General features: G+C 61.9%; 63 protein-coding genes (2 of these 63 only partly in view). 35 read left to right on the forward strand and 28 right to left on the reverse strand.

Annotated elements, in window-relative coordinates:
- The 5 genes from ACSQ16_RS06580 to flgF form a co-directional block, all read right to left on the reverse strand.
- On the reverse strand, positions 1 to 391 hold the 5' portion of the coding sequence (locus ACSQ16_RS06580; protein ID WP_243261247.1) for a hypothetical protein. The gene continues 188 nt to the left of window position 1, outside the view; 391 of the gene's 579 nt are visible here — the first part of the coding sequence; it begins with the start codon at positions 389 to 391; the stop codon falls past the left edge of the window.
- Positions 392 to 471: 80 nt separating this feature from the next.
- Positions 472 to 1,242: a flagellar basal body L-ring protein FlgH gene (locus ACSQ16_RS06585; protein WP_243261246.1), complete on the reverse strand. Its 771-nt coding sequence runs from the start codon at positions 1,240 to 1,242 to the stop codon at positions 472 to 474.
- The gene (flgA, locus tag ACSQ16_RS06590; RefSeq protein WP_243261245.1) at positions 1,239 to 1,898 is read right to left on the reverse strand and encodes a flagellar basal body P-ring formation chaperone FlgA; all 660 of its coding nucleotides are present in this window, start codon (positions 1,896 to 1,898) and stop codon (positions 1,239 to 1,241) included. The genes ACSQ16_RS06585 and flgA overlap by 4 nt, the downstream gene beginning before the upstream one ends.
- Entirely contained in the window at positions 1,898 to 2,683 is a 786-nt protein-coding gene (flgG, locus tag ACSQ16_RS06595; RefSeq protein ID WP_067938908.1) for a flagellar basal-body rod protein FlgG, read from the reverse strand. The genes flgA and flgG overlap by 1 nt, the downstream gene beginning before the upstream one ends.
- A gap of 33 nt (positions 2,684 to 2,716) precedes the next feature.
- Entirely contained in the window at positions 2,717 to 3,460 is a 744-nt protein-coding gene (flgF, locus tag ACSQ16_RS06600) for a flagellar basal-body rod protein FlgF (RefSeq protein WP_093928350.1), read from the reverse strand.
- Between the two features lie 99 nt (positions 3,461 to 3,559).
- On the opposite strand from flgF, the gene ACSQ16_RS06605 reads away from it, so the two are divergent.
- From ACSQ16_RS06605 to ACSQ16_RS06655, 11 genes are all read left to right on the forward strand, one after another.
- Entirely contained in the window at positions 3,560 to 5,326 is a 1,767-nt protein-coding gene (locus tag ACSQ16_RS06605) for a hypothetical protein (protein WP_243261244.1), read from the forward strand.
- A gap of 98 nt (positions 5,327 to 5,424) precedes the next feature.
- Positions 5,425 to 6,693: a flagellar hook protein FlgE gene (locus ACSQ16_RS06610; RefSeq protein ID WP_243261243.1), complete on the forward strand. Its 1,269-nt coding sequence runs from the start codon at positions 5,425 to 5,427 to the stop codon at positions 6,691 to 6,693.
- A gap of 12 nt (positions 6,694 to 6,705) precedes the next feature.
- Complete coding sequence (gene flgK, locus ACSQ16_RS06615) at positions 6,706 to 8,112, forward strand: flagellar hook-associated protein FlgK (protein WP_243261242.1); 1,407 nt, start codon at positions 6,706 to 6,708, stop codon at positions 8,110 to 8,112.
- Positions 8,113 to 8,119: 7 nt separating this feature from the next.
- Positions 8,120 to 9,181: a flagellin gene (locus ACSQ16_RS06620; RefSeq protein ID WP_243261241.1), complete on the forward strand. Its 1,062-nt coding sequence runs from the start codon at positions 8,120 to 8,122 to the stop codon at positions 9,179 to 9,181.
- 15 nt (positions 9,182 to 9,196) lie between these two features.
- Entirely contained in the window at positions 9,197 to 10,297 is a 1,101-nt protein-coding gene (locus ACSQ16_RS06625) for a flagellar basal body P-ring protein FlgI (protein ID WP_093928355.1), read from the forward strand.
- 9 nt (positions 10,298 to 10,306) lie between these two features.
- A complete protein-coding gene (locus ACSQ16_RS06630) occupies positions 10,307 to 10,609 on the forward strand; it encodes a rod-binding protein (RefSeq protein ID WP_093928356.1) in 303 nt (100 codons plus the stop codon).
- A complete protein-coding gene (locus ACSQ16_RS06635) occupies positions 10,606 to 10,983 on the forward strand; it encodes a hypothetical protein (protein WP_243261239.1) in 378 nt (125 codons plus the stop codon). Before ACSQ16_RS06630 ends, ACSQ16_RS06635 begins: the two co-directional genes overlap by 4 nt.
- A 107-nt stretch (positions 10,984 to 11,090) precedes the next feature.
- Positions 11,091 to 11,966, forward strand: a complete 876-nt coding sequence (locus ACSQ16_RS06640; RefSeq protein WP_243261238.1) for a flagellin — start codon at positions 11,091 to 11,093, stop codon at positions 11,964 to 11,966.
- Between the two features lie 105 nt (positions 11,967 to 12,071).
- Entirely contained in the window at positions 12,072 to 12,476 is a 405-nt protein-coding gene (gene flaF / locus ACSQ16_RS06645) for a flagellar biosynthesis regulator FlaF (RefSeq protein WP_067262368.1), read from the forward strand.
- A gap of 1 nt (position 12,477) precedes the next feature.
- Positions 12,478 to 12,903: a flagellar biosynthesis repressor FlbT gene (locus ACSQ16_RS06650; protein WP_243261237.1), complete on the forward strand. Its 426-nt coding sequence runs from the start codon at positions 12,478 to 12,480 to the stop codon at positions 12,901 to 12,903.
- The gene (locus ACSQ16_RS06655; protein ID WP_243261236.1) at positions 12,900 to 13,733 is read left to right on the forward strand and encodes a DUF1217 domain-containing protein; all 834 of its coding nucleotides are present in this window, start codon (positions 12,900 to 12,902) and stop codon (positions 13,731 to 13,733) included. Before ACSQ16_RS06650 ends, ACSQ16_RS06655 begins: the two co-directional genes overlap by 4 nt.
- A 6-nt stretch (positions 13,734 to 13,739) precedes the next feature.
- Here the strand turns inward: ACSQ16_RS06655 and ACSQ16_RS06660 are convergent, their stop codons facing one another.
- The 5 genes from ACSQ16_RS06660 to fliF are packed head-to-tail and all read right to left on the reverse strand — an operon-like array spanning position 13,740 to position 18,448.
- Positions 13,740 to 14,789 carry a flagellar motor switch protein FliG gene (locus ACSQ16_RS06660; protein WP_243261235.1) on the reverse strand — a complete coding sequence of 350 codons (1,050 nt, stop codon included), beginning with the start codon at positions 14,787 to 14,789 and terminating at the stop codon, positions 13,740 to 13,742.
- Between the two features lie 22 nt (positions 14,790 to 14,811).
- Complete coding sequence (fliP, locus tag ACSQ16_RS06665) at positions 14,812 to 15,648, reverse strand: flagellar type III secretion system pore protein FliP (RefSeq protein ID WP_435988717.1); 837 nt, start codon at positions 15,646 to 15,648, stop codon at positions 14,812 to 14,814.
- On the reverse strand, positions 15,635 to 16,099 hold the full coding sequence (locus ACSQ16_RS06670; RefSeq protein WP_243261233.1) for a FliM/FliN family flagellar motor switch protein: 465 nt from the start codon (positions 16,097 to 16,099) through the stop codon (positions 15,635 to 15,637). Before ACSQ16_RS06670 ends, fliP begins: the two co-directional genes overlap by 14 nt.
- Complete coding sequence (locus ACSQ16_RS06675) at positions 16,092 to 16,748, reverse strand: FliH/SctL family protein (RefSeq protein ID WP_243261232.1); 657 nt, start codon at positions 16,746 to 16,748, stop codon at positions 16,092 to 16,094. Before ACSQ16_RS06675 ends, ACSQ16_RS06670 begins: the two co-directional genes overlap by 8 nt.
- Positions 16,745 to 18,448, reverse strand: a complete 1,704-nt coding sequence (gene fliF / locus ACSQ16_RS06680; RefSeq protein WP_243261231.1) for a flagellar basal-body MS-ring/collar protein FliF — start codon at positions 18,446 to 18,448, stop codon at positions 16,745 to 16,747. Before fliF ends, ACSQ16_RS06675 begins: the two co-directional genes overlap by 4 nt.
- Positions 18,449 to 18,630: 182 nt before the next feature.
- Here fliF and ACSQ16_RS06685 point away from each other — a divergent pair, with 182 nt between their 5' ends.
- From ACSQ16_RS06685 to ACSQ16_RS06700, 4 genes are read left to right on the forward strand one after another with little or no spacing between them, the layout of a single operon-like run.
- Positions 18,631 to 19,155 carry a flagellar basal body-associated FliL family protein gene (locus tag ACSQ16_RS06685; RefSeq protein WP_243261230.1) on the forward strand — a complete coding sequence of 175 codons (525 nt, stop codon included), beginning with the start codon at positions 18,631 to 18,633 and terminating at the stop codon, positions 19,153 to 19,155.
- Positions 19,152 to 20,099: a flagellar motor switch protein FliM gene (locus tag ACSQ16_RS06690; protein WP_093928367.1), complete on the forward strand. Its 948-nt coding sequence runs from the start codon at positions 19,152 to 19,154 to the stop codon at positions 20,097 to 20,099. Before ACSQ16_RS06685 ends, ACSQ16_RS06690 begins: the two co-directional genes overlap by 4 nt.
- Positions 20,080 to 20,481 (forward strand): flagellar motor switch protein, encoded by a 402-nt coding sequence (locus ACSQ16_RS06695; protein ID WP_243261229.1) that lies wholly within the window; start codon positions 20,080 to 20,082, stop codon positions 20,479 to 20,481. Before ACSQ16_RS06690 ends, ACSQ16_RS06695 begins: the two co-directional genes overlap by 20 nt.
- Complete coding sequence (locus ACSQ16_RS06700) at positions 20,478 to 21,107, forward strand: MotE family protein (RefSeq protein ID WP_243261228.1); 630 nt, start codon at positions 20,478 to 20,480, stop codon at positions 21,105 to 21,107. Before ACSQ16_RS06695 ends, ACSQ16_RS06700 begins: the two co-directional genes overlap by 4 nt.
- An 11-nt stretch (positions 21,108 to 21,118) precedes the next feature.
- On the opposite strand, the gene flhB is transcribed toward ACSQ16_RS06700, so the two are convergent.
- Genes flhB through flgB form a run of 8 tightly spaced genes read right to left on the reverse strand, consistent with a single transcriptional unit; the run spans position 21,119 to position 27,351 of the window.
- Positions 21,119 to 22,237, reverse strand: coding sequence for a flagellar biosynthesis protein FlhB (flhB, locus tag ACSQ16_RS06705; protein WP_243261227.1), 1,119 nt, complete (start codon positions 22,235 to 22,237; stop codon positions 21,119 to 21,121).
- Between the two features lie 3 nt (positions 22,238 to 22,240).
- The gene (locus ACSQ16_RS06710) at positions 22,241 to 22,996 is read right to left on the reverse strand and encodes a flagellar biosynthetic protein FliR (protein ID WP_243261226.1); all 756 of its coding nucleotides are present in this window, start codon (positions 22,994 to 22,996) and stop codon (positions 22,241 to 22,243) included.
- Between the two features lie 2 nt (positions 22,997 to 22,998).
- Positions 22,999 to 25,083: a flagellar biosynthesis protein FlhA gene (gene flhA / locus ACSQ16_RS06715; protein ID WP_243261225.1), complete on the reverse strand. Its 2,085-nt coding sequence runs from the start codon at positions 25,081 to 25,083 to the stop codon at positions 22,999 to 23,001.
- Positions 25,080 to 25,913 carry a lytic transglycosylase domain-containing protein gene (locus ACSQ16_RS06720; RefSeq protein ID WP_243261224.1) on the reverse strand — a complete coding sequence of 278 codons (834 nt, stop codon included), beginning with the start codon at positions 25,911 to 25,913 and terminating at the stop codon, positions 25,080 to 25,082. Before ACSQ16_RS06720 ends, flhA begins: the two co-directional genes overlap by 4 nt.
- Positions 25,910 to 26,179 (reverse strand): flagellar biosynthesis protein FliQ, encoded by a 270-nt coding sequence (gene fliQ / locus ACSQ16_RS06725; RefSeq protein WP_067261035.1) that lies wholly within the window; start codon positions 26,177 to 26,179, stop codon positions 25,910 to 25,912. The genes ACSQ16_RS06720 and fliQ overlap by 4 nt, the downstream gene beginning before the upstream one ends.
- Before the next feature lie 3 nt (positions 26,180 to 26,182).
- Complete coding sequence (locus ACSQ16_RS06730) at positions 26,183 to 26,515, reverse strand: flagellar hook-basal body complex protein FliE (RefSeq protein ID WP_243261223.1); 333 nt, start codon at positions 26,513 to 26,515, stop codon at positions 26,183 to 26,185.
- Between the two features lie 11 nt (positions 26,516 to 26,526).
- Positions 26,527 to 26,937 (reverse strand): flagellar basal body rod protein FlgC, encoded by a 411-nt coding sequence (gene flgC / locus ACSQ16_RS06735; protein ID WP_067630405.1) that lies wholly within the window; start codon positions 26,935 to 26,937, stop codon positions 26,527 to 26,529.
- A gap of 9 nt (positions 26,938 to 26,946) precedes the next feature.
- On the reverse strand, positions 26,947 to 27,351 hold the full coding sequence (flgB, locus tag ACSQ16_RS06740) for a flagellar basal body rod protein FlgB (RefSeq protein ID WP_243261222.1): 405 nt from the start codon (positions 27,349 to 27,351) through the stop codon (positions 26,947 to 26,949).
- 70 nt (positions 27,352 to 27,421) lie between these two features.
- On the opposite strand from flgB, the gene ACSQ16_RS06745 reads away from it, so the two are divergent.
- Positions 27,422 to 28,762: a FliI/YscN family ATPase gene (locus tag ACSQ16_RS06745; protein ID WP_243261221.1), complete on the forward strand. Its 1,341-nt coding sequence runs from the start codon at positions 27,422 to 27,424 to the stop codon at positions 28,760 to 28,762.
- Between the two features lie 6 nt (positions 28,763 to 28,768).
- Here ACSQ16_RS06745 and ACSQ16_RS06750 read toward each other — a convergent pair whose 3' ends face one another.
- The 6 genes from ACSQ16_RS06750 to ACSQ16_RS06775 form a co-directional block, all read right to left on the reverse strand.
- Positions 28,769 to 29,917, reverse strand: coding sequence for a lytic murein transglycosylase (locus ACSQ16_RS06750; protein ID WP_243261220.1), 1,149 nt, complete (start codon positions 29,915 to 29,917; stop codon positions 28,769 to 28,771).
- Between the two features lie 117 nt (positions 29,918 to 30,034).
- Positions 30,035 to 30,499: a CreA family protein gene (locus ACSQ16_RS06755; protein WP_243261219.1), complete on the reverse strand. Its 465-nt coding sequence runs from the start codon at positions 30,497 to 30,499 to the stop codon at positions 30,035 to 30,037.
- A gap of 61 nt (positions 30,500 to 30,560) precedes the next feature.
- Complete coding sequence (locus ACSQ16_RS06760; RefSeq protein ID WP_243261218.1) at positions 30,561 to 32,282, reverse strand: SulP family inorganic anion transporter; 1,722 nt, start codon at positions 32,280 to 32,282, stop codon at positions 30,561 to 30,563.
- Positions 32,283 to 32,336: 54 nt separating this feature from the next.
- A complete protein-coding gene (locus ACSQ16_RS06765) occupies positions 32,337 to 33,254 on the reverse strand; it encodes an MBL fold metallo-hydrolase (RefSeq protein WP_243261217.1) in 918 nt (305 codons plus the stop codon).
- Complete coding sequence (locus ACSQ16_RS06770; protein ID WP_243261216.1) at positions 33,254 to 33,694, reverse strand: YeeE/YedE family protein; 441 nt, start codon at positions 33,692 to 33,694, stop codon at positions 33,254 to 33,256. Before ACSQ16_RS06770 ends, ACSQ16_RS06765 begins: the two co-directional genes overlap by 1 nt.
- A 1-nt stretch (position 33,695) precedes the next feature.
- On the reverse strand, positions 33,696 to 34,130 hold the full coding sequence (locus tag ACSQ16_RS06775) for a YeeE/YedE family protein (RefSeq protein ID WP_243261215.1): 435 nt from the start codon (positions 34,128 to 34,130) through the stop codon (positions 33,696 to 33,698).
- 95 nt (positions 34,131 to 34,225) lie between these two features.
- On the opposite strand from ACSQ16_RS06775, the gene ACSQ16_RS06780 reads away from it, so the two are divergent.
- Positions 34,226 to 34,531 (forward strand): ArsR/SmtB family transcription factor, encoded by a 306-nt coding sequence (locus tag ACSQ16_RS06780; RefSeq protein WP_243261214.1) that lies wholly within the window; start codon positions 34,226 to 34,228, stop codon positions 34,529 to 34,531.
- Positions 34,532 to 34,559: 28 nt separating this feature from the next.
- Here the strand turns inward: ACSQ16_RS06780 and ACSQ16_RS06785 are convergent, their stop codons facing one another.
- Positions 34,560 to 35,018: a beta-lactamase hydrolase domain-containing protein gene (locus tag ACSQ16_RS06785; RefSeq protein ID WP_093928385.1), complete on the reverse strand. Its 459-nt coding sequence runs from the start codon at positions 35,016 to 35,018 to the stop codon at positions 34,560 to 34,562.
- 276 nt (positions 35,019 to 35,294) lie between these two features.
- Between ACSQ16_RS06785 and ACSQ16_RS06790 the strand changes: the two genes are divergently transcribed.
- Genes ACSQ16_RS06790 through ACSQ16_RS06810 form a run of 5 tightly spaced genes read left to right on the forward strand, consistent with a single transcriptional unit; the run spans position 35,295 to position 38,160 of the window.
- The gene (locus tag ACSQ16_RS06790; RefSeq protein WP_243261212.1) at positions 35,295 to 35,741 is read left to right on the forward strand and encodes a hypothetical protein; all 447 of its coding nucleotides are present in this window, start codon (positions 35,295 to 35,297) and stop codon (positions 35,739 to 35,741) included.
- On the forward strand, positions 35,741 to 36,427 hold the full coding sequence (locus ACSQ16_RS06795) for a MotA/TolQ/ExbB proton channel family protein (RefSeq protein WP_243261211.1): 687 nt from the start codon (positions 35,741 to 35,743) through the stop codon (positions 36,425 to 36,427). Before ACSQ16_RS06790 ends, ACSQ16_RS06795 begins: the two co-directional genes overlap by 1 nt.
- 28 nt (positions 36,428 to 36,455) lie before the next feature.
- Complete coding sequence (locus ACSQ16_RS06800; RefSeq protein WP_243263213.1) at positions 36,456 to 36,797, forward strand: biopolymer transporter ExbD; 342 nt, start codon at positions 36,456 to 36,458, stop codon at positions 36,795 to 36,797.
- A gap of 2 nt (positions 36,798 to 36,799) precedes the next feature.
- Complete coding sequence (locus ACSQ16_RS06805; RefSeq protein ID WP_243261210.1) at positions 36,800 to 37,189, forward strand: ExbD/TolR family protein; 390 nt, start codon at positions 36,800 to 36,802, stop codon at positions 37,187 to 37,189.
- Positions 37,186 to 38,160: a cell envelope integrity protein TolA gene (locus ACSQ16_RS06810; RefSeq protein ID WP_243261209.1), complete on the forward strand. Its 975-nt coding sequence runs from the start codon at positions 37,186 to 37,188 to the stop codon at positions 38,158 to 38,160. Before ACSQ16_RS06805 ends, ACSQ16_RS06810 begins: the two co-directional genes overlap by 4 nt.
- A gap of 13 nt (positions 38,161 to 38,173) precedes the next feature.
- Here the strand turns inward: ACSQ16_RS06810 and ACSQ16_RS06815 are convergent, their stop codons facing one another.
- Positions 38,174 to 39,508 (reverse strand): aspartate aminotransferase family protein, encoded by a 1,335-nt coding sequence (locus ACSQ16_RS06815; protein ID WP_243261208.1) that lies wholly within the window; start codon positions 39,506 to 39,508, stop codon positions 38,174 to 38,176.
- A 174-nt stretch (positions 39,509 to 39,682) separates the two neighbouring features.
- Between ACSQ16_RS06815 and ACSQ16_RS06820 the strand changes: the two genes are divergently transcribed.
- The 6 genes from ACSQ16_RS06820 (at position 39,683) to gap (ending at position 46,704) form a co-directional block, all read left to right on the forward strand.
- A complete protein-coding gene (locus tag ACSQ16_RS06820; protein WP_243261207.1) occupies positions 39,683 to 40,690 on the forward strand; it encodes a BMP family protein in 1,008 nt (335 codons plus the stop codon).
- A complete protein-coding gene (locus ACSQ16_RS06825; protein WP_243261206.1) occupies positions 40,690 to 42,237 on the forward strand; it encodes an ABC transporter ATP-binding protein in 1,548 nt (515 codons plus the stop codon). Before ACSQ16_RS06820 ends, ACSQ16_RS06825 begins: the two co-directional genes overlap by 1 nt.
- On the forward strand, positions 42,227 to 43,276 hold the full coding sequence (locus tag ACSQ16_RS06830) for an ABC transporter permease (protein WP_243261205.1): 1,050 nt from the start codon (positions 42,227 to 42,229) through the stop codon (positions 43,274 to 43,276). The genes ACSQ16_RS06825 and ACSQ16_RS06830 overlap by 11 nt, the downstream gene beginning before the upstream one ends.
- Positions 43,276 to 44,220, forward strand: a complete 945-nt coding sequence (locus tag ACSQ16_RS06835; protein ID WP_243261204.1) for an ABC transporter permease — start codon at positions 43,276 to 43,278, stop codon at positions 44,218 to 44,220. Before ACSQ16_RS06830 ends, ACSQ16_RS06835 begins: the two co-directional genes overlap by 1 nt.
- 56 nt (positions 44,221 to 44,276) lie before the next feature.
- Positions 44,277 to 45,557, forward strand: a complete 1,281-nt coding sequence (locus ACSQ16_RS06840) for an amidohydrolase family protein (RefSeq protein WP_243261203.1) — start codon at positions 44,277 to 44,279, stop codon at positions 45,555 to 45,557.
- 145 nt (positions 45,558 to 45,702) lie between these two features.
- Positions 45,703 to 46,704, forward strand: a complete 1,002-nt coding sequence (gap, locus tag ACSQ16_RS06845; RefSeq protein WP_243261202.1) for a type I glyceraldehyde-3-phosphate dehydrogenase — start codon at positions 45,703 to 45,705, stop codon at positions 46,702 to 46,704.
- 39 nt (positions 46,705 to 46,743) lie between these two features.
- On the opposite strand, the gene ACSQ16_RS06850 is transcribed toward gap, so the two are convergent.
- On the reverse strand, positions 46,744 to 47,271 hold the full coding sequence (locus ACSQ16_RS06850) for a winged helix DNA-binding protein (protein WP_067262160.1): 528 nt from the start codon (positions 47,269 to 47,271) through the stop codon (positions 46,744 to 46,746).
- A gap of 197 nt (positions 47,272 to 47,468) precedes the next feature.
- Here ACSQ16_RS06850 and ACSQ16_RS06855 point away from each other — a divergent pair, with 197 nt between their 5' ends.
- Complete coding sequence (locus tag ACSQ16_RS06855) at positions 47,469 to 48,542, forward strand: Hint domain-containing protein (protein WP_243261201.1); 1,074 nt, start codon at positions 47,469 to 47,471, stop codon at positions 48,540 to 48,542.
- Between the two features lie 36 nt (positions 48,543 to 48,578).
- Here the strand turns inward: ACSQ16_RS06855 and ACSQ16_RS06860 are convergent, their stop codons facing one another.
- A complete protein-coding gene (locus ACSQ16_RS06860) occupies positions 48,579 to 49,148 on the reverse strand; it encodes a TlpA family protein disulfide reductase (RefSeq protein ID WP_093928398.1) in 570 nt (189 codons plus the stop codon).
- A 23-nt stretch (positions 49,149 to 49,171) separates the two neighbouring features.
- On the opposite strand from ACSQ16_RS06860, the gene argH reads away from it, so the two are divergent.
- The 6 genes in view from argH to ACSQ16_RS06890 are tightly spaced (at most 35 nt apart) and all read left to right on the forward strand, a layout consistent with a single transcriptional unit that may run on beyond the window.
- Entirely contained in the window at positions 49,172 to 50,563 is a 1,392-nt protein-coding gene (gene argH / locus ACSQ16_RS06865) for an argininosuccinate lyase (RefSeq protein ID WP_243261200.1), read from the forward strand.
- A complete protein-coding gene (locus ACSQ16_RS06870; protein ID WP_243261199.1) occupies positions 50,560 to 50,739 on the forward strand; it encodes a hypothetical protein in 180 nt (59 codons plus the stop codon). The genes argH and ACSQ16_RS06870 overlap by 4 nt, the downstream gene beginning before the upstream one ends.
- A complete protein-coding gene (locus ACSQ16_RS06875) occupies positions 50,736 to 50,903 on the forward strand; it encodes a hypothetical protein (RefSeq protein ID WP_243261198.1) in 168 nt (55 codons plus the stop codon). Before ACSQ16_RS06870 ends, ACSQ16_RS06875 begins: the two co-directional genes overlap by 4 nt.
- Position 50,904: 1 nt before the next feature.
- On the forward strand, positions 50,905 to 51,222 hold the full coding sequence (locus ACSQ16_RS06880; RefSeq protein WP_243261197.1) for a DUF2834 domain-containing protein: 318 nt from the start codon (positions 50,905 to 50,907) through the stop codon (positions 51,220 to 51,222).
- Positions 51,223 to 51,249: 27 nt separating this feature from the next.
- Positions 51,250 to 52,515, forward strand: a complete 1,266-nt coding sequence (gene lysA / locus ACSQ16_RS06885; RefSeq protein WP_243261196.1) for a diaminopimelate decarboxylase — start codon at positions 51,250 to 51,252, stop codon at positions 52,513 to 52,515.
- Between the two features lie 35 nt (positions 52,516 to 52,550).
- Positions 52,551 to 53,387, forward strand: the 5' end (the start) of a protein-coding gene (locus ACSQ16_RS06890) for a DUF4175 domain-containing protein (protein WP_317405849.1). It continues 1,713 nt past the right edge of the window; 837 of the gene's 2,550 nt are visible here — the first part of the coding sequence; the start codon lies at positions 52,551 to 52,553; its stop codon lies off the right edge, out of view.

Here is a 53,387-nt window from a genome sequence, read left to right on the forward strand (position 1 = left end):
CATCTTCGACGCGGCGGTAACGTTCGGCCAGTTCCAGCGACCCCATCTTGAGCGCGAAATCCGCGACGACGTAAGATACGCTGTTGGTCTTCTCGACCGGGATCGTCATCTGCCCAAGGCGCACCACTGTGCGGTCCTTGGCCAGTTCATAGCTGTCCATCGGTTCTTGGTTTTCGCCCTTGGCGGATTTCTTACCCTCTTCGCCATGGGCGTCAGTTTCAGAGGCCTGGGCCGCGTCCTTTACCGCCTCCTCCGCCCCGTGGGCGGCTTTCTCATCAACTTCCGTTCCCGCCGCTTCGGCTGGGGCAGGGGCAAGGGCCAGACCGGCGCCATAGCCTGCACCCATGCAAAGCAAGGGGAGTGCTACGAATGCGATTGCTGCCTTTTTCATGTTCGACCTTTCCTGAGCTTTCGTCAGGTTTAACGGTCGATTGCGACGGCAATGGTCTCACTTTGTGACCAAGTCGCGAATTAATAGGGCAGGATCACATCCATCGCATCTTCGCCGTAACTGCGCTCTTGGGCGCGCGAAAGCGTCCCGCGACCGCCATAGGCGATGCGGGCCTCGGCGATCTTGTCATAAGAAATGGTGTTGTCGTCACGGATGTCGGCGGGTCGCACGATCCCGGCCATGCGCAGCTCACGCAGCTCTTGATTCACCATGATTTCTTGGCGTCCCGCGACCACAAGCGTGCCGTTGGGCAGCTTGTCGATGACCAAGGCGGCCACTTTAAGCTCAATCTGTTCGTTGCGCGAAATGGCACCAGAGCCGCTCGCTTCGGAGGCTGAGCCGATCTCGACGACATCGCCACTCGGGAGGTCGGCTGCACTGATTCCGGGCAGAATTGCGGCAATTTTCGCGCCATAGCCAAAGAATGTCGGGAAACCGATGGAGCTTGCGCCCTCACGTTCGCGGTCTGTCGAATTGCGCAGTTGCGCCCGGTCGTCGATTGAGATCACGACCGTGACGATATCACCGATATCATCGGCGCGCTGGTCCGCAAACAGCGGTTGGCTGCGGGCCGAAAAGAGTGAGGCCTTGGCGCTGCCGCGGCGTGGCGGCTCCATTGCCACGGCGGGCATCGGCACTTGAACGCGCGCCACCTCGGGGATCGTTTGCCCATCCACCACGATCGGCGAAGGCTGCGGATCGCGGTCGAAGTGATCTGCGGTATCGCAGGCGGTGAGGGCAAGGGCCGCGCCCAACATCAAGACAGAGGGGCGCGCAAAAGCGGTGGTCATCGAATGATCTCCACGGTCCCTTCGCCGGTGGCGATGCCGGTGACCGTTTTGTTGCTGACAAGGTTCACGATACGGATTTCCTGCCCCTCATGCGCGTCATCAAGTGCGCGCCCCGGAGAGGAGAGGGCCAGAAGCCCGTCGCTGAAATAAATATCCACCCGCTCACCCCGGTTGATGACCAGCGGCTGGATGATGGACTGCGTCTGAATAGGTCGCCCCGGCGTCAGCACGCGGCGCACCTGCTTGCCGATAACCTCTTCCATATCTGTCATCACATAGGTGCCGATGCGGCCCACGGGCAGGCGCATGACGGTCAGGTCGTCTTCCATGATTATGTCATCGGGCAGCAGGCGGGTGAGGGGGACAGGGACCGGCATGGTGACAAGGGCGTAGCCGCCGATACGCTGCACCTCGCCCGTCTCAAGCACCGCATTGGCCAGAAACTTGCCGCTGCGCGGGTCCATCCAGAACTCTGCCAGCGTCAACACGGCCTTAGCCGGGGCGTCCTTGACCGTGATCTCGAACTCGCCATCCTGCGGCAGGCTGTCGGCGTAATCCGTGCGCGCGCGTTCCTCGACCAGCACGCCGATGGGGGCCGACAGGGCAGGGCCTGTCAGCACCATCAGGCCGAAGAAGAGGGCGGCGAGCCGTTTCATTAGCGGATTTGGTTCGCAGCCGAGAGCATCTGGTCTGCGGTCTCAATGGATTTAGAGTTCATCTCGTAGGCGCGCTGCGCCGAGATTAGATCGGTGATCTGCTGAATGACGTTCACGTTGGAGGCCTCCAGATAGCCCTGACGGATCATCCCTGCGCCCGGATCACCGGGGTTCACCACCTGTGCTTCGCCCGAGGCTTCGGTCGCCAGCAGGAAGTTGTTGCCGACCGGGCGCATCCCCGGCTCGTTGACAAAGGTGGTCAGGCTGAACTGGCCCAGTTCCACCGGCACGGGGTCGTTTTCGACATAGGCCATGACGACGCCCTGTTCGTTGATCTCGACCGCCGTGGTGTTTTCGGGGACGACCATGCCCGGCTCGACACGGTAGCCCTGCATGGTGACGATCTCCCCCTCGGGGGAAAGCTGGAACGACCCGTCGCGGGTATAGGCAGTGCCGCCATCGGGTAGCGTGACCGAGAAATACCCGCGCCCGTCGATGGCGACGTTGAGCTGGTTCTCGGTGGCCACCATGCCGCCTTGAGTATTCAACCGCACGGTGCCTGCGGTCTGCACGCCCATGCCGATGTCGATGCCCACGGGGCGGGTCGATCCGGCCTCAGAGGTGACAGCGCCCTCGCGCTGCATGGATTGATAGATCAGATCCTGAAAGGCCGCACGGCTGGCTTTAAACCCGGTGGTATTCGCGTTGGCGATGTTGTTCGAGATCACATCGACATTGGTCTGCTGCGCCATCATGCCGGTTGCGGCGATGCTAAGTGCCTTCATTGTCTCGTTCCTTCCGTTTCACGGATGTCGGGGTCAGACCGCCTGCGCGATCCGTTTGAGCGAGTCGCGGCGCAGGTCGTCCGCATTGCCCATCATGGTATTTGTGCGCTCATAAGCGCGCTGCACGTCGATCAGGCGGGTCATCTCGCGCACCGGGTTGACGTTGCTCAGCTCCAGCGTGCCTTGGCGCACCTGCACAGTCTCAGCTACGGCGGGATTGGCAGCGCCCTCGGGGGCGACCAACATGCCGCCGCCTAGGCGCTTGTAGCTTTGGATTTCGGGGATGTTGAAAACGCCGATACGGCCCAGCGGGCCGGTCTCACTGCCCGAAATCGTGCCATCTTCGGAAATGTTGATATCGCCCAGTCCTGCGGGTGGCAGTTGGATCGGTGCACCGCCCGCGTCGAGCACTTTGGCCCCCGACAACAGGGTCAGATTGCCTTCCGGGTCGAGGACAAAGCTGCCATCGCGGCCAAAGGCCTGCTGCCCATCTGCGGTTTGATAGCTGAACCACCCCTCACCATGCAGGGCCACGTCCAGCGGGTTGCCGGTCTGTGACAGCGCGCCGGGACGGGTGTCGATGTAAGAGCCGGTGTCGCTGACGAAAGCTGCCTGATCATCGCCAAGTGCTGTGTTGTCCTGCAACAGCGCCTCAAACACAACGTGCTCGCCCTTGTAGCCTGCGGTGCTGGCGTTGGCGATATTGTTGGCGGTGATGTCGAGCTGTCGCTGCAAAGAAGTCGCCAGCGACATGCTGATATGGCTGGTTTCCGTCATGGCGGGCCTCAGTTTTGGCAAGGATGGCGTGACTTTATTGAAGATCAGTGTGAAATAAAGAATGGATCTTTACAAGAATAAAGTGCAACTATCCATAGAATGAAGTATCTGCACAACATTGTTCTTGGTCTTTCTTTGATCTGGGCCGCGCCGGTGGCGGGGGAGGAAGGTTCTGTCTTTGCGCCTCTGTCCTTGGTGGAACATGGACAAGAGGATTTCCTTGCCGCCCGTGAAACGCTGATGATGCAGCTTCTGGCGGCGGCCGATCCGGAGGACTCCACCCGGGCAGCGGCGCTGCTGGACCTTTCGGAACTGCACCTTGCATGGATGATGCGCCCCGAGGCGGCAGGCTTTCTGGCGGCGCTCGATAACGAAACCCTCACCGATGACGCCGCGCGGCGTCACCGAACACTGACCCTTGCGCTGGCCTTGCTGGAGGATGACGCGGGCGAGAGTGGTGATCTGGGGCAGGCGGTGTCGTGGTCCGTGGGATGGGCGGAGGGGCAGGCTCTCCGGGCGGCGGCTTTTGCCCGACTGGGGGCTGCAGATGAGGCGGCGCGGTTGATGCCACGCACGGTCGAGAGCCTTGGCGCGCTGTCGCCCGCCATCCAAGCTGCCGTTTTGCCGGACCTGCTAGAGGCAGCCTTAGCAGCGGAGGAGTGGGACGTGGCGCAGGCCTTGGCCGCGCAGTTTCCCAAACATGCCGAGTTGCGCGATGGTCCTGCCTATCGGTTCCTGCTCGCCCGTGCGTCAGAGGTTTCTGGTGATTTCCTGATGGCCTTTGAAGGCTATGTCCAAGCTGCACAGGGCCGAGACGCCTATGCGCAGCGTGCGCGGCTGGCCTTGGTTCGTATGGGGCGCGAAACTGATGCCCTGTCGCTGGAGGATGCGCTGTCACTGCTCAAGACTGCGCGGTGGATGTGGAGCGGTGATTCCCTAGCGCGTGAAGGTGTGACGCTTTTGGCGGACATCGCCGCAGAGCAAGGTGATACGGATACCGCCTTGTGGGCCTTGCATAATTTGCAGCGCGAGGCCTCTGAGGCGGAGGTCGAGCCGCTGCTGCTACGCGCCCGCGAAATCTATGGCGCGTTCTATGCAGCGGGGGCAGCGGGTGAGATCGACTTGGGCACGTTCCTAGAGGGGCACGCTCGCATCAGTGCGCGCTGGCGTTTCGATTCTGGCTTTGTGGGTCATGCCGCAGCCGTGCCACAGCGCTTGTTGGACACGGGCATGACGGCCCTCGCCGCACGTGAATTCCGGAGCCTGCGTGAGTTGGCTGAGACTTTGGAAGGGGTTGGAACGAACGCTCCGAACGCGGCCCTTCTGGCTGACCTGCGACGCGGCGAGGCGCGCGCTCTCTTGGCGGGCGGTCAGGCAGATGCAGCGGTGGATTTGCTGAGCGGCTATGCCGACGATCAGGGGGCCGAGGCCGAAGCGCTTCTGGTCGAAGCCTTGGCGCAGGCGGGGCGCTCGGATGAACTGGCCGCTCTGCGCCTGCGCGCCCAGGACATGGACTTGCGCCGCAGCCGGGCCGTGGCCCTTTATGAGACCGGGAAATGGGGCTCGGCCCGGTTGGCGTTCCTTGAGATGTGGGAGGCGCACCCGCAGCAGTTCGCCTTCGCCGACGCCACGCGCCTGACCCTCGCCGCCTATCAGGCGGGGGATAGTGAGACCGTCGCACGGGCTGCCACCGCATTCCCATCGCTCGCCGAGTTGCCAGGTTGGGCTGAGATCGCCACCGGGCTTGGCGCGCGCCCCACGGAAAAGGGGCCGCTGGGATCAGACGTGATGCGGCTGAGCATGGAAAGCGCGGACCGTATCCTTGATGCCGTGACAAAAGTGACGGATGTCAAGGAAAGTCAGTGACATAAATATCAAATGCAAATTTTATTCTTACGTTGGTCATGAAGAATCGGCTTTCTCATGTATAAGCCAAGAATAACAAGAACGAGCAGGATCAAGTCATGAGCATTACAAGCGCCCTTCAAATCGGGGTCAGCGGGTTGCAGGCCAACTCCTCCCGCGTCCAGAACATCTCGAGCAACATCGCCAACGCCAATACGGTCGGCTACCGGCGGACCTTCTCGGAGTTTGTGACCCAGAACACCGGGTCGACCCAAGCGGGTGTGTTGACGGATGTACGGGCCAACATCTCCACCAATGGCAATATCATGGGCACCAGCAGCACCACTGATTTGGCGGTGCAGGGTGAAGGCTTCTTTGTCGTGTCGCGTAATGCCAATGATCCTGTTGAATCCAATTATTATCTGACCCGCGCTGGCTCTTTCACCCCGGATCAGAACGGCAACCTACGCAACTCTGCCGGCTATTTCCTTTCGGGTTTTCCTACCGATGCGGCAGGGGCCACTGGTAGTGTTAGCAGCACCAGCTACAACGATCTGAGCACCGTTAATATCGCGAGCTATCAGGTGCAGGGTACGCCCAGTTCGCGCGTGGGCGTGTCAGCGAATTTGCCCGCCCAGGAAACCGGTCCCGGCACCACTGGCACGGCCTTTGAATCCACGCTGCGCTACGTCAACCAATTGGGCGGTAGCGATGCGTTGACCCTGTCGTGGACACCGGGTGCGGTTGATAACGAATGGACGGTCAGCATCACCGACGAAGCGGGCACAAACTATGGCGATGCGACGGTAAACTTCACCGATAGCGGCGCGGGTGCGGGCAGCCCCGCAAGCTATACCCCCGGCAGCCTGCCAATCGACCCTGCGACGGGCGTGGTTACACTGTCGATCACAAATGGCGGCACGCCGCAGGATTTGGAGATCGACTTTGGCGCGCCCGGAACATTCGGCGGGATGACCCAGTTTTCGGGCGACTACACGCCCCCGGCCTTTACCGATGACGGGACTGAAACCGGCAGCCTAGAGCGGGCAGAGATGAGCGATTCCGGCATTCTTTTTGGGGTTTTTGACAATGGTCAGCGTCGGGCGCTGTTCCAAGTGCCGCTCGCCAATGTCGCCAACCCTGATCAAATGCGGTCGGTTGATGGTAACGCCTATGTCGCCACCCGCGATTCCGGTGCGGTGAGCCTCGGTAATCCGATGCTGAACGGGTTGGGCAGCATCAACAGCAATGCACTGGAAGGCTCCAACGTGGATATCGCGCAGGAACTGACCGATTTAATCCAGACCCAGCGGGCCTATTCCTCAAGCGCCAAGATCATCACCACCAGCGACGAAATGCTGAGTGAAACGCTAAATATTAAGCGCTAATCCGGTACATGAATGAGCATCTCATCTGCCTTTAACATCGCCCGCAGCGGTCTAAGCACGACAGAAGGTCGAGCCAACCTTGTTGCGGGCAATATCGCGAACGCTCAGACCGAAGGGTATGCGCGGCGCGAAGCCGTGCAGGTGACCGAGAATAATTCGGTTGATCTGCGCGTGGCACGGCAGGTGGATGAGAATTTGGCGGGGATGTCACGCGGCGCTTCGGCGCAGTTAGGTGCGGCCTCCGTTACCTCAGAGGTGCTTGGCAGTTACCTGCTGACCTTGGGTGAGCCTGGCGATGAGGTCTCTCCCGCCGCGCGGCTAGCTGAGTTTCAGGCGGGGCTAGACCTGTTGGCGAACAACCCATCGGATCCCGCCGCGCAAAATGACCTTCTGTCGCGCAGTGAAACATTGGTGAGCAGCATTAATCAGGCCGCCGTTGCGCTTGAAGCCAGCCGCGTACAGGCCGGGGACAGTTTCGTGCTGGGTGTCTCCGAAGTGAATGGGGCGCTGGCCGATATCGCCCAGTTGAACGAACGCTTGCGTCTGGCCGGGACCGATGGAACTGGCACAGCCGGGTTGATGGACGAGATGAACCGCCGCCTAGATGCCTTGGGCAGCCAGATGGATTTTCAAAGCCGCTGGGAACCAGACGGATCGCTGACGTTACACACCACGGGTGGCACAGAACTGGTGCATGGCGACACTGCCGTTAAGCTATCTGCCAATCGCGAAACCGGCGCGCTGATGGCCGGGACAATCGACATCACTCCGCGAAGCGCCACGGCGCGGGGGTCCGATAGCGGGCGTCTTGCGGGTCTAAGCGGTTTGATCGCGGATGATCTGCCCAAGATGAAGCTGCAACTGGATGAATTCGCCCGCGGACTGGTGCAGAGCTTTGAGGCCGCCGATGCCTCTCTCGGGGCAGGGCAGCCGGGGCTTTTCACGGATGCGGGCGGCGCATTTGATGCGGCACAGTTGGACGGGCTGGCCGGGCGGCTTTCTATCAACAACAGTGTGCAGCCCGACAAGGGCGGCGCGCTTTGGCGTCTGCGCGACGGCGCCGGGGCCGCCACCCAAGGAGAGCCGGGCGACACGACCCAACTGAACGCTTTTGTCGATGTTCTTGAGACCGGTTTGACCTTTGACGCCGCGACAGGGCTCAGCACCACCGCGCGTCTGGGCGATTTCGCCGCAGATATAGTGAGCCACCAGAACGTGCTGCGCGTCGGGGCTGACGCGCAAGCCGAAACCGCGCGTGTGCGGCTTGTCACCTTTGAGGACAATCGCAGCAGTATTGAGGGCGTCAACGTCGATACCGAACTGCAAAAGCTTTTGGAAATCGAGCAGGCATACGGCGCGAATTCGCAAGTGCTGAGCAGCCTGAGTGACATGCTCGATACCCTTTTGGCCAGCGTGTGAGAATAAGATGACCGAGATTTCCCGCACCGTTTCCACCGCTCTGCAAAGCCTGCGCCAGCGCGAACAGACCAGCCGCCTCGCCGCTGAAATCTCGGACGTGTCCAAAGAGGTGACGACTGGGCTCAAGGCCAACCCCTATGACGATCTGGGCCATCGCTCTGCCGATGCCATCGCCATTCGGATGCAGATCACCCGCAACGATGGTTTCCTGACCTCCAATGCGCTTTTGGACCGCCGCTTTCTCGCCGTGGAAACATCGCTCGGGGCGATGCGCGATGTGGGCCAAGAGGTTCTTGAACAAGCCTTCACCACCGACAGCGCGGGCGGGCTTTCGACGACCTATCTGTCGCAGGCGGCGCGCACGGCGCTTGACCGCGTGTTGGAACGTGCGGCGGTCAGCGACAGTTCCGGTTTCATGATGTCCGGCACCCGCAGTGACACAAACCCGCTGCAAGCATGGGACGTTCAGAATCCCAACAGCGGTGTTTCCCCGGCTGACGCAGTGACGAATGTGATTGGAGGCGTGCCCACAACGCTGGCGGATGTGCAAACGGCGATCGACGGGCTGAAAGCGGCATTTAACGATACCGCCGCCGACCCGGCCAATAATTTCGAGAACACCTTCTATAACGGTGCGCCCACAGGCAACCCGCCCCTGACCTCACGCACCTCTGAGACCCAGACCCTGACCCAAAGTGCGCAGGCCAATGATCCGGCGATCCGCGATCTGATCCGCGGTCTGGCCATGCTGAGCGCGTTTAACCCCAGTGATATCCCTGATGAGGCCGCCCGCGATGCTTGGCTGACCGAAGCCCGAAGCGCCATCGGCGCGGGGCTCGAAGGGCTGACCGATCTGGAAACCCAGACTGGCCTGAAACGGGCGCAACTTGCCGATACGATCTCGGCCCAAGAAAGCCGGGCGCTGTTTCTGGATGGGGAGGTGATGAACCTCGAAGGCGTCGATCAATATGATGCGGCCACCCGTCTGACCCAATTGCAGAACCAACTCGACTCCAGCTTTGCCGTCACCGCGCGGCTCTCCCGCCTGTCTTTCTTGAACTACCTATAACCGGAACCGCCCCCCATGAACGCCTTGTTTAAACTCCTGCTGATCGGCCTCACCTTCGCGCTTGCCGCGCCGGCGGCTGCACAGGTGCGGATCAAGGATATCGTTACCGTCGAAGGCGTGCGGTCGAACCAATTGGTCGGCTACGGTCTGGTCGTGGGGCTGAACGGCACGGGCGACAGCCTGCGCAATGCGCCTTTCACCGAACGCGCCATCGAAGGCATGCTAGAGCGGCTCGGCATCGGCAACTTGACCGAGGACCAGATGCGCACGGCCAATACCGCCGCCGTCATGGTAACCGCCTCCCTGCCGCCCTTCGCGCGGGCCGGTAGCACCATCGACGTGGTCGTCTCCTCCTTGGGCGATGCCTCCTCCCTGCGCGGCGGCACGCTGATCGTAACCCCGCTGACCGCCGCCGATGGTGAGATTTACGCCGTGGCCCAAGGCCCGATCGCCGTGGCGGGTTTCGCGGCCCAAGGGCTGAATGCCTCGATCGTCGAAGGCGTGCCCACGGGCGCACGGATCGACAACGGCGCCATCGTCGAGCGTGAGGTCGACTTTGATTTCAGCGAGATGACCAGCATCAAACTCGCGCTGCGCAACGCAGATTTCGTGACCGCGCAGCGGGTAGAAGCCGCGATTAACCAAGCCATGGGGCCGGTCGCCACCGCCATCGATTCGCGCACCATCACCGTATCCGCCTATGGCAAGGGATCGTTGATGGAGACCATGGCCCTGATCGAGCCGCTGCAGGTTCAGCCGGATCAGGTCGCCAAAGTGGTGATCGACGCGCGCTCCGGCACCATCGTCATCGGCGCCAATGTCCGTATCGACCGCGTCGCGGTCAGCCAAGGCGGGCTGACCGTCACCGTCCGCGATGATTTCAACGTCAGCCAACCTGAATCGCTGTCGATTGGCGGGACCACCGTGGTGGTGCCGAATTCTTCGGTCGGCGTCGAAGAGAAAGACGCGAAATTCGCCGTCATCGACGGGTCGGTCAGCTTGCAACGGCTGGTCGATGGGCTGAACGCCATCGGCGTCGGCGCGACCGAGACGATTTCAATCCTTCAAGCCATCAAGGCGGCGGGCGCTCTGCATGCCGACCTTGAGATCATCTAGGGGCAGGTCATGGAATTCGCATCTCTCCCAATCCCCGCGCCGACCCCTGCGGCCAAACCGGCAGCGCCGCAGGCCGATGCCGTCACCGCCAAAAAGGCGCAGGAGTTCGAGGCGATGTTCCTCGGCCAGATGGTCGATGAGATGCTCTCGACCGTGGACATCGGCAGCTTTGGCGGCGGCCACGCCGAAGAGACATGGCGCAGCTTTCTGTCCAACGCGATTGGCGAAAGCATCGCCGAGCAGAACAGCACCGGAATCGCCCGCACAATTGAGACCGCCATGCAGCGCTATCAAACGGGGGCCAACCGATGAGCGATCCGCGCAAAGCACTCGCCGCCGTTGACGCCTTGGGCAATCTGCTGCGCCGCGAAATCGCCGCTGTCGAGGGTGGAGCGTTCAATCAACTGGTCGAATTCGCCAGCGAAAAGGCCCGACTCACCGCCGTGCTGGAAGATCAACTCAGCCACGATCCCGAGGCGGTCAGCAAAGATAAATTGCGCGATCTGAAAGATCTGATCGCGCGCGATCATCGCCACCTGCAATTGGCCCGCCAAGCCACGTCAGAGATGATCTCACAGGTTTCCCAAATCCGGGAAAAGCACAGCATTGCAGGCATTTACGGCCGAAGCGGTGCGAAACGTGACAACCGCGCAACACTGATGACAACCGTGGACAAAAGTTTCTGAATTGCCTCAATGTTGCCAGTTTTTCGCGTAAAAACGTAATCAAGCGGGTTCGCCCCGCAGTTGTCAGAAAGACGACATAACGAACTAGAATAGTCTGGAATAAGAATATGTCTTCGATCAACACAAACAACTCCGCAATGAATGCTCTGGCAACTCTGCGTGGTGTCAATTCGAACCTCAACCAAACCCAAGACCGCATCTCGACGGGTCTTAAAGTGTCCTCGGGCAAGGACAACGCCGCCTACTTCGCGATCTCCGAAACCATGAAGGGCGAAAGCGGCATGAACAAAGCCGTGAATGAAAGCTTAACGCTGGCGAAGAACTCAGTTTCAACAGCCCGTCTTGGTGCGGAAACCGTACAGGATCTGGCACAGCAATTTGTTGATCGCCTAGCGTTCGCGCAAAACGAAGGCGTAGATCAAGAAAGCGTCCAGAAAGAGCTGACTGCTCTGGCTTCGGAAATGAAGACCGCACTTGATCAGTCCGGGTTTAATGGTCAGAATCTTCTGACCACCGCTACCCCCGCGCGAACAGAAATTTCTTTCGTTTCCGGTGTGTCTCGTGCATCAGATGCTACTCTCTCGCTCACCTCAGTAACAGTAAATCTGACTGATCTTGAGGCGCTAGTTGGCGATCCTGCAGCGAACGCCGCTGACGATAGTACCTTTGCGGATATTCAAATCACCAACGCCTCAACAACAGCTGAACTGGAAGCTTCACTGTCCGCGGCCCAAGGGTTCTTGGAAGATATTACCGCAGCAGCGACCGATCTAGGTATTGGTGAGAAATCGCTCGAAAACCAGCAAGAGTTCCTGACCAAGCTGACCGACAACCTCGACACCGGCGTTGGCGCGATGGTTGACGCCAACATGGAAGAAGAAGCTGCCCGTCTTCAGGCGCTTCAGGTTCAGCAGCAGCTGGCATCGCAGTCCCTGTCGATTGCCAACCAGGCGCCGCAGAACATCTTGAGCCTGTTCCGTTAAGGATTAGGGTTTTCGGGGCCAAGGCCTAGCGCTCTGGCCCCGATCCAACCGCCTCAGAATTTGCGGTTGGCAGGCAGCAAACGATAAAAACAAGGAAGAATTCCTATGGGGCTGGCAGCATACAAACGAACAATTCGCGAAAGCGAAACCCCGCGGCAGATCGAGCGCCGCATCCTGAGCCGCGTCACACATGACCTTGCCGAAAAGGGTCAGGGCTTTGATGCGACAGACGATAAGAGCGAGCGGTTGAACATCCTCGCCTCCGGTCTGCGCGACGCGATCTACGAAAATCAACGGTTCTGGTCGGCCTTGCGCTTTGACCTGTCCGAGCCGGAAAACAAGATGCCCGACGGGTTGAAAGCCTCGCTCATTTCCATCGCGCTTTGGGTGGACCGTCACAGCACCGCGCTGATGGCTGGCGAAGGCCGTTTGGCCGGTCTTGTCGAGATCAACGGCAACATTGCCGCCGGTCTGGCCGGGCAGGCCGCGCCGCAGATGCAGGAGGTGTAAGATGCTGAAACTCACCCTTCGTCCCCGTGAACGTGTGGTCGTGAACGGCTGCGTCATCCGCAATGGCGACCGTCGCCAAGCGCTGACCGTCGAGAACCGCGCCGACATCGTGCGCGAGTCCGATCTGTTGAAGCCGGATGCGGAATCCACGCCTGTTTCTAAGGTCTATTTCTTGGTGCAAACCGCGCTGATCCGTCCTGATACCCGCGATCAAATCTTGCCGATGATCCAACAGGGCCTGGCCGATCTGGCCTGCTGCTTTGGCGCCGAGATGCGCAGCCGGATCATGGAAGCGGCGAACTTCGTCTCCATGGCCGATTTCTACAAAGCCATGAGCGAATTGCGCGCGGTCCTAAAATACGAGACCGAGCTCATGCAGCTTCGCCCGGTGCCGCCCGCCTCCAGCCATGAGGCCGCGCACGCATGATTTCGCTGGGCGGCATGGGCACTCAGGTGGCGGTTAAGCTGTTTGACGCAACGCGCGACAAACAGCTCGACCTTGCCGCCAGCAACGCCCTGAACGCCCGGCAGATTAAAGCCTTTGAAGAACGTATCGGCAGCATCTCTTCCCCGCAGGAACTGATTGCCGATACCGAAGTCTATACTTTCGTCATGCGGGCCTTCGACCTCGAAGATCAGATCTTTGGCAAGGCGATGATCCGCAAGACGCTGGAAAGCGATATCACCGACAGTTCCGCACTGGTGAACCGCCTCAGCGACCCCAAGATTCGCGACATGTATCTGACTTTGGGCTTCACGCCCGGAGGGGGGAGCAGTGCGAATCTTGATAAACTCGACTGGCAAGCCGAGATGATCGACCGTTTCAAAGAACGTTTCGTGTTGAATGCCGCCGGAGAGGACAACGAAGGCGCGCGGATTGCGTTGGAGTTCAAATCCAAAGCCTCTGAAATCGACACATGGCTTGATGTATTGAAGGACGAAGACCTCGGCAAATTCATGCGCCGGGCGCTTGGTGTTCCAGATGAAGCGATCCAAGTTGATCTCGACCGCCAGATCGCGCTTTTCGAGCAGAAATTCGACATCGAAAAGCTGAAAGACCCTGCCGAGGTCGACAAGCTCGTCTCGCGTTTCTCGGCGATTTATGACGCTGTTGAGGGGGTCTCAACCGCGTCCAGCACGGTGCTTTCGTTGATGCAGGGGGCCGTCTCTATCGGGCAGGGCAGCAGCTTTACCGCCATCACCATCGACATTCCAACGATCACCGGCGGCTACAGCGCCTCCAGCATCTACCGCTGATCCGCCCTATTCGATGAATTCGTCGTCATCGGCTGCCGAGGGCAGTTCAATCACGCCTTCATCGGCAAGGCTCTTGGCGTATTCCACCATGGCGGCTTGAGCGGCGCGCACATCGCGGCCCCGGACAGGGCCAGTGGCGGCCATTTCGTCCATCAGCATCTGACGCGAGCGTTGCGGCAGGCATTCCATCAGGTGATCGCGCTGCTCTTTCTTGGCCCCGCGCATCGCCATTGGTAGGGTGGCCCCATCCAGCCCGCGCATGACCTGCGCCAAGTCTTGCATCGGCAGTTTGAACAGATCGTCAAAGACGAACATACGCTGTTTGATGGCTTGGAAAGCGTCGGGAATACGCGCGTCCAATGCACCGGAAAGCTCTTCGAAGGCCTGCACATCCAACTGGTTGAACAGGTCCGCCATGCGCTGATGCGTCTCGACCGAATTGGTGTGCATCGCATTCGACAGGATGTCTTGCTTCAAGGTTTCTTCGATCTGCTGCATCATATGCAGCGGCACGGCCTCCATCGCGATCATGCGCTCGGCGATGTCCTGCATCCGCTCAGGGCCGAGCAGGGGCAGCACTTTGGCCGCGACAGAGGTTTCGACGTTATTGAGGATCGCCGCCGCCGTCTGGTCATGCTCGCCCTTGAGATAATTGGCGATCACCGTCTCATCCAGCGCGCCAAAGCCGCGCCACATGGCGCTTTCGCGCTCGCTGTTCTTGAGCCCGGCCATGATGCTGGTGACCTGCTCTTCGGGCATGAATTTGCGCAGCATGGATTCTGCCGTCGACAGTGACCCCACGACCGACCCGGTTCCGCTGACGACTTTTTGGGTGAACTCTCTCAGTACATGTTCCACCACCTCGGCCGGGATCGGGCCAAGACGGCTCATGGCGCTGGTGATGCGCTCGATCTCGGCGGTGCCGAGCTTTTGCATGAGTTCCGAACCGGTCTGCTCTCCGAGGCAGAGAAAGGTGATGGCCGCCTTGGTGGGACCGTTCAGATCCTCCACCGTGATGGGCTTTCTGCGGGTTTTGGAAAGGGCATTGGTCGACATGGATAAATCCTTTCAGTGCAGGTCAGCCACCGGCAAGCGGCACATAGCTTTCGATCAGCGATCCTGCCAGCATGTACCAACCGTCGATCAGCACAAAGAAGATAACCTTGAACGGCAAAGAGATCAGCACGGGCGGCAGCATCATCATGCCCGCACTCATCAAGACCGATGCGATGATAAGGTCAATGGCGACAAAGGGCAGGTAGATCAGAAAGCCGATGGTAAAGGCGCGGCGTAGTTCTGAGATCATGAAGGCAGGGACGAGATGGCGGAACGTGGCTTCCTCAGCCGTCTCGGGCATGGGGGTCTCTTCGGCCTCTTCGTTGGCCGGGGCGATGCGCAAAAACAGCGCGTAGTCCTCGGGGCGGGTGTTGACGTACATGAAACTCTTGAACGGGGCCGCGATCCGCTCCAGCGCCTGTCCCTCGGCGATGGCGTTTTCCAACAGCGGCTCCACCCCGGCCTCATAGGCGTCCTCGAACACGGGCTGCATGACAAAGAAGGTCATGAACAGAGCCAGCGAGGTCAGCACGATATTGGGCGGAGTCTGGTTCAGGCCAAGGGCCGAGCGCAGCATCGACAGGACGATGACAAAGCGCGTGAAGCTGGTCATGACGACCAAAAGCCCCGGCGCGATGCTGAGCACGGTCATCAGCGCGATAAACTGAACGATCCGGCCCGAAAGATTGGCGTTCTCATCACTTCCCGGCGCGGAATCCCCGATCACATCTGACAGCGTACCCAAAAACCCCCCGTCTTGGGCCATAGCCATGCCGCTGCTGGCGAGAAGCACCAGCAGGGCAAGGCCCATCCGGCCCGACGCATAGCTGCGCAGAGAGGGGCGGTCAGTCAGGCACATAATCCTTGACGATTTGGGTCAGCGAAACGCCCAGCCGGTCTTCCCCGACTTTCACAAGGTCACCGCGTGCGACCAGACGGTCAGAAACCATCAGATCGACGGGCGCACCGATTTTGCGGTTCAGTTCCACGATAGAGCCGCGGGTCAATTCCAGCAGTCGGGAGATCGGCATCCGGGCTTGGCCCAGTACAATCTGCACATCGAGACCGACGTTCAGCATCGCGTTGATCCCAGCCCCTCCGGCCTCAGGGCGGGGGGCGAGGGCGTTGCGCGAATCCTCTGTGTCGAGTTGCGGGAAGACCCCCGCGTCAGCGCTACCCGCGCTGGCGGTATTGCCGAAGGCGTCAGCGCGCGGCTGGTCCTGCTGGCTGGTGCCGGGCGCGGCGTCGGGCGCTTTGCCCTCTGCGGCGTCGACGTCGTCTTTGGGCGATTGCAGGTCAGGCTTATCCATTTTCGTCCTTCTCCTTTTGTGCTTTCAGCGCCCGCTCATGGGTGTCGCGCAGCTCGGCGAGCAGGCGGTCGCAAATCTTTTTGAAGCCGTAGTCGAGACTCCCGTGGTCCCATTCCATCCGGGCATCGCCGTCGGGCAGGTCGGCATCGGCGCGCACGTCCAGCACGCTGTCGCATTTGTAATAGATCGCGCGTTGGCGCAGTTCGGGGCCGATCTGCTCCAGCGTAGCGGGCGATAGGCGCACTTTGATGTGGCTCGATCCGATGGCCATCTTGAGCGATTGGATTACGGTCTTTTTCACCCGCGCGGTCGACAGGCGTTCGATTACTTCGGGGAGGACGATCTCGCAGGTTTGCAGGGTAAATCCCACAATCTGCGCCACCAGCGCTTCCTGATGGGCCTGCATGGCCTGCGAGAGCCGCGCCAGTTCCTGCGCCAGTTTCTCGGCCATGACCGCTTGTTCGGCCTGCATTGTCTGGTGCATCTCAGCCCGGCCCGCGTCGGCTCCGGCCAGATAGCCTTCGATATGGCCTTGTTTGTGGGCCTTCTTGATCTTCGCTTCGATCTCTTCGGGCGTGGGCAGCGCCGGATCCTGCGGCTTGCTCTTGCCGTCCTCGTCGAAGTTTTGCAGCTTGAGGGTCGTGATCACAGATCATCCCCTTCCGACAGCCATTGGCCCAGAACCCGCAGGGCGTCTTCGGTGTTGTCTTCGGCCAGTTCGGCCACGGCGCGCAATTGGCTGTGCTGGACTGCGCCCTCGACCGAGGCGAGATGCACCATGTCGCGGGGCATCTCGTCCATTGGGCCAAGCACCGCACCGGTCTGGACGCCCGCCGGGGTGGGCAGGCGGTTTGGCGGGGTCTCGTTCTGGGTGCCGCCGGTCAACGCTTTTGGCGCGTTATCCCGCTCAGGACCGTCCAACAGGCCCGCGTCGGCGCCAGCGCCAGCCAGCGCGGGCTGAGGAAGGGTGGCATCCAGCACCATGCGCAGCGGGCGCGCGCCCAGCACCATAATGATCGCCACCAACGCCAGGGCAAAGAGCGAGCGCAGGATGGTCATGGCGTTATCTGCCAGCACGGCGCCCAAGCCACGGCCTGCGGGGCTGCTGAACTCGGAATCGAAATCAAGGAATTGCAGGCTCTCGACCTGCACCTGATCGCCGCGGTTCTGGTCAAAGCCGATAGCGGTGCTGACCAATTGGCTCAGGCGCTGCATTTCTTCTTCGCTGCGCTCGATATAGCCTTCGGAGCCGTCGGGCAGGGTGCCATAGCTGCCGTTCACCAGAACGGCGACCGAAATACGCTCGATATCGCCCGGCTCGCGCACCATCTCGCTTTGAACCGAGCCGATCTCATAGTTGATGATCTCGTCGTTCTCGGAACGGGTGGATTGGCCCGCGCCGCCGCCGGCATCGTCGCGCAATTCATCGGGGATATTGTTCGCCACATCGACCGTGGCCGCCGCCGGATCGGTTTCATTGGAGTTGCGCACGCGGGTTTCGATGGATCGGGCGACCTGCTGGGCAGGGTCAAAGGTACGCGAAACGCGCACTTCACGCTCGGTCGTCAGATCAACGCTGACGCGTACGCGGGCATTGCCCGGCCCGACGCGGGCGTTGAGAATGGATTCAACTTTCTGCGCCAGTTGCTCTTCGATCATGCTGCGCTGACCTTGGAGTGAGAAGTCAGAGCTGCCGCCCTCATCCTTGGCCAAGATCGTCTCACCCGAGGCCGACAGGACGGTCACGTTCTGCGCTTCCAAATCCGCCACGGCAGAGGCTACCAGTGCTTGGATCGCCTGCGCTTGGCTGCGGGTCATGCTGGCGTTGGCTTGCGAGCGTACGATGACCGAGCCGCTGGCCTCGGCGCGGCTGCGCGAAAAAGCGGCGCGTTCGGGCAGCACCAGATGCACCCGCGCGGCCTTGATGCCGCTGATAGTTTGGATCGACCGGGCCAGCTCGCCTTCCAGCGCGCGCAACCGGTTCACCTTTTGCATGAAGGAGTTCATCCCCATGCCGGACATGTTGTCGAAAATCTCCCAACCCGGCACGCCTTCGCCTGGCAGCCCCGCATCGGCCAGAGCCATACGGGCGCGGGCGATGTCATTCTCTGCAACCGAAATCGTATCGCCATTGCGCGACAGGTCGACCGTCAGCCCCGCTTGCTCCAGCGTCTGCATCATCTGCGACGCGGTGCCGGGGCTAAGCTGGCTGTAAACCGGGACATAGGTAGGGGCGAGGATGGTCCGCGCGCCGATAAAAATAGCCGCGGTGATCGCCAAGCCGATGCCGCCCAGAAGTGCCAGCCGCTTTGGACCTAAATCCTTAAGGTTTTCAACGATCTGATTCACGGGCCCTCACTCGGTTGGATAGGCCGAGCATTCCCCGCTCGGTCGTCACTATGCAAGCATATATCGATTTATACTTGTGAGAACTGATAAATAAACAGGTTTCTGTTGCAATAAAGCTTGTTTAGCGATGTATTTGTTCTTGCATATGGCGCATTGCGCGGGATCCGACTAAGAGTGAAAGAATGAAAAAGCTTCTTGCTATCCTTGCTGTCGTCTTGCTCTGCCTTCTTGCTGGTGTGGGTGGGGTGACGCTGGCCATTGGCCCTTCTGGTCTGTTGAAAATGGCCGGGCTGGGAGGGGATGAGACCGTAGAAGAGCTCGCTGACAACGGCCATGCCGAAGAGGCGGATGACGATGGTCACGGCGGCAAGCCCAAGACCGAAGTGAAGATGCCGGTCATGCCGTTCCCCGAGATCATCGTGAACGTCACCGACACCGGCCCGCAGGGCGGGCAGACGAGCCGGTTTCTCAAGCTCAACATGCTGATGGTCTATGATGAGAGTGTTGAAGGTGCGGACCGTTTGATTGCGCGCGAAATTTACCTGCGCGACAGTTTCCAAGATTTCCTGCGCCAGTTGCATGTCAGCGATCTGACTGGCAGCTATGGGCTGGCGATGCTGAAAACCGAACTGCTGCGCCGGGCGCGGGCAGTGGGGCACACCGACGCGCCGCATGAAATACTGATTGCCGATATGGTGGTGCAATGACGACAGCGGCCTCCCCCGATGCGCTGAGCCTCGAAGAGACGATGATCCGTCAGGCGCGCGAAAGCTTCCAGCGCCTGCCCACGCTTGAGATCATCATCGACCGGCTGCTGCTGGCACTGGTGCCTGACCTCAAATCCTACTGTACCGTCGCACCCGAGATCGAACTGACCTCGCTAGAATATATGCCCTATGAGGACGCGATGGAGAGCATCCAATCGCCCTCTCTCATCGCCATCGCCAATGCGGAAAGCTGGGGCAGTCAGATCGCCTGTGTGGTCGAGCCGGACCTGCTGTTTTCGGTGCTAGAGATTATGCTGGGCGGGCGTCGGGCCACGAGCCAAGAATGGAAGCCGCGTGGATTGACCGCGATTGAGCAGAAACTGGGCCGCAGGCTGGCGGAACTGTCGCTTAAAGGGCTGGCGCATTGCTTGCATGATGTCAGCCCCGTGCAATTCGACATCCAGTCGTTGGAGTCCAATCCCCGGTCGGTCATGCTGGCCGCCCCGCGCACCGCGACGGTCTTGGTGCGGATGCATCTGCAGTTCGAAGACCGCAGCGGTCATATGGCGCTGGTGCTGCCCTATGGCACGCTTGATGAGGTCAGTGCGCAGTTGGCGCAGCCCTTCCTTGGCGGGCGTTCGCCCACCGACAGTAATGCCCGCAAGGATATGAACAGCCAGATATCAAGCACGACGGTCACCATCACCGGCGTGCTTCAAGAGGTGACGATCCCGCTGCATGAGGTGCTGGAATGGAAGCCCGGTCAGGTGATTGATCTGGGCATGACGGTCGATACTCCCGTGGTTGGCATGGTGAACGCGCAACCGATGTTTCAGGCCGCCTTTGGCCAGCGCAGCAATGGCGCGCTGGCCCTGCGGGTGATCCAATCCTTGCTCCCTAAGGAAAATCAGGAGGACAGCGACGATGATGCCGGCCTTGATTGATATCCTCATCATCGTGCTGCTGGTTGGTACGCTGATCTATGCTTTTATCCTTGATCGCCGGGTCCGCGCCTTGATGGCGACCCTGAAAGAGATGGAGCCGATGGTCGGGGCTTTTTCCAGTGCCGTCGATCAATCGGCCCGGTCGGTCGAAGACCTGCGCGACCTCAGTACCAAGGTTCAACGCGCCGAGCCGCCTGTGCAGCGTGACGCCACACAGCACCGCAAAGCCGCGGCTGAACCTATTCCAGCAGGCCAAAGCCCGGCAGAGATGCGCGCCGCGCGTCTGAAGGGGCGTTCCCAAGTGCGCGGGCAGGCGGCAGTGCAGGGCAAATCCGAACTGGTCCGCACCTTTTTCGACATCACCAAGGAGCGTAAGGAATGAGCCGTATCTCCCTGCCAAAGATCGCGCTGTTTGGCCTTGGCGTCGCTGGCGTGCTCAAGCTTACGGTTGAGTTCATGCCAATGATGGCCATCGCCGAGACGCCCACCGACACGCCTCCGGTTCCGATTGAGCTGGCCGCCGCACCCGCGCCGCCCAGCTATGACGCCAGCGCCCCGGGCGAAAGCGGCATGTGCGAGCCGAGCCATCTGATCGCCGAGGCCATCGCCGAAGAGCGTGCCCTGCTGAAAGACCAACGCGATACGATTGCCGACCGTGAAGCCAAGCTGGCGCTGGCCGAGCAAAGCCTCAAAGCCGAGCAGACCCGGCTGGCCAGCCTGCGCGATGAGATCGGCGCGCAGTTGAAGGTGATCGAAGAGGCCAACAATCAGGACATGACCAAACTGGTTGAGCTTTACCGCAACATGAAGCCACAGGTGGCGGCGGGCATCATGGATGAAATCGACGTGGAAACCGCCGTGCAGGTGATCGGTGCTATGCCCGAACGGGACGCTGCGCAGATCATGGGCTCGTTCAGCCTCGTCCGTGCACGTTTAATCACCAAAATCCTGCTGGAACGCTCCAAACTCCCCGCCGACCGCAACCTCGAAGGGCTGCGCCTACGTTAAGCGGGCAGGGCTTAATCCTCGCGGATCGACGACCCTGCCGGCGGTTTGCGGCGCACGTTGCGGCGCATGTCCATGACAAAGCCGATGATCTCGGCCACCGCTTGCCAATGCTCCATCGGGATACGGTCATCTACTTCCACCGCTGCATGTAGCGCACGGGCCAACGGGCGGTTTTCGATGATCGGGATGTCGTGGTCCTTGGCCAGTTCGCGGATGCGATGCGCCATCACATCGGCGCCCTTGGCCACGCAGACCGGCACATCATCCACGCCCTGTTCGTATTTCAGCGCCACGGCGTAATGGGTCGGGTTGGTCAGGACCACGCTGGCGCCCGGGATCGCCTGCGCGATGCGCTGGCGCGCGCGGGCGCGGCGCAATTCGGCCCGGCGGCCTTTGATCTGCGGATCGCCCTCGCTGTCCTTATGCTCGTCGCGGATTTCCTTGAGGCTCATCATCTGTTTCTTCTTCCACTGCGCGCGTTTCCAAATGATGTCGGCAATGGCAATGGGGACGAGGAAGGTGGTCGTCACAAGAAATATCCAGCGCACCTTCTGCAAAGTGGCATCAAGTAAAGTCTCAGGCACAAAGGCCTGCGTCTGCCCCAGAGACTGCGCAATATCCCGCACAGCCCAGACGGTGATAAAGCCGATCACCAGCACCTTGGCGGTGTTCTTGGCGAACTCGACAAAGGCATCGGCGGAGAACAGGCGCTTGAAGCCCGAGAGGGGGTTTAGTTTCGATATCTTCGGTTTGATCCGCTCGGCTGAAACCACCGTCTCGCCTTGGATCAACACTCCGAAAAGCGCTGCCAACACCATAATTCCGACTACGGGCATCATTGCCAGCCCCACCGTAAAGCCCAGCGATTTAAGGACACCGCCGGCTTCAACCAATCCGGTGCCGCCGGTGCCGATCGCGGTCACACCTGCGCCCAAAAGCGGGCGTTGCAGTGCGTCGACAATGCCGCCAATCGAACTGGGCAGCACGAAGATCAGGATCAGCAGCAAGGCAAAAACCAGCATCGCCGTGCCGGTCTCACGCGATTGTGGCACGTCGCCTTTCTTGCGCGCGTCGCGGAGCTTTTTCTCCGTCGGCTCTTCGGTCTTACTGCTCTTGTCCTCTTCCGACATGGCCTAGAACCCGTAGGTGGTGAGCCATTCCGCGAATGGCTCCAGAAACCCGCGCATCATGGTCGGAACCGCCAGCACCATCAAGGCCAACCCGGCGGCGATCAGCAAGGGCTGGGCGATGAAGAAGACCTGAAGGCTTGCCATCATACGGTTGGCCAAGCCCATACCGACGTTAAGCACCAGACCCGCCACATAAAAGGGCGCGGCGATTGACAGGCCGAGGTAGAGGCTGACCTGCGTGGCGCGGGCAAACTGATCGGTCAGATCGGCCAGCATGAAAGTGCCGGGGATAAAAACCTGATAGGACATCAGCAGCGACTCGATGATCAGGTGGTGCAGGTCGGTGACAAAGATCAGCGCCGTCGCCCCGATCAGCAGCATCGCGGCCATGCTTGTTGCCCCCTCAAAGGCCCCAATGTTCGGTGCCAAGGCATTGGCCAACCCCGACATCAACGCCATCTGATAGCCCGCGAATTGGAGCGCCGAGAGCAGCGTGCGCGCCACCAGCCCGATCCACAGTCCCACGGTGATTTCCGAGCCAAAGATCAACAACAGGGCACCGGGGCGATCTTCGGCCACCGGGCCAAGGCCCGTAACCGGATAAAGCGCAGCACTCAGGATCAGACCAAAGAACAACCGATGCCGCGTCGGGACCGAGGTCTCCGCAAAACCCGGCATGAACAAAAGCGCGCTGCCGATGCGGGCGAAGACGACGAAGTATCCCATCAGCGCGTCGGTCAAGAGGGCGGAAAGGTCCATCCCTAGCCCCCGATGGTGGCGACGGTCCGCAGTGACACCTTGCGGTGGATTTCGGCGTTGGAGATCACCGGCGTCATCGGGCTGACCCGCTCCAACATGGAGCGCACATAGGACCGCGCCTCGGGGTTCACCATCAGCGCGGGCCAGCTGTCTTCAGAGGCGAAGCGCTGGATCTGCTGGCGGGCCTGCAAGACGAACTCCTGCACCCGTTTGGGCGACATGACGAATGTGCGGTCATCGCCCACCATTTTGACCGCGTCAATGAACTCGGCCTCCCATGACGGCGACAGGGTGATGACGGGCACAAATCCCTGCCCATCGGCCAGACCTTGGCAAATCTGGCTCGACAGACGGCGGCGCACGTTTTCCAGCACCAACGCGGGCTTGCTGGTCTGGCGCGTGGCTTCGGCCATCGCCTCGACGATGAGCGGCAGATTGCGGATCGACACACGCTCCAGCAGCAGTTCCTGCAAGACCTGCTGCACCAGAATGGCGGGGGAGGGGACGGGCAGATCGTTGACCAGTTTTTGGTAATTCCGGTCCAGCCCCTCAATCGCCTCTTTTGCCGAACCGTAGGTGAGCAGTTCCGACATGTTCTCTTTCACCACTTCGGTCAGATGCGTGGTGATCACGCTTTCCGGGTCCACCACCGTATAGCCCTGGGCCTCGGCCTGATCGGCGACCTTGCTGTCGACCCAAAGCGCATCGAGCCCGAACGTCGGCTCGCGCGTTGCCTCACCCGGCAGTTGCAGCGGCGCGCCTTCGGGGTTGATCACCATCATCTGATTGGCGCGGATGTCGCCCTTGGCCACATCAACGCCGTGGATCTGGAAGGAGTAGCTGTTGATCGGCAGGCTTACATCGTCCTTGATCCGCACCGAGGGCATGGGGAAACCGAACTCTTCGGCGAAATGTTTGCGCAGGGATTTGATCTTGCTCGGCAACACCGCGTCGGGACGGTTGGCCAGCGCCACCAGCCCTTCACCCAGCACCAGCCGCAACTCGTCGAGGTGCATGGGGTTGCTGTCGACCTCCGGCATGTCCTGCTTTTTCTGGGCCTCTGCATCAGCCTGTGCCTTGGCCTCTGCGGCCTCCGCCGCGCCGCGCTGGATCACCACGCCCAAGCCCACCATGGCAGCGGCCAGCAAGGCAAAGACCAGCAGCGGAAAGCCCGGCAGAAGGCCGATACCGAACAACAGCATCGCTGCCATATAGAGCGCCTTGGGGAAGTTCGACAGCTGGTCAAAGACCGCCTCGTTTGCCGCGCCACGCGTGCCGCCCTTGGTCACGATCAGACCCGCAGCCAGCGACACCACCAGCGCCGGGATCTGGCTGACCAGCCCGTCCCCGATGGTCAGCGAGGTGAAGACGTTAAAGGCATCGCCCACGCCCATGCCGCGCTGCACGACACCGATCAGAATGCCACCGATGACGTTGATCAGCGTGATAATCAGCCCCGCTACCGCATCGCCGCGCACAAATTTCGAAGCACCGTCCATCGCCCCGAAAAACGCGCTTTCGTCTTCCAGTTCCTTGCGGCGGCGACGGGCCTCGTCTTCGTCGATCAGCCCTGCGCCCATATCGGCATCGATCGCCATCTGCTTGCCCGGCATCGCATCCAGCGAGAACCGTGCGGCAACCTCGGCGATACGGGTCGACCCCTTTGTAATCACGACGAAGTTGATGATGACGAGGATGGCAAAGATCACCACACCGATGACGAAATTGCCCGCCACGATGAACTTGGAGAAGCCCTGGATCACATCGCCCGCGGCATGCAGACCTGCGTGCCCTTCGCTGAGGATCAGCCGGGTTGAGGCCACGTTAAGCGACAGACGCAACATGGTGGTGACCAGCAGCAGCGTCGGGAAGGAGTTGAACTGCAAGGGCGAAGGGATCCAGAGCGCCACCATAAAGATCAGCACACTCAGCGACAGTGACAGCGCCAACCCGAAGTCCAGCAAGATCGGCGGCAGCGGCAGGAACAGAACCGCCAGCACCAGCGACATGCCAACGGCAAAGCTGACGTCTTTGTTTGCGCCGAACATGCTCAGCTGCGGCAGGATGGTGTTGGGTTTCGTGCTCATCCCGCATCCTCCGCGTGGACGGTGGTGAAGTGTGGCAGGACGGGCTGCATCTCATGGGCGGAATAAAGCGAGCGGCGGGCGTTTTCAGCGCCGCCAATCTGCGCGCCCCAAGTGGCCTTGGCCGCCAACCTATCATAACTGCCCGACGTGCTGCGGGGCGTCTTGCGCGGACGCGCGGGAACGGGGCTGGCACTGGCCAGCGCCTGAAACTCCGGAAGCCGCGCATTGGCGGCTGAGATATTCTTTTGCAGACGGTCAAGGTAGGTGTCGCGGAACTCAGGCTCGAACGAATGGTACGACCCGGCGGCCTGCATCCAACTGCCCGTGCGGCGGTGCAACCGCTTGAGGAAACGCGCGGCGTAATCGACGTTCACGCGCGGATCAAAGCCTTCGCTCACGCTGTCAAACGCATCCGGATGCCAACGCATGTTGATCTGCATACAGCCCACGTCGATAGAGCGGATGCCACTCGCCTGCCGCTCGGCGATCCAATCCAGCGCGGCATTGCGGCTGTCAAACAGCCGTCCTTCGCCCGCGGCGTTGACCGCATAGGGCCAGACCGTGAAATGCCCATTGCGCCTTGTGCCCGCCTCTTGCAGGCCGATGGCCAGCAGCAGGTTGTCGGGTATGCCATGCCGCGTTTGTGCCGCCAGAATTTCGCGGATGCAGACCCCTTCGGGCCCGCCCTTGGCGGCCAGCGTCCGGGCTGTCTTGGTCACGGCGTTTTTCTGCGATGGCTCATAGAACGACCCCCAGCCTTGGGCGAGGGCAGGGGTGGCGAGCACCGCCCCCAGCAGCGCCGCGCGGGCCATATGCCAAAGCGCTCTCACAGCCCACCGTTCTGCACGAGGTCAAAAATGGTGTCCGACAGGTTCTTCAGCGTGGCATACATAAACGGCGTCGCGGCCAGCAGGGTGACAAAGATCATCACGATCTTGGGCACGAAGGTCAGCGTCATTTCCTGAATTTGCGTCAATGCTTGGAAAAACGCGATCACCAGACCAATCGCCAGCGCCACCCCCAGCACCGGACCCGAAGCCAAAAGCACGGCCCAGACGGTTGCAGAGATGATGTCATAGGTCTGGGTTTCGGTCATGGCCTAGATCGGCATCCGCAGAATTTCCTGATAGGCTTCGACAAAGCGGTCGCGCACCGACACGGCCACTTTCACAGTGCTCTCCATCGCCAGCATCGCTTCGACTACCTGTTGTGTATCCGCCTCACCGCGCAGCCCGGCCTGGGCCACGGCCTCGCCACCGCGCACGGTTTCCAACGCGCTTTCGGAGGCCTGTTGCACCATATTGGTGAAACTATTGGCGCTGGCACCGGCTTCCTCGGCGATGCCTTCGCCCTTTTGCCCCGTCAGCGATTGCGAGGTGCGGTAGGCACCCCGGACGGCGGCGGTTGAGATCAAAGAAGCAGGATCGCTCATCTCAGGTTACCTCACTTCAACAGGTCGAGCATCTGACCGCGCATCCGGCGACCGGACTCGAACATGTTCATGTTGGCCTCGTAGTTCCGCGAGGCTTCGCGCATGTTGGCCATCTCAATGATGGGATCGACATTGGGCCGATTGACATAGCCGGTGTCATCCGCCGCCGGATGCGACGGGTCATAGTCGCGCCGAAACGGGGATTGGTCGCGCCCAATGCGATCAACCTCAACCAATGACCCGCCGCCATTGCGGTCAATCAACTCGGAAAAGCTGATGGTCTTGCGCCGAAACGGATCGGCGCCGGGCGTGGTGCCCGTTGAATCGGCATTGGCCACGTTTTCCGAGATCACCCGCAAACGCGCGGTCTGCGCGGTCATCCCGCTGGCGGCGATTTTGGCGATAGACTGAAGCGGATCCATGCGTTTTCCTTACCTGTTCCCGGTGACGGCCATGGTCAGCAAGTCATAGCTTTTGCGGTAAAGCTGCGCTGCCAACCTGTAATGGTCGCCGATCTCGGCGGCCTTCACTGCCTGTTCTTCGAGGTTCACGGTATTGCCATCCAGCGTGGTGCCAGTAGCGTTGCGATCCGTCACCTCACGCACGCCGGGCGTACCGTGGGCGACACCGGTGAAATGTTTGTCATGGGTCGTCACCAACCCATTATCGCGCGACAGCTCTCCGCTCAGCATCGATTCAAAGGACGATACATCCCGCGCCTTGAAGTTCGGTGTCGACGCATTGGCGACGTTTTCAGACACGACCTTTTGCCGGGCCGAAAGCCACTGCATCCGGTCCGAAGCGAGTCCAAGAATAGAAAGATTAGACAAGTTCATTTTTTTGCCTATAGCCTGTTTAATCCTTGTATAGTAAATATTAGCCTACTCTCCTAGAGGAAATTTATCCATGCAGACACTCTTTTCCGAGCTGACCAGCTTTGCCCGCGAGGCGGGCGAGGCCGAGATCACCGGCGAAGTGCGCGCGATCACCGGCATTACCCTAACCGCCGTGGGGCTGGAGAGGGTGCTGGGCATCGGCGAGCGCTGCATCGTGCATGGCTCTGACGGACCGGTCCATGCCGAGGTCGTGGGGCTGGGCACCCATGGCACCGAGTTGCTCCCCTTCGGGTCGTGGCGCGGGGTCGCGGCGGGGGACCGGGTTGAGGTCGCAGTTGGCCGCGATGTGATCCGCCCGGATGAGAGCTGGAAGGGGCGGGTGATCAGTGCCTCGGCGGCACCGCTCGACGGGAAGGGGCATCTGCCCGAAGGCAACCAACCGCGCCCGCTGCGCGCCGCCCCGCCGGGCGCCTTTGACCGCAAACGCATCGGCCCGAAACTGGCGACCCATGTACGCGCGCTGGATGTCTTCACCCCGCTTTGCCAAGGTCAGCGCTTGGGCATTTTCGCAGGCTCCGGTGTTGGTAAATCAACGCTTATGGCCATGCTGGCACGCTATACGGAGTGTGACGTGGTGGTTATGGCGCTGGTCGGTGAACGGGGCCGCGAGGTGCAGGATTTCATCTCGACCGACCTTGGCCCCGAGGGGATGGAGAAGGCGGTTCTCGTCGTCGCCACCGGGGACGAGCCGCCGCTCACCCGCCGCCAAGCCGCTTGGACCGCTATGGCCGTGGCCGAGCATTTCCGCGATCAGGGCCAGCACGTGCTGCTCTTGATGGACAGCGTAACCCGCTTCGCCATGGCACAACGAGAAATCGGCCTCGCCTCGCGCGAACCGCCCACCGCCAAGGGCTACCCGCCGACGGTGTTTTCGGAGCTTCCGCAGATGCTGGAGCGGGCGGGACCGGGGCCGGTGGGCAAGGGCGATATCACCGCGATCTTCACCGTTCTGGTGGATGGTGACGATATGAATGATCCCATCGCCGACGCCGTGCGCGGCATCACCGACGGGCATATCGTGTTGGATCGAAAGATTGCCGAAAAGGGGCGCTATCCAGCGATCGACTTGCTGGCGAGCGTCTCGCGAACGTTGCCGGATTGCCACAGTGATGTGGAGTATACGCTGCTCACTGCCGCTCATAAGGCGCTGGCGGCCCATGCGGATATGGAGGAATTGATCCGCATCGGCGCTTACCGCAGCGGCAGCAACCCTGAATTGGACCGCGCCATTGCCTTTGCTGGCCCATGCGAGGCCTTCCTCAGCCAGCGCAAGGCCGAGCATACCCCGCCGCAGTCCTCATTTGCTGAGGTGGCAGGGATGCTCGACCGGGCCGGAATCAGCCCCGGCTGATACCGCCTATTGCAGGCGGCGCAGCAGCTCGACCGATGGCTCGCCCGTCGCAGGCAGGCCAACGCTGGCCTGATATGCGCTGATCGCTTTGCGGCTGTTTGGCCCGATCACCCCGTCGGTGCCATCGGTGTCAAACCCTCGCGCCGTCAGCCGCTGTTGCAGCGCCATGCGGTCGTCCTTGGTCAGCCCATTGGCGTCGGGTGGGAAGCTGCCGCGCAGCGGTCCGCCCCCGGCGATGCGGTCGGCCAGATGGCCTACGCCGATGGCGTAGCTGTCGGAGTTGTTGTAGCGCTTCAGCGCCCGGAAATTGCTGGTCACGACAAACTGCGGCCCACCTGCCTGCGGCTGGATCACCGATCCGGCGCTGGCGGGCATACTGCCCACTTCGCCACCCCATTTGACACCGCGTGTCCAGCCATTACGCGAGAGATATGCGGCGGTCGAGGCCAGCGCATCGCTGGGGTCTTCCGACCAGATGTCGCGTCGTCCGTCGCCGGTGAAATCCACCGCGAAGGCTTGATAGGACGTAGGAATAAACTGCGTATGCCCCATGGCCCCGGCCCAAGATCCGGTCATGCGATCGGCAGTGATGTCGCCGTTTTGCAGAATTTTCAGGGCCGCGATCAACTGCTTTTCAAAGAACGCCCCGCGCCGCCCGTCATAGGCCAGCGTCGAAGTGGCCGAAACGACGGGTACATTCCCGCGCCGCTCCCCGAAATAACTCTCAAGCCCCCAAACCGCCGCGACGATCTCTGCCGCCACGCCATAGCGGTTCTCAATCGCGCTCAGCGTGCTACGGTGCCGCGCAAAGGCCGCGCGCCCCTTTGACACCCGCTCATCCGAGGCGGCGATTGCGAGGTAATCTTCCAAGCTGCGGCTGAATTCTGTTTGGTTGCGGTCCCGTTTCACGACGCCGGGCAGGTAGCCCGTACCGCGGAACCCTTGGGTTAAGGTGCTGGCCGAGATCCCTTGTGCCGAGGCACGGCCCTTAAACGCCGCGACCCAAGCGTCATAGCCTGCATTGGGCGCCGGGCGCAGATCGTCCGGCACCCCTGCCGCTGCTGCGGGGCCAAGCGCGCCGCCCCCCGTGGAGCAGGCCGAGGTCAGCCCCAGAGCGGCGAGGCCGAATGCGAATGTTCTGCGTGAATGTCTCATAAATCCTGCCTGCCGCTGCATTGTTGCGTTTTGCGCAGCATATCGCAGGCAGGTCGCCCGACAAGGCGGGATCGCCAAGATGGCAAGCCTTCGCCGAGGAAAACTTGGCCCTTGGGCTTATCGCCCGGGCTGGTACAAGGGCACTGTCGACATCGACATCTTGGCGGAGCCATCTTGCACCTGCTGGCTGTGACTGATGTAGATCAGCGTGTTGTTCTCTTCGTCGAAAATCCGCTTTACCCGCAGCGTCTTAAAGATAATTGAGCGCCGCTCGCTGAATACATTCTCGCCTTCATCGTCCATCTCGATATCACCCACTTCAATCGGGCCGGTCTGGCGGCAAGAGATGGAGGAGTTCGATGGGTCTTCGAACCAATTGCCCTTTTGCAGTCGGTCAATCAAGCCGCGCTCGAAATAGGCCAGATGGCAGGTCACGCCCTTGACCTTAGGGTCGGCCACGGCTTCGACGATAATGTCATTGCCCAGCCAGTCCACGTCGACATTCCCCACCTGTTCGGCAGGGGCGGCAGTGGCAAAAAGGCAGGCGGAAAGGGCGGCGGCGCGCGCAAATATCTTGTTCATGGCAGGCCAACGCGCGACGGGCAGGGCGGTTCCCGCGCGCGGACAAATACCCTCGAATTCCTCAGTGCCGCTCGGCCAAGGCGCAAACGGCTTCATGCTGGCTGAGGAATACCTCGCCCGTCAGATCATCCAAGAAGTGGCTGCGCTTGAGGCGGTCCATGACCGGGCCTTTGACCTCACTCAGGTGGAGCCGTATATCGGCATCCCGCAGCCGCGTGTTGATCGCCTCCAGCGACTCCAGCGCTGAAAGGTCGATCTCATTCACCGCTGGGAACATCAGCACGACGTCCGTCAGCTCGGGCTTGTCCGCGGCATAGCGCGCTAGTTGATCCTCTAGGAAGCGGGCGTTTGGAAAATAGAGGCTCTCGTCCACCCGCAGGGACAGCACATGCGGCTGGGTCTCAACCTCATGGCGCAATACATTGCGGAAATGCTCAGTCCCCGGCACCCGGCCCACCACGGCCATATGCGGGCGCGAGGTCTTATAAAGATGCACAAGAATCGAGGTGATGACCCCGGCGCTCACCCCCGCTTCGACACCGAAGATCAACGTCAGCAGGATCGTCACGCTCACGGCTGCAAAATCGGCATGGCTGAAGGCCCAAGCACGTTTGAGGATTGAGAAATCAACAAGACTGAGCACCGCAACGATGATAGTGGCGGCGAGCGTGGCTTTGGGAAGGAAGTAGATCAGCGGCGTGAGAAACAGCGCCGCGAGCGCCAGCCCTACGGCGGTGAAGGCCCCCGCGGCAGGCGTCTCGGCCCCTGCGTCAAAGTTCACGACAGAGCGAGAGAAGCCCCCGGTGACCGGAAAACCCCCGGTGAAGGCGGCCCCAAGGTTCGCACTGCCCAGACCGATGAGTTCTTGATCTGGGTCGATGCGCTGGCGTTTCTTGGCGGCCAAGGTCTGCGCCACGCTGATGCTCTCTACAAAGCCGATGATCGAAATTAGCAGCGCGGGGATGAACAGTTGCGACAGCAGATCGGGCGAGAAGGAAGGCAGCGTGAGCGGCGGCAGGCTTTGCGGCACTTCGCCCACGATGGCCACGCCGCGACTGCCCAGATCAAAGGCCCAGACCGCCAACGTGGTGCCGACGATCACCAGCACCGGGCCTGTCTTGGCACCGATATCGGCCATGCGCGGCCCCAGCCCGATACGCAAAAGCAAGGGCTTTAACCCGCCCCGCACCCAGAATAGAAACGCCGTCGCGGTCACGCCCAGCAGCAGGGTGATCGGGTTCACCTCACCCAAATGCGCCCAAAGGCTGGCGAGGATGTCGACCAGCGTATGGCCTTCGCCTTCGACCCCCAGAATATGACGCAATTGGCTGGCGGCAATCAGGATGCCCGAGGCGGTGATGAACCCCGCGATCACAGGGTGAGACAGGAAATTCGCCAGAAAGCCCAACCGGAACAGCCCAAGCGCCAGCAGCATCGCGCCCGACAGAAACGCCAGCGTCAGCGCCGCGGTGACATAGCCCGCCGTGCCCGCTTCGGCGATATTGCCCACCGCCGCTGCCGTCATCAGCGACACCACCGCCACGGGCCCCACTGCCAGCGCCCGACTGGTGCCAAAAATCGCATAAAGCACAATCGGCGCGATGGAGGCATAGATACCGGCCTCGGGCGGCATCCCCGCAAGCAGGGCATAGGCCAGCGATTGCGGAATCAACATGATGGTGACGATCACCGCTGCCACCATATCCCCGGTGAACTGGTCACGATCATAGCGCCGCCCCCAGTCAAGGATCGGCAGATATTGCGCGAGAGGCGGGAGGGTCATGTCAGGCAATCCGTCAAGAGGAAGGGGGAGCCCCGAAGGGCCCCCCGGTCTGGTTTAGTCGAACCGGTTCACTGGCAGTTTGAGGTAGTGATTGCCATCATCCTCTGCCGGGGGCAGTCGCCCGCCGCGCAGGTTAATCTGCAAGGCGGCAAGGATCCGATTGGGCAGCGACAGGGTCGCGTCCCGCTTCTGGCGGCGCTCGATAAACTCTTCACGCTTGGTGCCGTCCTTGACGTGGATGTTCTTGGCCTTGTGCTCATCAACCGTGGCTTCCCACATCGGTTCCTTGCGGTCATCGGTGCCATAGTCATGTCCGATATAAAGCCGCGTGTTGCCGGGCAGGGCGAGGATGTCTTGGATCGAGTCCCAAAGCTCCGCCGTTTTGCCGCCGGGGAAGTCCGACCGCGAGGTGCCCGCATCAGGCTGCATCAATGTGTCATGCACGAAGGCCGCATCGCCACAGACGTAAGTGATCGACCCCAGCGTATGGCCGGGCGACAGCATCACTTTGGCGTCCAATTCACCAATATTAAACGTCTCGCCTTCTTCGAACAGATGGTCAAAGTCGCGGTCGGGGTCAAAGGCGTTAGGCAGGTTGTAAAGGTCGGCCCAAATCTTGGCGATCTCAGGCACCAGCGCACCGATGGCATTGGGCGCACCGGTCCGTTCTTTCAGATGGGCAGAGGCCATGACGTGATCGGCATGGGGATGCGTATCAAGCACCCATTCCACGCTCAGACCGTGCTCTTTCACAAGGTCCAAGACCTGATCCATGCTCTCGGTCGTGAACTTGTAGTTCTTCGGGTCAAAGTTCCAGACCACATCGATCAGCGCGGCCTTCTTGGTCGCCGGATCGGCGCAGATGTATTGGATCGAGCCTGTGTCGGGCTCATAAATGCCCCAGACATCAGGGCTGCCCGCACCGGTTGAGGGGGAATGACGCACAATGGGGGAGTTAAGAGGGTCGCTCATCAGGCAGTTCCTTCCTTAGTTTTCGGAGTCAAATCAGGGGTGTGGCGGGCGATCCACATGCCGCCCAGCATGAAGGGCACAAGGATCAACGTGCCGCTGGCCGCCAAGGGCAAGGCGGTCAGCGCAGGGCCGGGGCAGAAGCCGCCCAAGCCCCAGCCCACGCCAAAGATCGCAGCACCGGTCAGCAGTTTCGGCTCAAGATCGTTGCGGGTGGGGACGCGGAATGTGCTGTCGAAATAGGGGGTCTGACGGCTGCGGAACAGCAATGCAAAGCCCGGTGCGGTCACGGCGATGGCACCGCCCATGACAAAGGCGAGGCTGGGATCCCACGTGCCAAAGACGTCGAGAAAGTTCAGCACCTTGGCGGGGTCTGCCATGCCAGAGACGATAAGGCCGATGCCAAAGACAAGGCCGGAGAGTAAGGCGAATACCTGTTTCATATCACGCTCCCAACACATGCCGCATGACGAATACGGTCACGAAAGCCGTCGCCATAAAGGTCACCGTCGCCACGATCGACCGCGCCGAGCCACGGCTGATCCCACAGACCCCATGGCCCGAGGTGCAGCCATTGCCATAGGTCGCGCCAAATCCAACCAACAGCCCGGCCAGAGCCATCAAAAGCGGGTTCGAAGGCACCCATTGCTGCGGCCACCCGCCCGAGACAATCAGCCAGAGGGGCGCCGCAAGCAAAAGCCCCAGCACGAAAAAGAACGAAACGCCCCGCGCTTCGCCGTCACTGCTGCGCGCTAATAGCCGTGAGGTTAGCCCGCTGATGCCCGCGATACGGCCATTCGTTGCCATCAGCAGCACCGCCGAGGCCCCGATCAGCGCGCCGCCGCCCAGCGACAGGCAAGGCGTAAATTCAGTTTCCATGTCTTAACTCCTTGAGCGCCGACAACTGGCGGCTGGCTTGTATCAAACTGCGATTCAGTATATATTACCACTTAGTAATATTCAATGATGCTAATATGAATAACGCAGACGACTTTTTGGATGGCGATATTGCCAGCGCCGCGGCTCTTATGACGATGCTTGCGTCTGAGGCGCGGCTGCAAATCCTATGCCGTCTGCTGGAAGGGGAGCGGTCCGTCGGTGATCTGGCCGACGCCTGCGGGCTGTCGCAATCCACCATGTCACAACAACTTAAAAAGTTGAAAGACGCCGGTCTGGTCGACAGCCGTCGCGCTGGGCAAACGATCTTTTACAGGGTGAAGGGGCAGGAGGCCGTGGCGGTTCTAGAAACGCTGCACGGCCTCTACTGCGCTAGGGATTAGAATTTCTCGGTGGGACCGGGCGCATCATTCAGGCTTTGCTATCAGCGTAGGATTTGATGAACTGGCCAATTCCATCTTCGGCTAAATCAATGCCGCGCGCCTTGCCTTCTTGAAGCGCCGTATCACCGTCCCAGCCCTTATCCGCGGCAAGCGCCATTAATGTCATCGCCCCCGCACGCTTGCCCGAGGCGCAATGCAAAAACACAGGTTGCGGCAGGTCATCCAAGGCGCGGCGGAATTCATCCACCGTTTCAGGGCTCAGGTCTTCCGGCGCGACCGGGTGGTGCAGGTAATTCAAGCCCAGTTTTTCCGCGACCAAACCCTCTGCATCGGGGTCCAGCCCGCCTTTCTCGTGCGCGGCGCGAAAGTTCACCACTGTTTTCATACCTGCCGAGGCTGCCTGTTCCAGCGCCTTGGCGTCCGGCAGGAACAGCGCCACATTATGGCTGGGGTCGATGGTTGCGATCTTTTGGGTATCGTCGGTCATTCTGGCCTCCTTCTCTGCGCGAATGCCTGCGTGGCACGCGCGGTTATTTCAACGGCCCAACACCAATCTGGCGCAACTGTTCCTCTGCTCCGGAGGGGCGGCGGGTAGTGACATACTTATCCGAGTAATAAAGTCAGGATTGTCACCGCCGCGCGGTTTTGTTAGGCAGCAACCAGAAATTCCGCTTGGCGCGACAGGTGGCATGACGATTCTGCCCCTCGGCAGAGGCCACCCGAACGCGCCGTGATTAACGACAACCCCTTTGGGAGCCACCCCATGCCGCATTTTCGTTCCGCGTTCCTCGCGGCCCTGACCCTCTCTCTTGCTCACAGCGCCATTGCTGAAACCCCTGACGTGATCCCGGCCAGCGCCGAACCGTACCTGAAGGTCGAGCTGAACGCCGCCGATACGACGGATGCAAACTGCAAGCTGACGTTCCTCATCACCAACGGTCTTGCCACACCGCTTGACAAAGCCGTCTATGAGACTGTGCTTTTTGACCGCGAAGGCACCGTGGATCGCCTGACCCTATTCGATTTTGGCGCACTACCCGTAGGCCGCCCCCGCGTGCGCCAATTCGTCGTGCCACAGACGACTTGCGAAAACTTGGGCCGCATTCTGTTCAACGGTGCACAAAGCTGCGCGGGCGAGGGGATTGAGGCAGGCACCTGTGAACGCGCATTGGCCCCGGCAACCCGCACCGACATCGAGGTGCTGGGCTGATGGAGCAACTGAACGATCTGCTGACCCCGCTGCGGGGCATTGCCGAAACCGGTGGCCCGGTGGTGGTGATCTTGATGGGCGTCGCGGTGCTGACCCTTGCCGTCGCCCTTTATAAAACATGGCAATTTCGCGCAGCCGCTGTCGGGCGTCACCGCGCACTTTCTGAAGCGGTGGAAGCCTGGGAACGCGGCGATGCCACGGCGGCGCGCAGCGCGCTTGGCCGCTCGAAAAGCTACCTTGCCCCGGTGATCGAGCTGGCCATGACCTCTCCAGATGCGGGCGCGTCGCGGCTTCAGGCCGAGGCCGAGTTGCGCTTTGCCAAGCTGGAGCGCGGCTTTCGTCTGCTCGATTCCGTGGCGCAGCTTGCCCCGCTCTTGGGTCTTTTCGGCACGGTTCTAGGCATGATCGAAGCCTTCCGCGCCTTGCAAGACGCAGGGTCGCAGGTGGATCCCTCAATCCTCGCGGGTGGTATCTGGGTTGCGCTTCTGACCACTGCCGTGGGCCTCGTCGTCGCCATGCCGACCGCGCTGGTGCTTAGCTGGCTGGAACAGCGGATGGAAACCGAGCGTGTCATCGCTGACAAGGCGATCCTGACCGTGCTGCACCCCGGCCAAAATGCTGCACCCGCCGCCACACTTGCCGCGACCCAATTTGCCGCCGCCGCGCCCCGGCCAGCCCATGGCTAGGCCACGCCGGCGGCGCAACCGCCTCTCTATGACCTCCCTGATCGACGTGATCTTTTTGTTGTTGTTGTTTTTCATGCTGACCTCGACCTTCTCAAAATTTGCCGAGATCGAATTGGCCGCAGCGACATCCGGCGCCGGGGCCGAGACGGGGGCGAAGCCCTTCTTTTTGCAGCTCACCACCGAAGGGCTGCGCTTGAATGGCGACATGCTGGCCCTTGATGCGCTAACAGCCAGCCCCTTGGCCGAGGCTGAGAAGGGTACGCCGCTTCTCGTCTCTCTTGGGGAGGCGGTAGAGGCGCAGGCGCTGGCCGATCTGCTTATTGCGTTGCGTGCCCTGCCGGGTCTCAGCGTGTCGGTTCTGGAGGGGTAAACATGCGTCCCATCGCAAAAGCCAAACCGCAACGCGAACCGACCATCGCGCTGATCAACATCGTCTTTCTGATGCTGGTCTTCTTCATGGTCGCAGGCACCCTGTCGCAGCCGCTAGATTCGGACCTCAACCTCGTGGAAACCCGCGAACTTGAGGGCCGCGCCCCGCCCAATGCGCTGGTGGTCCATGCCGATGGCCGCATGACCTACGCAGGCCAAGACCGCGCCAGCGTGGCTGAGTTCATCGACGCGCTGCCCGAAGAAGAGCGCGATACCGTGCGGCTGCTGCCCGACCGCGCGCTGCCTGCCCGCCGCCTTGTGGAACTGACCCGCGAACTGCGCGGGGCCGGGGCAGAGCGCGTCATGCTTGTCACCGAAAGGGCGCTGCAATGATCCCCCGGTCCGGTCTTATCAAAGGGTTGTCCATCGGCGTCGCCGCTGGACTTGTGGTTGGCGTGTCGCAACTCACCCAGTCTGACAACAGCGCCAAGATCGCAGGTGGCGGCGCGCCCGCGTCGGCGCAACTTGGCACCCGGTTTGAGGACATGGCCGTTGGAACGCTCGACGCGGAGCCTGCCGAAGAGATCACTCCAACCCCAACGCCAGAGCCGCCCGAAACCGCGGAGGCGCTCACTCCCACGCCGACGCCGCCCGCCCCGACAGCCGCAGCCGCGCGCCCCCGGGCCGAGCCTGTGGAAACGGCACAAATCGCAGAGCCGATGCCCGTTGCCCCACCCGCAGCGCTCGCGGCCGAGACGCCTGTCTTGCCATCGTTGACCCCGGTTGAAACGCCGCCCGAAACCACAGAGGCCGTACCGACCCTCACACCTAGGGCTCCGGTGCCACCGACGGAAACCGTCACCGCCGAAGCCCCTGACGAAGAAGCGCCGCGCCTGTCGCAGCGCCCGCAACGCCGCGACCCAGAGCGCGCCGCCGAAGCCGCCAAAAAGGCAAAACCCAAGCCCCAGCCGAAACCCAAACCAAAGCAGACCGCTCGTGGCAATGCCAAGCGCAACAACACCAAAGGCGCGCAGACCACCAGCCGCACGGGCAATGCCTCTCAGGCTGGTACGCGCAAACAGGCGGCAGCGCCTTCGGGCAACGCAGCGGTCAGCAACTACCCCGGCAAAGTCATGAGCCGCATCGCCCGCGTCGGCAAGCCGCGCGTCCGCTCACGCGGGACCGCTGTGATCGCCTTCTCGGTGGGCAATGGCGGGCAGCTGGCAGGCGCACGGGTGGCGCGCAGTTCGGGGTCGGCGGCTCTGGATCAAGCGGCGCTTGGCATCATTCGACAGGCCGCACCCTTCCCGCGCCCGCCCGCCGGGGCGCAGCGCAATTTCTCGATCCAGATCAAAGGCCGATGAGTGGGCAGAGGGCTCAGCCCTCCGCAATCACCCCGTCGACGGCCTGGCCCAGCATCTCGACCGTCATCTCGATTTCTTCGGGCGGAGAGGTAAAGGCCGGGGCCAGCAACACATGATCTCCCGCAGTACCATCAGCACAGCCCTGCGACGGATAACAGATCATCCCGGCCTCCATCGCCGCGCGTTGGATTTTGCCCGCAAGGTTGCGGCTGACGTCAAAGGGCGTCTTGCTGGCGCGATCGGCCACCAGTTCGATAGACCAGAACAGCCCGCGCCCGCGGATGTCCCCGACATGGGCGTGTTGGCCAAATCGCTGGTGCAATGCCGTTTCCAACTGCGTCCCACGCGCCCGCACGGCCCCCAGCAGATCACGGCTCTCGACCTCTTGCAGCACCGCCAACGCGCCAGCCGTGGCGACGGCATGGGACATGTAAGTATGCCCGTTCCACAGGTTGCCGCTGCCCGCCATGATCGCGTCAATCACGCTTTCGCGGGCCATCACCGCCGCGATGGGCTGATAGCCTGCGCCGAGCCCCTTGGCCATGGTGGTGATATCGGCGCAGATGCCTTCCCGCTCCAACGCAAAAAGGCTTCCCGTCCGGCCCATGCCGCACATCACCTCATCGGCAATGAGCAAGACACCGTGCCGGTCACAAATCTCGCGCACATGTTTGAAATACCCCACAGGCGCTGGCTGTGAGCCGAGCGAGGCCCCCACCACAGGCTCCGCCACGAAGGCGGCGACTGTCTCCGGCCCCAACTCAACGATCCGCGCCTCCAACTGATCCGCCAAGCGTTGCGCGAAATCCGCCTCGCTCTCGCCCTCGCGTTGCAGGCGGTAGGCATAGGCCGCATCGATATGCTCCACATCCATCAACATTGGCGCAAAGGGTGCGCGGCGTCCGGCATGGCCGCCCACCGCCAGCGCGCCCAGTGTGTTGCCATGATAGCTGGGCTTGCGCGCGATGATCTTGGCGCGGGCGCTGTCGCCACGCTCCAAATGATACTGCCGCGCGAGCTTCAGCGCCGCTTCCATCGCCTCGGACCCGCTGCCCAGATACATCACCCGCCCTTCGCCGGTGCCCTCAGGTGCGCGGGCGATCAAATGGTCGGCCAGCGCCTCAGCCGGGGTGTTGGTAAAGAGGCCGGTGTGCGCAAAGGCGAGCTGGTCCATCTGCGCGGCGACGGCGGCGCGCACGGCCGCATTGTCATGTCCAAGGCTCGACACCGCAGCGCCGCCGCAGGCATCCAGATAGCGTTTCCCCTTGTCATCAATAAGGAAATTTCCCTCTCCGCGTACGATCACAGGTTGCGTGGCGCGCAGGTTACGGTGCAATACATGGCTCATCGTAGAATCCGATCCTTGGGGTCGACCCTATTTACCGCTTCGCTTGCTGACTGCCACAATAATCAGCACACCGCGCGTATTCGGAAAAGCTTGGGCTGACCTAGGGTCAGGAGAAGCTTGACAGGTAAATTATTTTATCAAACGGTAAAATACCTAACCAACGGGGGATATAATATGACACAACGCAATCTCACACGCCGCTTCCTATTGGGCACGGCGGCCATGCTGGCCGGGGCCAGCCTTTTGCCACAGGGCGCGCTGGCTGCCGAGCCGCTTAAAGTCGCTGGCGTCTATACCGTGCCGGTCGAACAGCAGTGGGTCAGCCGCATCCACAAAGCTGCCGAAGCCGCACAGGCGCGCGGCGACATCGAATATACCTTCACCGAAAACGTCTCCAACACCGACTACGCCCGCGTGTTGCGCGAATATGCCGAGGCCGGGAACCAGTTGATCGTCGGCGAAGTCTTTGGTGCCGAAGCCGAAGCGCGCGAAGTCGCTGCCGATTACCCCGATGTCGCTTTCCTCATGGGCTCCAGCTTCAAGCAAGACGATGCGCTGCCCAATTTTGCGGTCTTCGACAACTACATCCAAGATGCGGCGTATCTGTCGGGCATCATCGCCGGTGCCATGACCGAGAGCGGCAACATCGGCATGGTCGGCGGCTTCCCGATCCCTGAGGTGAACCGCCTGATGCATGCCTTCATGGCGGGTGCCGCGGAAATGAACCCCGATATCAAGTTCCAAGTCAGCTTCATCGGCTCTTGGTTCGATCCGCCCAAGGCCAAGGAAACCGCCTTTGCCATGGTCGAGCAGGGGGCCGATGTGCTCTATGCCGAGCGCTTTGGCGTGTCGGACGCGGCGCAGGAAAAAGGCATTCTGGCCATCGGCAATGTGATCGATACGCAAGCCGAGTACCCCGAAACCGTCGTCGCCTCGGCTCTGTGGCATTTCGAGCCGACGCTTGATGCCGCCATCGCCGCCGTCAAAGCAGGCGCGTTCATGGCCGACGATTATGGCCGCTATTCCTTCATGTCCGAGGGCGGGTCTTCGCTGGCACCGCTTGGCACCTTCGAGGGCAAAGTCCCGCAAGAGGCGCTGGATCTGGTCAAGGAACGCGAGCAGGCGATCAAGGACGGCTCCTTCACCGTCGACATCAACGACGAAGAACCGAAGTCCTCTTAATGACCGATCCAAGTTCCGAGGCGCAGGTTGTCCTGCGCCTCGATAATATTACCAAACGATTTGGCAAACTCACCGCCAATGACGCGATCAGCTTTGATCTGCGGCAAGGCGAAGTCATTGCCCTGCTGGGCGAAAACGGCGCGGGCAAGACCACGCTGATGAATATCCTGTTTGGCCACTACACGCCCGACGAAGGCCATGTTGAGGTTTTCGGCGAGCGCTTACCTGCGGGCAATCCGCGTGCCGCGCTGGCCGCGGGCGTCGGCATGGTGCACCAGCATTTCACGCTGGCCGACAATATGACCGTGCTGGAAAATATCGTGCTCGGCACCCGCTCGATCTGGCGCCCCGGTTTTGGCCGTGCGCAGGCGCGTCAGCGGATTGTCACGCTGATGGAGGACTACGGGCTGAGGGTGGACCCCGACGCACAGGTCGGCAGCCTTAGCGTGGGCGAGCGGCAGCGGGTCGAGATCCTCAAAGCCCTTTTCCGCGAAGCGCGGATCCTGATTTTGGACGAGCCCACCGCCGTTCTCACCCCGCAAGAGACCGACGATCTTTTTGCCACTATGCGCAAAGCCGTGGCGCTTGGCCTCTCGGTGATCTTTATCTCGCATAAACTGCATGAGGTCATGGCGATTTCCTCGCGCGTCGTGGTGCTGCGCCATGGCAAGCTGGTGGCCGAAGCCAAGACCTCCGAGACCGACCGCGCGCGGATGGCGCAGATGATGGTCGGCTCCGAGGTCGCCGCCCCCGTCGTCCGCCGTGCCGATCCGGGTGCCGCGCTGGTCACGTTGGCAGGCGTCTCTTCGCCTGACATCGGCTCAGCACCCGGGCTAAAGAATGTCGATCTTGAGTTGCGTGCGGGCCAGATCACCGGCCTTGCCGGGGTCTCCGGCAACGGCCAAACCGCGCTGGCCGACCTGATCGGCGGGCTGATCCGCCCCGCGTCGGGCACGTTTCACGTGAAAGGCGACGCCCCGCGCGGCTGGTCGCCCCATGCCGCCATCAGCGCGGGAATCGCCCGCATCCCCGAGGACCGCCACAAGACCGGCACTATCGCCGACTTCGATCTCACCGAGAACGCGGTGCTTGAACTCTACTCCCGTCCCGGTTTCTCCCGCCATGGCTGGATGAACTGGCGCGCCGCGCGCGACTTCGCCGCCAAGATCATCCAAGGCTACGACGTGCGCTGCCCCGGCCCAGAAACCCGGATCCGGTTGCTGTCGGGCGGCAACATGCAAAAGCTGATCTTGGGGCGCGTGTTGGAGACCGCGCCTTCGGTGGTGCTGGCCAATCAGCCGGTGCGCGGCCTTGATATCGGTGCGCTGACCTACGTGCATGAACAACTGCTCGCCGCCCGGGATCGGGGGGCGGCGGTGCTGCTGATCTCCGAAGACCTCGACGAGGTGACAGCGCTGTCGGACGTGATCCACGTGATCTCCGAAGGCCGCCTTTCGCCCGGTTTCGCCCGCGGCGCACTCACCCCCGCCGAGCTTGGCGTCTGGATGGCCGGTGACGGTTTTGAGGAGGCCCCTCATGCGGCTTGAGCCCATCGCCAACCCCACATGGACCCGCTCGCTGGGCCTGCCCGCGCTGGCGCTTTTCGCCACCGTGGTCGTGGCCTCTCTGCTGGCCATGATCGCAGGCGCACAGCCGTTCTCGGTGCTGGGCCTGATCGTCAAAGGCGCCTTCGGCTCGAAATTCGCGCTGCTGGAGACGCTCAACCGCGCCACGCCGCTGATCTTTACCGGTCTGGCCGTCGCTGTCGCCTTCCGCGCGAAGCTGTGGAACATCGGGGCCGAAGCGCAACTCTACATGGGCGCGGTGGTCACCGTTGTGCTGGGCACCGGCACGCTGGCATGGCCCGCCTTCGCGCTGCTGCCGACGATCGCCGTCGCCGCCATGCTCGCCGGGGCCGTGGTGCTGCTGGTGCCGACCTTCCTCAAGACCCGCTTTGGCGTTGATGAAGTTGTCACCACGCTGCTACTGAATTTCGTCGTCCTGCTCTGGGTCTCCATGCTGCTCGAAGGGTCGCTGAAAGACCCGATGGGCCTTGGTTGGCCCAAGTCCGCGCGGCTGATCGCAGAGGCACGACTGCCGCGCATCGCCGAGGGGCTGCGGCTGCACTGGGGCTTCGGCCTCGCGCTGATCTCGGCCTTCGTCGTCTGGATGATCCAACGCCGCAGCACGCTGGGTTACGAGATGCGCGCGGTGGGGCTGAACCCTGCGGCCGCGCGGTTCGCGGGCATCCCGGTCAACGCCACGCTCATCAAGACTGCGCTGCTGTCGGGTGGTCTCGCTGCGCTGGCGGGCTTTTCCGAGGTGGCGGGGCTTAAGGGTAACCTCACGTTGGATATCTCGCCCGGCTTTGGCTACACCGGGATCATCGTCGCCATGCTGGCGCTGCTAAATCCCTTGGGCGTGGTGGTTGCCGCCCTCTTCGTCGCGGGCATCTTCGTTGGGGCCGACAGCATGAGCCGCGCCGCGGGCGTGCCGACCTACCTCGCCGATATCATGCTGGCGCTGGCGCTTCTGGCGATGGTGTTGGCGATCATGCTGACCAAATTCCGGGTGAGGCGCGACTGATGGATATTTTCGATATTCTCCTTCAAGCGAGCTTCTGGACCGCCGCGATCCGCATCGCCTCGCCGCTGATCTTCGCCGCCTTGGGCGAGCTCATTTGCGAGCGGGCAGGGGTGCTGAACCTCGGCATCGAAGGCATCATGGTCGTCGGCGCTTTCGCCGGTTGGCTTACCGTCTATCTCGGCGGCGGGTTGTGGTTCGGCGTGGCGGTGGCGATGCTTTCGGGCATGGCCTTTGGCTTGGTGCATGGGGTGCTGACCGTGCCCTTTGGCCTCAGCCAGCATGTCGTCGGCCTTGGCATCACGCTTCTGGCGACCTCGCTCACCTATTACTGCTACCGCCTCGCGCTGCCTGAAGTGACTTCGCCCCCCAAGATCGAAGCCTTTCAACCGCTTGAAATCCCGATCCTCTCCGACATCCCCGTGATCGGCCCCGCGCTGTTTAACCAAACGCCGCTGACCTATCTCGCCTTTGTGCTGGTCGTCGCTGTGACGCTTGTCCTTTACCGCACGCCCATGGGCCTTGCCCTGCGCGCGGCGGGCGAAAACCCGGCAGCGGTCGAGGCGCAGGGCCTCAGCGTTTCCGCCATCCGCATCTGCGCAGTGATGGTCGGCAGCGGGTTCATGGCCGTGGGCGGGGCGTTCCTGACGATGAGCGCGTTCAACTCCTTTTTCTTCGAGATGGTCAACGGACGCGGCTGGATCTGCATCGCGCTGGTGGTCTTTGGCTCGTGGAAACCGGGCAAGACGCTCTTGGGCGCGGTGCTGTTCGCGGCCTTTGATGCGTTGCAAATCCGTGTGCAGCAAACGCCGCTCGGGGCCGACATTCCCTATCAAATCTTCCTGATGGCGCCTTATATCCTGTCGATCCTTGCGCTTGTCGTGATGTCCCGCCGGGCACAGGTGCCAGCGGCGCTGATGGTGCCGTTCAACAAGGGGGAGCGCTGAGTTGACGCTTCCCACCACGCCCTTCGCCGGGCCAAATCAAACACACGAGTAACCCCATGTTCGACCTCATCATCAAAGGCGGCACGCTCCCCGATGGCCGCAGCACCGACATCGGCATCAAGGCCGACAAAATCACCGCCATCGAAGACCTCTCTACCGCTGAAGCGCGCGAAACTATCGACGCCAGCGGAGACCTCGTCAGCCCACCCTTCGTCGACCCGCATTTCCACATGGATGCCACGCTCAGCTACGGCACCCCGCGGATCAACGCCTCCGGCACCCTGCTGGAGGGCATCGGCCTCTGGGGCGAACTCAAGGAGGTGATGACCCAGGACGAGGTCAAAGCCCGCGCGCTGGAATATTGCGACTGGGCCGCCTCATTGGGCCTTCTGGCGATCCGCAGCCATGTCGATACCTGCGATGACCGGCTTCTGGGCGTCGAAGCCCTGCTCGACGTGCGCGAAACGGTGAAGGACTACATCGACTTGCAACTCGTCGCCTTCCCGCAAGACGGCCTCTACCGCGACCCCACCGCGCATGAAAACACCCTTCGCGCGCTCGACATGGGCGTCGACGTGGTGGGCGGCATCCCGCATTTCGAGCGCACCATGGCCGATGGCGCGCGTTCGGTCACCGCCCTTTGCGAACTCGCCGCCGAGCGCGGCCTGATGGTCGACCTGCATTGCGACGAGACTGACGACCCCCATTCGCGCCATATTGAGACGCTGGCCTATGAGACCCAACGCCTCGGGCTGCAGGGCCGGGTGGCCGGCTCGCATCTGACCTCGATGCATTCGATGGACAATTACTATGTCTCGAAACTGTTGCCGCTGATGGCCGAAGCCGAGGTCGCCGCGATCCCCAATCCGCTGATCAACATCACCCTGCAGGGCCGCCACGATACCTACCCGAAACGCCGTGGGCTGACCCGCGTGAAGGAGATGCAGGCCATGGGCATCGACGTCGGCTGGGGGCAGGACTGTGTGATGGACCCGTGGTATTCCATGGGCACGGGCGACATGCTCGACGTGGCCTTCATGGGGCTGCATGTGGCGCAGATGACCTCGCCCGAAGAAATGCACCGCTGTTTCGACATGGTGACGAATGTGAACGCGCGGATCCTCGGCTTGCAGGACTACGGGCTGCGCGTCGGCGCGACCGCCTCGCTGGTGGTGCTGGACGCGGGCAACCCGATTGAGGCGCTGCGCCTGCGGCCCGACCGGCTCTGCGTGGTGGCCAAGGGCCGTGTCATCTCACGCCAGTCCCGCAATGACGCGCGGCTGAACCTGCCCGGGCGGCCCGACAGCGTGCGCCGCCGCCATAGCGCACATTCATAAACCTAGCGTTTACCAACACCTAGGACGGCGCCCCCCAGCGGGCGCCGTTTTCGTTTCTATGGCCGATTGAACTCCTCTGCACCTGCTGCTATGTTAGCGCTAACCGCGCCAATCTGCCCGAAACTGGGCCACCGGAGGATTCACCATGACCACAAAAATCGCCATCAACGGCTTCGGCCGCATTGGCCGCTGCGTACTGCGTGCGCTGATCGAGAACGGCTTTGACGGGATTGAAGTCGTTGCCATCAACGACCTGACCGATGCCGAGAACCTGCTGCACCTGCTGAAATACGACTCCGTTCATGGCCGCCTGACCGCGGACGCGGAATTGAGAGACGGTAGCCTGCATGTCGCAGGTCAGACCATCCGCATGACGGCAGAGCGTGATCCGGCGAAACTGCCGTGGGGCGATGTCGATGTGGCCTATGAATGCACCGGGTTCTTCACCACGCGCGATGCGGCGGCGAAACATTTGGAAAACGGCAGCAAGCGGGTGCTGATCTCGGCCCCGGGCAAGGGCGTGGATCGCACCGTGGTTTACGGGGTGAACCATCAGGAACTGACTGCCGAAGATGTCATCGTCTCCAACGCCTCTTGTACCACCAACTGTCTCGCCCCGGTGGCCAAAGTGCTCGACGACACCTTCGGGATCGAGACCGGCTATATGACCACGATCCATGCCTATACCGGCGACCAGCCGACCCATGACAGCCCGCACCGCGACCCTTACCGTGGCCGCGCCGCCGCCCTGTCGATGGTGCCCACATCAACCGGTGCTGCAGCTGCAATTTCCGAAGTGATCCCGCATCTCAAAGGGGTACTCGAAGGCTCTGCCGTGCGGGTGCCGACGGCCAATGTCTCGCTCGTGGACCTGTGCATCATGCCTAAGAAACCCGCCACGGCGGAGGCGGTAAACGCGGCGATGCAAGAGGCGGCCAATGGCGCGCTGAAGGGCGTCTTGGCCTATGAGCCCGCGCCGCTGGTGTCGGCTGATTTCAACCACGATCCGCATTCTTCTACCCTTGCGCCCGAGCAGACGCGGGTGACCGATGGCGGCATGATCCGTGTGGTCAGCTGGTATGACAATGAATGGGGTTTCTCGAACCGCATGAACGACACCGCGCGTGCCATTGCCGCGTTGATCTAAGCTATAGCTGGCGCGGGGGGCAGCCCTCGCGCCCATGCTCTACAGCGACGCCGCCGCGCGGCTCGCTTGGTCATATTGCCCTGACATCGCCCGAAGCTGCGCCGCGATCTTGCGCAGCTCCTCGCCCGAGATATCGGTGCGCGGCAACCCGTCGAGAAAGCACGCCTGACGGATTGCGCGATAGGCCTCACACAGCTCGGCCCCGGCGGGGGAGGTGCGATAGAACACCTCCTTACCGCGTTTTTCGGCACTCAGCAGTTCCGCTTTCACCAGTTTGCGCAGCGCATAGTTCACCGTATGCGTGTCTTCGATGTTCAGCAGAAAACAGATATCCGTCAGCCGCTTTTCCCGGCCCCGGTGGTTGGCGTTATGCAGCACGAGGATTTCCAAAGGCGTCAAATCCCCATTGCCCGCCGCCGCCATGCAGCGCGACATCCAGCGCGTGAAGGCGTTATAGGCGATGATCATCCCGTATTCGAGTTCGGAGGCTTCCCAGCCGTCGCCCTCGGCCAAATGCCGCGAAGAGACGATCCGGCGCGACGGGGTGGGGGGTACTTCTTCCGACATGCGGTGCCTCCGGCTGTTTGACCTGAATAACGTTACCAAGACGCTGGCGATTTACAAGCGTTCGGCGTGTCTTTGTCCGTGTGACGCATGAAGATCAATTTGCAACAGATTGAAATGCCACATTCATGCCATCTTCCGCGAGGGCAGCGGCTTTGTTAGGCTGGCGTCAATAAAAACACGAGGCAGGCAGAGCAGTAATGAAAACGGGCTTTCGAGGCACGTTTGTCATCAGCTGGTCGCAAACAGAGATCGACGGTCTGGAGGCCGCGCCGGTGCAGTCGCTCGAACTGGGCGCGGCTTGGTCGTGGCGCGGGGACACTCTCCGTGTGGATGGGCCGAATGATGTATTGCGGCTGGATATGGCGGACGGGGCGGAGCAGCTGCGCAAGCGCGCGGCCCGCAAGGTGCAGCGCCTGATCGGCGCGGCGCTGGAGGAGGGCGGCGTGATGCCTTCCAAAGCCCAGCGTAGAGGCCATACCGCCCCACCGCTCGACAACAGTTTCATGGTCACCAACGGCGCGCGGACCTACACTGTCACGCTGATTGACGCAGGCCAAGGTCGCACGCCGTTGTTGATGTTTGTCGATGAATTGCCGCCGCGTGACTGTGAACTCTGGGTGATGCACAGCACCTTAAAACCGCAGCGTGATAGGCTCTTGGAGGTCGAGAGTGGCGGTGTCATCTGCTTTACCCCCGGCACCCGCATTCGCACGCCCATGGGCAGCGCCCTGATCGAAGATCTGCGCGAGGGCGATCTGATCCAGACCAAAGACAACGGCGCGCAGCCGCTGGAGTGGATCGGCAGCCGCCGGATGAGCGGCGCGCGGCTGCATGCCATGCCGCATCTGCGGCCCGTGCGGTTCCGCGCGGGTGCCTTGGGGCTCGCCCGGCCCGACGCTCCGCTGTTGGTCTCGCCCGACCACCGGATCGTGCTGCAAGGCCCGCAAGCCCGCGATTTGTTTAATTGTGACGAGGTGTTGGTCGCGGCCAAAGACCTGATTAACGGGCGCAGCGTGGCCAGCGATATGTCCCTGCGCGAGGTGACCTATATCCATGTGCTGCTGGCCGAGCATCAGGTGATGTGGGCCAATGGGGTCGAGACCGAGAGCTTTCATCCCGCCTCCGCCCCGCTCACCAGTCTTGGCGCGCGGGACCGGGCGCGTCTGCTTGCGGCGCATCCGCAGTTGGCGGCTGATCCGCACAGCTACGGTGGCTTCGCACGTCGCAATCTCTGCACGTCAGAGGCGGCGATCCTGCGGCATGTGGCGTGAGGGCCGGGCGCGTACGCCCGACCTTGCGGCTGAACTTTAGCTCTCTGCGTCTTCTTTGATCAGCGCCGCGATGATCGCCCGCGCGCTCTCAGAGTCCCACTCCGCGTCGCCCTGCAATCGGGCAATCTCGCGTCCCTCACGGTCAAGGATCACGCTGATCGGCAGGCCGAAAACGCCCATCTGGCTGGCGAGCTTTTGTTTGGGGTCTTGGTGACGGGGCAGGTTGTCGACGCCGGCCTCTTCAAAGAAACGCTTGATCCCTTCTTCAGAGTTGCGCCCCGTGGCGATGGTCAGCACCTGAAAATCATCGCCGCCAAATTCCTTTTGCAGCGCGTTCAACTGCGGCATCTCCTTGCGGCAGGGTGCGCACCATGTGGCCCAGAAGTTCACCAGCACGATCTTGCCTTCATAATCTGCCAGCGACATCGCCTCGCCATCGTCCTCACGCTCAAAAGTCACGTCAGAGGCCGCTTGCGGCGCGTCATGGATCACGAGTTTCTTCATGTCCCCGTCGCGCAGCCCCGCGATGTCAGCCGTTCCGGCAAGGGCGGGGTTTGCACCTGCGACAAGCAGCGTATAAACGAAGCCGAGCACGAGATTTTTCATACGTCCCTCCAAGGGTATTCAACATGACCGACACGACCTCGAACAAAATGTGGGGTGGCCGTTTCGCCGCCGGACCGGACGCGATCATGGAGGCGATCAACGCCTCGATCGGGTTCGACAAACGGATGGCCGCACAAGACATCGCCGGGTCGCGTGCCCATGCCGCCATGCTGGCAGCCACGGGCATCCTGACTGATAACGACGCTGACGCGATACGGGAAGGGCTTCTCACGATCTTGTCAGAGATCGAAGAAGGCCGGTTTGAATTCTCCGCCGCGCTCGAAGACATCCACATGAACGTCGAGGCGCGGTTGAAAGACCTGATCGGTGAGCCCGCAGGTCGCTTGCACACGGGCCGCAGCAGGAATGATCAAGTCGCCACCGATTTCAAACTCTGGGTGCGCGACCAGTTGGACGCCGCCGATGAGGGTCTGCAAGCGCTGATCCGCGCGCTTTTGTCTCAGGCCGAGGCGGGCGCGGATTGGGTTATGCCCGGTTTTACCCATCTGCAAACCGCACAACCCGTCACATGGGGCCATCACATGATGGCCTATGTCGAGATGTTTGGCCGTGACCTGTCGCGCTTTCGCGATGCGCGCAAACGGATGAACGAATGCCCGCTGGGCGCTGCCGCACTGGCTGGCACCTCCTTCCCGATTGACCGGGACATGACGGCAGAGGCACTCGGTTTTGACCGCCCCGCCGCCAACAGCCTCGACGCCGTCAGCGACCGCGACTTCGCGCTTGAGTTCATGGGCGCGGCCAGCATCTGCGCCATGCACCTGTCGCGCTTTGCCGAAGAACTGGTCATCTGGTCCTCGGCGCAGTTCCGTTTCGTGGCGCTGTCGGATCGTTTCTCGACCGGCTCCAGCATCATGCCGCAGAAAAAGAACCCCGACGCCGCCGAGTTGATCCGCGCCAAGGTAGGCCGTATCTTTGGCGCGAATACCGCGCTGATGATCGTGATGAAGGGGCTGCCGCTGGCCTATTCCAAGGACATGCAGGAAGACAAAGAGCAGGTCTTTGACGCCGCCGACAACCTGATGCTGGCGCTCGCCGCGATGACCGGGATGGTGGGCGACATGACCGCCGAGCGCGAGAACCTCGCCGCTGCCGCAGGCTCGGGCTTCTCCACCGCTACCGATCTGGCCGATTGGCTGGTGCGCGTGCCGAACCTACCGTTCCGCGACGCGCACCATGTGACCGGCACGCTGGTCGCTATGGCCGAGAAACAGGGCTGCGATCTGCCGGACCTCACGCTGGAGCAGATGAAATCGGTGCACGCCGAGATCACGCAGGATATTTTTGATGTGCTTGGCGTCGATAACTCGGTAAACTCGCGCATGTCCTATGGCGGCACCGCCCCTGCGCAGGTGCGTGCCCAAGTCGAGCGTTGGAAGGAAATCCTGAAGTGAAACGCAGCCTTGCGATCCTGTCTCTGCTGACCCTTGCCGCCTGCGGCGCGGATGGTGAACCGGTGCGGCCCACGGCCAGCAGCAGCGTTACCATGTCGTCTTCGGGCGTCTCGGTCGGCACCGCTGTCGGTCTGCGGCGCGGGCCGTTCTCGCTGGCTCTTGGTATGGGGTCATGAGGCCGCTTTTCGCTGTCGCATTGCTGGCTGGGGCGATTGCCTTGGCCGGTTGCACTCCGCCGCGTACATCTTCTTCCGCACGACAAGACACGCCGCCGCCACCTGCTGAAACGGGAATCAGCCTGTCGGGCTACGCCACCGTCGGCGTGGTGAAGAGTTTCTAAGATGTCGACGCTGCGTATGCTCTACCTTGCCCTCGCGATTTGGGGCACGATTCATCCGATGTATTACTTCGTCACATGGTTCAACGCCGAAGGCTGGAGCCTGAGCGCCATGGTGGACGCATGGCACGCCAATGCCGCCGCCAGCGGGCTGGTCTGGGACCTGACCATCGCTGCCGTGACTTTGACCATCTGGATCATCGCCGAGGTCGCCGTGCGCCGGAATTTCCTCAGCCTGATTGCCATTCCCGCCACGTTCTGTATTGGGGTGAGCTGTGGCCTGCCGCTCTATCTTTTCCTGCGGACAGCGCCCATCAGATAAGCGGCGACGACATGGGGCCAAGCGCAGATGGATCATTTTCTCTATAAAGACGGTGTGTTGCATGCCGAAGACGTAAGCCTGGCCGAGATTGCCGCCGCTGTCGGTACGCCGGTCTATGTCTATTCCACCGCCACGCTGCTACGCCATTTCCACCTCTTTGACGACGCGCTCTCGGGCATGGATCATCTGGTCTGCTACGCGATGAAGGCCAATTCCAACCAAGCCGTTCTGCGCACACTGGCGCAGGCAGGCGCGGGGATGGATGTGGTCTCGGGCGGGGAATACCGCCGCGCCAAGGCGGCAGGCGTGCCGGGCGACAGGATCGTCTTTTCCGGCGTCGGCAAAACCCGCGAAGAGATCGAATTGGCGCTAACCGGCGGTATCCGTCAGTTCAACGTCGAGAGCGAGCCGGAAATGATCCTGCTGGATGTCGTGGCGCGCGAATTGGGCAAAGTGGCCCCGATCACCATTCGCGTGAACCCGGACGTTGACGCCAAAACCCATGCCAAGATCGCCACCGGCAAGAGCGAGAATAAGTTCGGCATCCCCATCGCCCGCGCCCGCGATGTTTATGCCATGGCGGCCAAGTTGCCGGGCTTGGAGATCATCGGCATCGACGTGCATATCGGCAGCCAGCTCACCGATCTTGCCCCCTTTGAGCAGGCCTATGGCAAGGTTGCGGAACTGACCGAAGTGCTGCGCGCCGATGGTCATAACATCCGGCGGCTGGACCTTGGCGGCGGTCTGGGCATTCCCTATGAGCGCTCCAACACCGCCCCGCCACTGCCAACGGATTACGGCGCGATGGTGCAGCGCACGCTGGGGCATCTGGGCTGCGAGGTCGAGATCGAGCCGGGCCGCCTGATCGCGGGCAACGCAGGTGTGCTGGTGAGCGAAGTGATCTACTTCAAATCCGGCGAGGGCCGCGATTTCCTGATCCTTGATGCCGCGATGAACGATCTGATACGTCCCGCGATGTATGATGCGTGGCATGACATCGTGCCGCTGAACGAACCCGCGCCTGGGGCAGAGCCGCGCCCGGTGGATATCGTCGGCCCGGTCTGCGAATCCGGTGATACTTTCGCCAAGCAGCGAATGATGCCGGTGCTCGGGTCCGGTGATCTGGTGGCCTTCCGCTCTGCCGGAGCCTACGGCGCGGTGATGAGCAGCGAATATAATTCGCGGCCCCTGATCCCCGAGGTGCTGGTCAATGGCGATCAATTCGCGGTTATCCGCCCACGGCCAAGCTTTGACGAAATGATAAACCGCGATACCATCCCTGAATGGCTCTGACGGCATCCCGCCGCCGGGCCACCGGAGCGTGACGCATGGAAACATCCACTGACAAGACAGACGGGCTGCGCGCATTGCGGCGGCCCTTGCGGCTGACTTGGGCGGGGATGTGGGCCGAGGCGCTGGTGCAGGCGCTTTGGCCGATGCTGACGCTGGTACTGGCGGTGCTGGCGCTGCTGATGATGGGGGCGCAGGACAGTCTGGTCGGTGATCTGCTTTGGGGTGTGCTGGCCGCTGTGGGCCTTGGGTTTCTCGGCACATTGGTTTTCGCGCTGCGGCGCTTTCGCATTCCCTCTCAGGCAGAGGCCTTGGCGCGGCTGGATGCCAGCCTGCCGGGGCGGCCCATTCGGGCGCTTTTGGACGATCAGGCGATTGGCGCGGGCGACACAGCCTCGGCGGCGGTCTGGCAGGCCCATCAGAAACGTATGGCCGCGCGGGCCGCGCAGGCGCAGCCGGTCAAGGGTGATCTGCGGGTCGCGCAGGCCGATCCCTATGCGCTGCGCTATGTGGCGCTGCTGGCTTTCGTCGTTGCACTGGTCTTCGGCTCGGTCTGGCGGTTGGGTGAGGTGACGCAGCTGACCCCCGGCGGGGCGGGCGGCGCGCTGGCCTCTGGCCCGGTTTGGGAAGGCTGGGCCGAGCCGCCGCGCCATACTGGGAAACCAACGCTTTATCTGAATGATCTAGAGGCCGGGGCGCTGTCTCTGCCTGCGGGCACGTTGATCACCCTGCGGCTTTACGGAGAGTTGGGTGCGTTGACGGTGCAAGAAACCGTATCGGGCCGCGAGGGGGGCACGACCTCTGGGCCCGCGCAGGATTTCACCCTGCGCCAAAGCGGCGAGATCAGCATCGAGGGCCCGGGCGCGCGAGCATGG

Origin of the sequence: Sulfitobacter sp. SH24 (genome assembly GCF_965641895.1) — a bacterium.
GTDB classification, from domain to species: domain Bacteria; phylum Pseudomonadota; class Alphaproteobacteria; order Rhodobacterales; family Rhodobacteraceae; genus Sulfitobacter; species Sulfitobacter dubius.

Excerpts from the sequence above, each read along its gene's own strand:
- ACSQ16_RS06585 (WP_243261246.1), bottom strand. The coding sequence starts at position 1,242 with ATGACCACCGCTTTTGCGCGCCCCTCTGTCTTGATGTTGGGCGCGGCC.
- flgA (WP_243261245.1), bottom strand. The coding sequence starts at position 1,898 with ATGAAACGGCTCGCCGCCCTCTTCTTCGGCCTGATGGTGCTGACAGGC.
- flgG (WP_067938908.1), bottom strand. The coding sequence starts at position 2,683 with ATGAAGGCACTTAGCATCGCCGCAACCGGCATGATGGCGCAGCAGACC.
- flgF (WP_093928350.1), bottom strand. The coding sequence starts at position 3,460 with ATGACGGAAACCAGCCATATCAGCATGTCGCTGGCGACTTCTTTGCAG.
- ACSQ16_RS06605 (WP_243261244.1), top strand. The coding sequence starts at position 3,560 with ATGAAGTATCTGCACAACATTGTTCTTGGTCTTTCTTTGATCTGGGCC.
- ACSQ16_RS06610 (WP_243261243.1), top strand. The coding sequence starts at position 5,425 with ATGAGCATTACAAGCGCCCTTCAAATCGGGGTCAGCGGGTTGCAGGCC.
- flgK (WP_243261242.1), top strand. The coding sequence starts at position 6,706 with ATGAGCATCTCATCTGCCTTTAACATCGCCCGCAGCGGTCTAAGCACG.
- ACSQ16_RS06620 (WP_243261241.1), top strand. The coding sequence starts at position 8,120 with ATGACCGAGATTTCCCGCACCGTTTCCACCGCTCTGCAAAGCCTGCGC.
- ACSQ16_RS06625 (WP_093928355.1), top strand. The coding sequence starts at position 9,197 with ATGAACGCCTTGTTTAAACTCCTGCTGATCGGCCTCACCTTCGCGCTT.
- ACSQ16_RS06630 (WP_093928356.1), top strand. The coding sequence starts at position 10,307 with ATGGAATTCGCATCTCTCCCAATCCCCGCGCCGACCCCTGCGGCCAAA.
- ACSQ16_RS06635 (WP_243261239.1), top strand. The coding sequence starts at position 10,606 with ATGAGCGATCCGCGCAAAGCACTCGCCGCCGTTGACGCCTTGGGCAAT.
- ACSQ16_RS06640 (WP_243261238.1), top strand. The coding sequence starts at position 11,091 with ATGTCTTCGATCAACACAAACAACTCCGCAATGAATGCTCTGGCAACT.
- flaF (WP_067262368.1), top strand. The coding sequence starts at position 12,072 with ATGGGGCTGGCAGCATACAAACGAACAATTCGCGAAAGCGAAACCCCG.
- ACSQ16_RS06650 (WP_243261237.1), top strand. The coding sequence starts at position 12,478 with ATGCTGAAACTCACCCTTCGTCCCCGTGAACGTGTGGTCGTGAACGGC.
- ACSQ16_RS06655 (WP_243261236.1), top strand. The coding sequence starts at position 12,900 with ATGATTTCGCTGGGCGGCATGGGCACTCAGGTGGCGGTTAAGCTGTTT.
- ACSQ16_RS06660 (WP_243261235.1), bottom strand. The coding sequence starts at position 14,789 with ATGTCGACCAATGCCCTTTCCAAAACCCGCAGAAAGCCCATCACGGTG.
- fliP (WP_435988717.1), bottom strand. The coding sequence starts at position 15,648 with ATGTGCCTGACTGACCGCCCCTCTCTGCGCAGCTATGCGTCGGGCCGG.
- ACSQ16_RS06670 (WP_243261233.1), bottom strand. The coding sequence starts at position 16,099 with ATGGATAAGCCTGACCTGCAATCGCCCAAAGACGACGTCGACGCCGCA.
- ACSQ16_RS06685 (WP_243261230.1), top strand. The coding sequence starts at position 18,631 with ATGAAAAAGCTTCTTGCTATCCTTGCTGTCGTCTTGCTCTGCCTTCTT.
- ACSQ16_RS06690 (WP_093928367.1), top strand. The coding sequence starts at position 19,152 with ATGACGACAGCGGCCTCCCCCGATGCGCTGAGCCTCGAAGAGACGATG.
- ACSQ16_RS06695 (WP_243261229.1), top strand. The coding sequence starts at position 20,080 with ATGATGCCGGCCTTGATTGATATCCTCATCATCGTGCTGCTGGTTGGT.
- ACSQ16_RS06700 (WP_243261228.1), top strand. The coding sequence starts at position 20,478 with ATGAGCCGTATCTCCCTGCCAAAGATCGCGCTGTTTGGCCTTGGCGTC.
- flhB (WP_243261227.1), bottom strand. The coding sequence starts at position 22,237 with ATGTCGGAAGAGGACAAGAGCAGTAAGACCGAAGAGCCGACGGAGAAA.
- ACSQ16_RS06710 (WP_243261226.1), bottom strand. The coding sequence starts at position 22,996 with ATGGACCTTTCCGCCCTCTTGACCGACGCGCTGATGGGATACTTCGTC.
- flhA (WP_243261225.1), bottom strand. The coding sequence starts at position 25,083 with ATGAGCACGAAACCCAACACCATCCTGCCGCAGCTGAGCATGTTCGGC.
- fliQ (WP_067261035.1), bottom strand. The coding sequence starts at position 26,179 with ATGACCGAAACCCAGACCTATGACATCATCTCTGCAACCGTCTGGGCC.
- ACSQ16_RS06730 (WP_243261223.1), bottom strand. The coding sequence starts at position 26,515 with ATGAGCGATCCTGCTTCTTTGATCTCAACCGCCGCCGTCCGGGGTGCC.
- flgC (WP_067630405.1), bottom strand. The coding sequence starts at position 26,937 with ATGGATCCGCTTCAGTCTATCGCCAAAATCGCCGCCAGCGGGATGACC.
- flgB (WP_243261222.1), bottom strand. The coding sequence starts at position 27,351 with ATGAACTTGTCTAATCTTTCTATTCTTGGACTCGCTTCGGACCGGATG.
- ACSQ16_RS06745 (WP_243261221.1), top strand. The coding sequence starts at position 27,422 with ATGCAGACACTCTTTTCCGAGCTGACCAGCTTTGCCCGCGAGGCGGGC.
- ACSQ16_RS06750 (WP_243261220.1), bottom strand. The coding sequence starts at position 29,917 with ATGAGACATTCACGCAGAACATTCGCATTCGGCCTCGCCGCTCTGGGG.
- ACSQ16_RS06755 (WP_243261219.1), bottom strand. The coding sequence starts at position 30,499 with ATGAACAAGATATTTGCGCGCGCCGCCGCCCTTTCCGCCTGCCTTTTT.
- ACSQ16_RS06760 (WP_243261218.1), bottom strand. The coding sequence starts at position 32,282 with ATGACCCTCCCGCCTCTCGCGCAATATCTGCCGATCCTTGACTGGGGG.
- ACSQ16_RS06765 (WP_243261217.1), bottom strand. The coding sequence starts at position 33,254 with ATGAGCGACCCTCTTAACTCCCCCATTGTGCGTCATTCCCCCTCAACC.
- ACSQ16_RS06770 (WP_243261216.1), bottom strand. The coding sequence starts at position 33,694 with ATGAAACAGGTATTCGCCTTACTCTCCGGCCTTGTCTTTGGCATCGGC.
- ACSQ16_RS06775 (WP_243261215.1), bottom strand. The coding sequence starts at position 34,130 with ATGGAAACTGAATTTACGCCTTGCCTGTCGCTGGGCGGCGGCGCGCTG.
- ACSQ16_RS06780 (WP_243261214.1), top strand. The coding sequence starts at position 34,226 with ATGAATAACGCAGACGACTTTTTGGATGGCGATATTGCCAGCGCCGCG.
- ACSQ16_RS06785 (WP_093928385.1), bottom strand. The coding sequence starts at position 35,018 with ATGACCGACGATACCCAAAAGATCGCAACCATCGACCCCAGCCATAAT.
- ACSQ16_RS06790 (WP_243261212.1), top strand. The coding sequence starts at position 35,295 with ATGCCGCATTTTCGTTCCGCGTTCCTCGCGGCCCTGACCCTCTCTCTT.
- ACSQ16_RS06795 (WP_243261211.1), top strand. The coding sequence starts at position 35,741 with ATGGAGCAACTGAACGATCTGCTGACCCCGCTGCGGGGCATTGCCGAA.
- ACSQ16_RS06800 (WP_243263213.1), top strand. The coding sequence starts at position 36,456 with ATGACCTCCCTGATCGACGTGATCTTTTTGTTGTTGTTGTTTTTCATG.
- ACSQ16_RS06805 (WP_243261210.1), top strand. The coding sequence starts at position 36,800 with ATGCGTCCCATCGCAAAAGCCAAACCGCAACGCGAACCGACCATCGCG.
- ACSQ16_RS06810 (WP_243261209.1), top strand. The coding sequence starts at position 37,186 with ATGATCCCCCGGTCCGGTCTTATCAAAGGGTTGTCCATCGGCGTCGCC.
- ACSQ16_RS06815 (WP_243261208.1), bottom strand. The coding sequence starts at position 39,508 with ATGAGCCATGTATTGCACCGTAACCTGCGCGCCACGCAACCTGTGATC.
- ACSQ16_RS06820 (WP_243261207.1), top strand. The coding sequence starts at position 39,683 with ATGACACAACGCAATCTCACACGCCGCTTCCTATTGGGCACGGCGGCC.
- ACSQ16_RS06825 (WP_243261206.1), top strand. The coding sequence starts at position 40,690 with ATGACCGATCCAAGTTCCGAGGCGCAGGTTGTCCTGCGCCTCGATAAT.
- ACSQ16_RS06830 (WP_243261205.1), top strand. The coding sequence starts at position 42,227 with ATGCGGCTTGAGCCCATCGCCAACCCCACATGGACCCGCTCGCTGGGC.
- ACSQ16_RS06835 (WP_243261204.1), top strand. The coding sequence starts at position 43,276 with ATGGATATTTTCGATATTCTCCTTCAAGCGAGCTTCTGGACCGCCGCG.
- ACSQ16_RS06840 (WP_243261203.1), top strand. The coding sequence starts at position 44,277 with ATGTTCGACCTCATCATCAAAGGCGGCACGCTCCCCGATGGCCGCAGC.
- gap (WP_243261202.1), top strand. The coding sequence starts at position 45,703 with ATGACCACAAAAATCGCCATCAACGGCTTCGGCCGCATTGGCCGCTGC.
- ACSQ16_RS06850 (WP_067262160.1), bottom strand. The coding sequence starts at position 47,271 with ATGTCGGAAGAAGTACCCCCCACCCCGTCGCGCCGGATCGTCTCTTCG.
- ACSQ16_RS06855 (WP_243261201.1), top strand. The coding sequence starts at position 47,469 with ATGAAAACGGGCTTTCGAGGCACGTTTGTCATCAGCTGGTCGCAAACA.
- ACSQ16_RS06860 (WP_093928398.1), bottom strand. The coding sequence starts at position 49,148 with ATGAAAAATCTCGTGCTCGGCTTCGTTTATACGCTGCTTGTCGCAGGT.
- argH (WP_243261200.1), top strand. The coding sequence starts at position 49,172 with ATGACCGACACGACCTCGAACAAAATGTGGGGTGGCCGTTTCGCCGCC.
- ACSQ16_RS06875 (WP_243261198.1), top strand. The coding sequence starts at position 50,736 with ATGAGGCCGCTTTTCGCTGTCGCATTGCTGGCTGGGGCGATTGCCTTG.
- ACSQ16_RS06880 (WP_243261197.1), top strand. The coding sequence starts at position 50,905 with ATGTCGACGCTGCGTATGCTCTACCTTGCCCTCGCGATTTGGGGCACG.
- lysA (WP_243261196.1), top strand. The coding sequence starts at position 51,250 with ATGGATCATTTTCTCTATAAAGACGGTGTGTTGCATGCCGAAGACGTA.